This is a genomic window from Cellulosimicrobium composti, assembly GCF_010287905.1.
In the GTDB taxonomy this organism is placed as follows: Bacteria; Actinomycetota; Actinomycetes; order Actinomycetales; family Cellulomonadaceae; genus Cellulosimicrobium; species Cellulosimicrobium composti.
Window position 1 is genome coordinate 1 of record NZ_JAAFAN010000033.1, and the last position, 47,854, is coordinate 47,854.

Annotated in this window: 54 protein-coding genes; 2 read left to right on the plus strand and 52 right to left on the minus strand. The window is 71.2% G+C overall.

What is annotated here, in order from left to right; translation table 11 throughout:
• Nucleotides 1–186 precede the first annotated feature (186 nt).
• The 5 genes from rpsI to GYH36_RS10845 form a co-directional block, all read right to left on the minus strand.
• A complete protein-coding gene (rpsI, locus tag GYH36_RS10825) occupies nucleotides 187–675 on the minus strand; it encodes a 30S ribosomal protein S9 (RefSeq protein WP_162289855.1) in 489 nt (162 codons plus the stop codon).
• Between the two features lie 45 nt (nucleotides 676–720).
• Complete coding sequence (gene rplM, locus GYH36_RS10830) at nucleotides 721–1,164, minus strand: 50S ribosomal protein L13 (RefSeq protein WP_024840336.1); 444 nt, start codon at nucleotides 1,162–1,164, stop codon at nucleotides 721–723.
• Nucleotides 1,165–1,334: 170 nt separating this feature from the next.
• On the minus strand, nucleotides 1,335–2,255 hold the full coding sequence (gene trhO / locus GYH36_RS10835; RefSeq protein WP_162289856.1) for an oxygen-dependent tRNA uridine(34) hydroxylase TrhO: 921 nt from the start codon (nucleotides 2,253–2,255) through the stop codon (nucleotides 1,335–1,337).
• Nucleotides 2,256–2,275: 20 nt separating this feature from the next.
• The gene (locus GYH36_RS10840; protein ID WP_162289857.1) at nucleotides 2,276–3,955 is read right to left on the minus strand and encodes an ABC-F family ATP-binding cassette domain-containing protein; all 1,680 of its coding nucleotides are present in this window, start codon (nucleotides 3,953–3,955) and stop codon (nucleotides 2,276–2,278) included.
• A gap of 100 nt (nucleotides 3,956–4,055) precedes the next feature.
• The gene (locus GYH36_RS10845) at nucleotides 4,056–4,595 is read right to left on the minus strand and encodes a DUF937 domain-containing protein (RefSeq protein WP_162289858.1); all 540 of its coding nucleotides are present in this window, start codon (nucleotides 4,593–4,595) and stop codon (nucleotides 4,056–4,058) included.
• A 189-nt stretch (nucleotides 4,596–4,784) separates the two neighbouring features.
• On the opposite strand from GYH36_RS10845, the gene GYH36_RS10850 reads away from it, so the two are divergent.
• On the plus strand, nucleotides 4,785–5,186 hold the full coding sequence (locus GYH36_RS10850; protein WP_162289859.1) for a DUF5709 domain-containing protein: 402 nt from the start codon (nucleotides 4,785–4,787) through the stop codon (nucleotides 5,184–5,186).
• A 38-nt stretch (nucleotides 5,187–5,224) separates the two neighbouring features.
• On the opposite strand, the gene truA is transcribed toward GYH36_RS10850, so the two are convergent.
• Nucleotides 5,225–6,103 (minus strand): tRNA pseudouridine(38-40) synthase TruA, encoded by an 879-nt coding sequence (gene truA, locus GYH36_RS10855; RefSeq protein WP_162289866.1) that lies wholly within the window; start codon nucleotides 6,101–6,103, stop codon nucleotides 5,225–5,227.
• Nucleotides 6,104–6,306: 203 nt separating this feature from the next.
• On the opposite strand from truA, the gene GYH36_RS10860 reads away from it, so the two are divergent.
• The gene (locus GYH36_RS10860) at nucleotides 6,307–7,077 is read left to right on the plus strand and encodes an ROK family protein (RefSeq protein ID WP_162289860.1); all 771 of its coding nucleotides are present in this window, start codon (nucleotides 6,307–6,309) and stop codon (nucleotides 7,075–7,077) included.
• A 6-nt stretch (nucleotides 7,078–7,083) separates the two neighbouring features.
• Here the strand turns inward: GYH36_RS10860 and GYH36_RS10865 are convergent, their stop codons facing one another.
• The 46 genes from GYH36_RS10865 to GYH36_RS20330 form a co-directional block, all read right to left on the minus strand.
• Nucleotides 7,084–7,896, minus strand: coding sequence for an alpha/beta fold hydrolase (locus GYH36_RS10865; RefSeq protein ID WP_312028597.1), 813 nt, complete (start codon nucleotides 7,894–7,896; stop codon nucleotides 7,084–7,086).
• Between the two features lie 158 nt (nucleotides 7,897–8,054).
• A complete protein-coding gene (rplQ, locus tag GYH36_RS10870; RefSeq protein ID WP_162289861.1) occupies nucleotides 8,055–8,615 on the minus strand; it encodes a 50S ribosomal protein L17 in 561 nt (186 codons plus the stop codon).
• Nucleotides 8,616–8,689: 74 nt separating this feature from the next.
• Nucleotides 8,690–9,709, minus strand: a complete 1,020-nt coding sequence (locus GYH36_RS10875) for a DNA-directed RNA polymerase subunit alpha (protein ID WP_024840327.1) — start codon at nucleotides 9,707–9,709, stop codon at nucleotides 8,690–8,692.
• A 213-nt stretch (nucleotides 9,710–9,922) separates the two neighbouring features.
• A complete protein-coding gene (gene rpsK, locus GYH36_RS10880) occupies nucleotides 9,923–10,327 on the minus strand; it encodes a 30S ribosomal protein S11 (RefSeq protein WP_021479759.1) in 405 nt (134 codons plus the stop codon).
• 113 nt (nucleotides 10,328–10,440) lie between these two features.
• Nucleotides 10,441–10,815 (minus strand): 30S ribosomal protein S13, encoded by a 375-nt coding sequence (gene rpsM / locus GYH36_RS10885; RefSeq protein ID WP_021479758.1) that lies wholly within the window; start codon nucleotides 10,813–10,815, stop codon nucleotides 10,441–10,443.
• A gap of 239 nt (nucleotides 10,816–11,054) precedes the next feature.
• Nucleotides 11,055–11,168, minus strand: coding sequence for a 50S ribosomal protein L36 (gene rpmJ, locus GYH36_RS10890; RefSeq protein WP_003956441.1), 114 nt, complete (start codon nucleotides 11,166–11,168; stop codon nucleotides 11,055–11,057).
• Nucleotides 11,169–11,263: 95 nt separating this feature from the next.
• The gene (gene infA / locus GYH36_RS10895) at nucleotides 11,264–11,485 is read right to left on the minus strand and encodes a translation initiation factor IF-1 (RefSeq protein ID WP_012867920.1); all 222 of its coding nucleotides are present in this window, start codon (nucleotides 11,483–11,485) and stop codon (nucleotides 11,264–11,266) included.
• A 269-nt stretch (nucleotides 11,486–11,754) separates the two neighbouring features.
• Nucleotides 11,755–12,591: a type I methionyl aminopeptidase gene (gene map / locus GYH36_RS10900; protein ID WP_024840326.1), complete on the minus strand. Its 837-nt coding sequence runs from the start codon at nucleotides 12,589–12,591 to the stop codon at nucleotides 11,755–11,757.
• Nucleotides 12,592–12,634: 43 nt separating this feature from the next.
• On the minus strand, nucleotides 12,635–13,246 hold the full coding sequence (locus GYH36_RS10905) for an adenylate kinase (protein ID WP_263971382.1): 612 nt from the start codon (nucleotides 13,244–13,246) through the stop codon (nucleotides 12,635–12,637).
• Entirely contained in the window at nucleotides 13,243–14,541 is a 1,299-nt protein-coding gene (gene secY, locus GYH36_RS10910; protein ID WP_024840324.1) for a preprotein translocase subunit SecY, read from the minus strand. Before secY ends, GYH36_RS10905 begins: the two co-directional genes overlap by 4 nt.
• Nucleotides 14,542–14,848: 307 nt before the next feature.
• Complete coding sequence (gene rplO / locus GYH36_RS10915; RefSeq protein WP_081772291.1) at nucleotides 14,849–15,391, minus strand: 50S ribosomal protein L15; 543 nt, start codon at nucleotides 15,389–15,391, stop codon at nucleotides 14,849–14,851.
• A gap of 2 nt (nucleotides 15,392–15,393) precedes the next feature.
• Nucleotides 15,394–15,576: a 50S ribosomal protein L30 gene (gene rpmD / locus GYH36_RS10920; protein ID WP_021480439.1), complete on the minus strand. Its 183-nt coding sequence runs from the start codon at nucleotides 15,574–15,576 to the stop codon at nucleotides 15,394–15,396.
• Nucleotides 15,576–16,232: a 30S ribosomal protein S5 gene (gene rpsE, locus GYH36_RS10925; RefSeq protein WP_024840322.1), complete on the minus strand. Its 657-nt coding sequence runs from the start codon at nucleotides 16,230–16,232 to the stop codon at nucleotides 15,576–15,578. The genes rpmD and rpsE overlap by 1 nt, the downstream gene beginning before the upstream one ends.
• A 40-nt stretch (nucleotides 16,233–16,272) precedes the next feature.
• Nucleotides 16,273–16,644: a 50S ribosomal protein L18 gene (rplR, locus tag GYH36_RS10930; RefSeq protein WP_024840321.1), complete on the minus strand. Its 372-nt coding sequence runs from the start codon at nucleotides 16,642–16,644 to the stop codon at nucleotides 16,273–16,275.
• 2 nt (nucleotides 16,645–16,646) lie between these two features.
• Nucleotides 16,647–17,183: a 50S ribosomal protein L6 gene (gene rplF / locus GYH36_RS10935; protein ID WP_024840320.1), complete on the minus strand. Its 537-nt coding sequence runs from the start codon at nucleotides 17,181–17,183 to the stop codon at nucleotides 16,647–16,649.
• A 19-nt stretch (nucleotides 17,184–17,202) separates the two neighbouring features.
• Complete coding sequence (rpsH, locus tag GYH36_RS10940) at nucleotides 17,203–17,601, minus strand: 30S ribosomal protein S8 (RefSeq protein WP_024840319.1); 399 nt, start codon at nucleotides 17,599–17,601, stop codon at nucleotides 17,203–17,205.
• A gap of 82 nt (nucleotides 17,602–17,683) precedes the next feature.
• The gene (locus GYH36_RS10945; RefSeq protein ID WP_021480434.1) at nucleotides 17,684–17,869 is read right to left on the minus strand and encodes a type Z 30S ribosomal protein S14; all 186 of its coding nucleotides are present in this window, start codon (nucleotides 17,867–17,869) and stop codon (nucleotides 17,684–17,686) included.
• Between the two features lies 1 nt (nucleotide 17,870).
• Nucleotides 17,871–18,440, minus strand: a complete 570-nt coding sequence (rplE, locus tag GYH36_RS10950) for a 50S ribosomal protein L5 (RefSeq protein WP_024840318.1) — start codon at nucleotides 18,438–18,440, stop codon at nucleotides 17,871–17,873.
• Nucleotides 18,440–18,781 (minus strand): 50S ribosomal protein L24, encoded by a 342-nt coding sequence (gene rplX, locus GYH36_RS10955; protein ID WP_024840317.1) that lies wholly within the window; start codon nucleotides 18,779–18,781, stop codon nucleotides 18,440–18,442. Before rplX ends, rplE begins: the two co-directional genes overlap by 1 nt.
• Before the next feature lie 2 nt (nucleotides 18,782–18,783).
• Entirely contained in the window at nucleotides 18,784–19,152 is a 369-nt protein-coding gene (gene rplN / locus GYH36_RS10960) for a 50S ribosomal protein L14 (RefSeq protein WP_021480431.1), read from the minus strand.
• Between the two features lie 305 nt (nucleotides 19,153–19,457).
• On the minus strand, nucleotides 19,458–19,757 hold the full coding sequence (gene rpsQ / locus GYH36_RS10970) for a 30S ribosomal protein S17 (protein WP_024840316.1): 300 nt from the start codon (nucleotides 19,755–19,757) through the stop codon (nucleotides 19,458–19,460).
• 11 nt (nucleotides 19,758–19,768) lie between these two features.
• Entirely contained in the window at nucleotides 19,769–20,005 is a 237-nt protein-coding gene (rpmC, locus tag GYH36_RS10975) for a 50S ribosomal protein L29 (protein ID WP_024840315.1), read from the minus strand.
• Complete coding sequence (gene rplP / locus GYH36_RS10980) at nucleotides 20,005–20,424, minus strand: 50S ribosomal protein L16 (RefSeq protein ID WP_024840314.1); 420 nt, start codon at nucleotides 20,422–20,424, stop codon at nucleotides 20,005–20,007. Before rplP ends, rpmC begins: the two co-directional genes overlap by 1 nt.
• A 3-nt stretch (nucleotides 20,425–20,427) precedes the next feature.
• Nucleotides 20,428–21,270, minus strand: a complete 843-nt coding sequence (rpsC, locus tag GYH36_RS10985; RefSeq protein ID WP_024840313.1) for a 30S ribosomal protein S3 — start codon at nucleotides 21,268–21,270, stop codon at nucleotides 20,428–20,430.
• Nucleotides 21,270–21,641: a 50S ribosomal protein L22 gene (gene rplV / locus GYH36_RS10990; protein ID WP_021479879.1), complete on the minus strand. Its 372-nt coding sequence runs from the start codon at nucleotides 21,639–21,641 to the stop codon at nucleotides 21,270–21,272. The genes rpsC and rplV overlap by 1 nt, the downstream gene beginning before the upstream one ends.
• A 58-nt stretch (nucleotides 21,642–21,699) precedes the next feature.
• Entirely contained in the window at nucleotides 21,700–21,981 is a 282-nt protein-coding gene (gene rpsS, locus GYH36_RS10995) for a 30S ribosomal protein S19 (RefSeq protein WP_021479878.1), read from the minus strand.
• 15 nt (nucleotides 21,982–21,996) lie between these two features.
• A complete protein-coding gene (rplB, locus tag GYH36_RS11000) occupies nucleotides 21,997–22,833 on the minus strand; it encodes a 50S ribosomal protein L2 (RefSeq protein ID WP_024840312.1) in 837 nt (278 codons plus the stop codon).
• A gap of 31 nt (nucleotides 22,834–22,864) precedes the next feature.
• Nucleotides 22,865–23,155: a 50S ribosomal protein L23 gene (gene rplW, locus GYH36_RS11005; protein WP_034604100.1), complete on the minus strand. Its 291-nt coding sequence runs from the start codon at nucleotides 23,153–23,155 to the stop codon at nucleotides 22,865–22,867.
• Nucleotides 23,152–23,856 carry a 50S ribosomal protein L4 gene (rplD, locus tag GYH36_RS11010; protein WP_162289862.1) on the minus strand — a complete coding sequence of 235 codons (705 nt, stop codon included), beginning with the start codon at nucleotides 23,854–23,856 and terminating at the stop codon, nucleotides 23,152–23,154. Before rplD ends, rplW begins: the two co-directional genes overlap by 4 nt.
• A gap of 5 nt (nucleotides 23,857–23,861) precedes the next feature.
• On the minus strand, nucleotides 23,862–24,524 hold the full coding sequence (gene rplC / locus GYH36_RS11015; RefSeq protein WP_024840310.1) for a 50S ribosomal protein L3: 663 nt from the start codon (nucleotides 24,522–24,524) through the stop codon (nucleotides 23,862–23,864).
• Nucleotides 24,525–24,538: 14 nt separating this feature from the next.
• Nucleotides 24,539–24,847 (minus strand): 30S ribosomal protein S10, encoded by a 309-nt coding sequence (gene rpsJ, locus GYH36_RS11020; protein WP_012867945.1) that lies wholly within the window; start codon nucleotides 24,845–24,847, stop codon nucleotides 24,539–24,541.
• A gap of 477 nt (nucleotides 24,848–25,324) precedes the next feature.
• On the minus strand, nucleotides 25,325–26,521 hold the full coding sequence (gene tuf / locus GYH36_RS11025) for an elongation factor Tu (RefSeq protein ID WP_024840309.1): 1,197 nt from the start codon (nucleotides 26,519–26,521) through the stop codon (nucleotides 25,325–25,327).
• A 127-nt stretch (nucleotides 26,522–26,648) separates the two neighbouring features.
• On the minus strand, nucleotides 26,649–28,751 hold the full coding sequence (fusA, locus tag GYH36_RS11030; protein WP_115942067.1) for an elongation factor G: 2,103 nt from the start codon (nucleotides 28,749–28,751) through the stop codon (nucleotides 26,649–26,651).
• A gap of 117 nt (nucleotides 28,752–28,868) precedes the next feature.
• Nucleotides 28,869–29,339 carry a 30S ribosomal protein S7 gene (rpsG, locus tag GYH36_RS11035; protein ID WP_021479870.1) on the minus strand — a complete coding sequence of 157 codons (471 nt, stop codon included), beginning with the start codon at nucleotides 29,337–29,339 and terminating at the stop codon, nucleotides 28,869–28,871.
• Nucleotides 29,339–29,713: a 30S ribosomal protein S12 gene (rpsL, locus tag GYH36_RS11040; RefSeq protein WP_021479869.1), complete on the minus strand. Its 375-nt coding sequence runs from the start codon at nucleotides 29,711–29,713 to the stop codon at nucleotides 29,339–29,341. Before rpsL ends, rpsG begins: the two co-directional genes overlap by 1 nt.
• 362 nt (nucleotides 29,714–30,075) lie before the next feature.
• Nucleotides 30,076–31,143 (minus strand): hypothetical protein, encoded by a 1,068-nt coding sequence (locus GYH36_RS11045; protein ID WP_115942066.1) that lies wholly within the window; start codon nucleotides 31,141–31,143, stop codon nucleotides 30,076–30,078.
• Nucleotides 31,140–31,712, minus strand: a complete 573-nt coding sequence (locus GYH36_RS11050) for an ATP-binding cassette domain-containing protein (protein ID WP_246209347.1) — start codon at nucleotides 31,710–31,712, stop codon at nucleotides 31,140–31,142. Before GYH36_RS11050 ends, GYH36_RS11045 begins: the two co-directional genes overlap by 4 nt.
• Before the next feature lie 41 nt (nucleotides 31,713–31,753).
• A complete protein-coding gene (locus GYH36_RS11055; RefSeq protein WP_115942064.1) occupies nucleotides 31,754–32,797 on the minus strand; it encodes a peptidoglycan-binding domain-containing protein in 1,044 nt (347 codons plus the stop codon).
• A gap of 3 nt (nucleotides 32,798–32,800) precedes the next feature.
• Nucleotides 32,801–33,439 carry a hypothetical protein gene (locus tag GYH36_RS11060; RefSeq protein ID WP_151192064.1) on the minus strand — a complete coding sequence of 213 codons (639 nt, stop codon included), beginning with the start codon at nucleotides 33,437–33,439 and terminating at the stop codon, nucleotides 32,801–32,803.
• A gap of 80 nt (nucleotides 33,440–33,519) precedes the next feature.
• On the minus strand, nucleotides 33,520–33,768 hold the full coding sequence (locus tag GYH36_RS11065; RefSeq protein ID WP_246209349.1) for a lactococcin 972 family bacteriocin: 249 nt from the start codon (nucleotides 33,766–33,768) through the stop codon (nucleotides 33,520–33,522).
• Nucleotides 33,769–33,957: 189 nt separating this feature from the next.
• Complete coding sequence (locus GYH36_RS11070; RefSeq protein ID WP_115942062.1) at nucleotides 33,958–37,839, minus strand: DNA-directed RNA polymerase subunit beta'; 3,882 nt, start codon at nucleotides 37,837–37,839, stop codon at nucleotides 33,958–33,960.
• Between the two features lie 116 nt (nucleotides 37,840–37,955).
• Complete coding sequence (rpoB, locus tag GYH36_RS11075; RefSeq protein WP_024840306.1) at nucleotides 37,956–41,468, minus strand: DNA-directed RNA polymerase subunit beta; 3,513 nt, start codon at nucleotides 41,466–41,468, stop codon at nucleotides 37,956–37,958.
• A gap of 469 nt (nucleotides 41,469–41,937) precedes the next feature.
• Nucleotides 41,938–42,330, minus strand: coding sequence for a 50S ribosomal protein L7/L12 (gene rplL, locus GYH36_RS11080; RefSeq protein WP_024840305.1), 393 nt, complete (start codon nucleotides 42,328–42,330; stop codon nucleotides 41,938–41,940).
• Nucleotides 42,331–42,443: 113 nt separating this feature from the next.
• Nucleotides 42,444–42,974 (minus strand): 50S ribosomal protein L10, encoded by a 531-nt coding sequence (rplJ, locus tag GYH36_RS11085; protein WP_024840304.1) that lies wholly within the window; start codon nucleotides 42,972–42,974, stop codon nucleotides 42,444–42,446.
• A gap of 281 nt (nucleotides 42,975–43,255) precedes the next feature.
• A complete protein-coding gene (locus GYH36_RS11090) occupies nucleotides 43,256–45,829 on the minus strand; it encodes a CHAT domain-containing protein (RefSeq protein WP_162289865.1) in 2,574 nt (857 codons plus the stop codon).
• An 18-nt stretch (nucleotides 45,830–45,847) separates the two neighbouring features.
• Nucleotides 45,848–47,662: a S8/S53 family peptidase gene (locus tag GYH36_RS20330; protein WP_115942060.1), complete on the minus strand. Its 1,815-nt coding sequence runs from the start codon at nucleotides 47,660–47,662 to the stop codon at nucleotides 45,848–45,850.
• Nucleotides 47,663–47,854: the final 192 nt, after the last annotated feature.

The following is a 47,854-nucleotide window of genomic DNA, read 5'->3' on the forward strand; positions in this document are numbered from 1 at the left end:
CTCCCCGGGGTCGTCGTGGGGCATGGCCTGCCCCAGCGCGGGGGCCCCGCCCGGCCCCGCCCGCCCCCGGGCCGCCCCCGCCGCCGGCCGCCCCCCCCCCCTCCCGGGGGTGGGACACCGCGCCACACAAACGCCGGCGCCCCCGGCGGAGTTGGTCCCCCGGGGCCGACGATCGCACAGCGCGGATCAGCGCTTGGAGTACTGCGGTGCCTTGCGGGCCTTCTTGAGACCGGCCTTCTTGCGCTCGACGACGCGGGCGTCGCGAGTGAGGAAGCCGGCCTTCTTCAGCGCGGGGCGGTTGTTCTCGGCGTCGATCGCGTTGAGCGCGCGAGCGATGCCGAGGCGCAGCGCGCCGGCCTGGCCGGACGTGCCGCCGCCGCTGATGCGGGCGATGACGTCGAAGCGACCCTCGACGTCGACCAGCTTGAGCGGGGAGTTCACGAGCTGCTGGTGAACCTTGTTCGGGAAGTACTCCTCGAGCTCGCGCCCGTTGATCTTCCACTGCCCCGTCCCGGGGACGAGGCGCACGCGCGCCACGGCCTCCTTGCGGCGGCCCAGGGCCTGGCCGGGGGCGGTGATGCTCTGGCCGCGGCCCGTGGGGGCGGCGGACTCGGAGGTGTAGGTGCTGGGCGTCTCGTCGCCCAGGGTGTCGGTGTCGACGGTGGTCTCGGCCACGGGTGGTGTCCTCGCGTCTCTCTGTGCGCTACGCCTGGGCGGCGATTACTGCGCGACCTGGGTGATCTCGAACGGCTTCGGCTGCTGCGCGGCGTGCGGGTGCTCGGCACCCGCGTAGACCTTGAGCTTGCCGAACTGGGCGCGACCGAGGGTGGTCTTGGGGAGCATGCCGCGCACGGCCCGCTCCACAGCACGCTCGGGGTGCTTCTCGAGCAGGTCGCCGTAGGCGACGGCACGCAGACCACCCGGGTACCCGGAGTGGTTGTAGGCCATCTTCTGCTCGCGCTTGTTGCCGCTCAGGGCGACCTTGCCGGCGTTGATGACGATGACGAAGTCACCGCCGTCGACGTGCGGAGCGAAGGTCGGCTTGTGCTTGCCGCGCAGCAGGGTGGCCACGTGGCTGGCCAGGCGGCCCAGGACGACGTCGGTCGCGTCGATGACGTACCAGTCGCGCTGGACGTCGCCGGGCTTCGGGGTGTACGTACGCACGGTCGTAGCCTTCGTTTCTGTCTCAGGATGTCTTCTTCGACCGCTGAAGCAGGCGGCCGAGAGGGCAGGTCGTTGCGCGGCGGGCTCGTTCGGCACCCGCTCCTTGGCCGGCAGCGAGTGGGCGCGCTAGCGACACGGGTGTCGTGAGGTGAGCACAACGACTCAACAGACTACCCGCGAGGCAGGCCACCGGTCAAAGCGGCCGGGCGCTCGCGCACGCACTGCTCGCAGCGCGTCGACCGCGCGACGTGGACGCAGTCCGGGCAGTACAGCCGCAGCGTCCGACAGCTCGGGTCGGCGCAGTTCTCGTACTTCGCGGTCGCGGCGCCGCACCGGGTGCACGCGCCGAGCGGGGTCGACCCCGGGCCCAGCTCGACGTGCATGCGCTCGTCGAACACGTAGAGCGAGCCCTCCCACAGCCCCTGCGAGCCGAACACCTCGCCGTACCGCACGACGCCGCCGTCGAGCTGGTACACCTCCTCGAACCCGCGGGCGCGCAGCAGCGCGGAGAGCACCTCGCACCGCACGCCGCCCGTGCAGTACGTGACGACCGGGCGCTGCTTGAGGTCGTCGTACCGCCCCGAGTCGATCTCGGCGACGAAGTCCCGCGTCGTCGCGACGTCCGGCACCACCGCGCCCCGGAAGCGGCCGATCGCCGCCTCGAACGCGTTGCGCCCGTCGAACATCACGACGTCGTCGCCGCGCTGGTCGACGAGGTCGTGCAGCGCCTGCGGGCTCAGCCGCTCCCCGCCGCCGACCACACCGTGCTCGTCGACCGCGATCTCGTCGGGGACGCCGAACGCCACGAGCTCGGGCCGCACCTTGACGGACAGGCGCGGGAAGTCGCGACCCGTGCCGTCCGACCACTTCACGTCGACCCCCTCGAACCCCGGGTACCGCCGCGTCGTCTTCACGTACTGCTTGAGGTCCTCGACCGTCCCGCCGAGCGTCGCGTTGATGCCGTGCTCGGACACGATCACGCGGCCCGTGAGGTTCCAGCGCTCCCCCAGCGCCTGCTGCCACAGCTGGACCGCGCGCGGGTCCGGAAGGGGCGTGAAGGCGTAGAAGAGCACGATCTTGTGGACGGCCATGCCCACCAGGATAGGGACGGCTACCGCGCCCGGCGGACGCGCTCGACCTCCCACACCGGCTCGGGCGCCTCGACGACCTCGCCGTCCGCGCCGAGCACCAGGAAGCGGTCGAACCCGCGCGCGAACCACCGGTCGTGGGTGACGGCGAGCACCGTGCCCTGGAAGGCCTCGAGCCCCGCCTCGAGCGCCTCGGCCGAGTGCAGGTCGAGGTTGTCCGTCGGCTCGTCGAGGAGCAGCAGCGTCGCGCCGTCGAGCTCGAGCAGGAGGATCTGGAAGCGCGCCTGCTGCCCGCCCGAGAGCGTCTCGAAGCGCTGCTCCGCCTGCCCCACGAGCTCGTACCGGTCGAGCGCGCGGCTCGCGTCCTCGCGCCCCCTGCCCGCCCGGTGGCCCTCGCCGCGGTGGAGGATCTCCAGGAGCGTGCGCCCCCGCAGCTCGGGGTGGTCGTGGTTCTGCGCGAACCAGCCCGGGCGCACGCGCGAGCCGAGCACCGCGCGGCCCGTGTGCGCCACCGGGTCCGGCGCCGCGCCGTCGTGCACGGTGCCGGGCTCCGGGTCGCTCCCGCCCGCGGCCAGCAGGCGCAGGAAGTGCGACTTGCCCGAGCCGTTCGAGCCGAGCACCGCGACGCGCTCGCCGAAGAACACCTCGACGTCGAACGGCTTCATGAGCCCCGTGAGCTCGAGCCGCTCGCACGTCACCGCGCGCTTGGCCGTCCGCCCGCCCGTGAGCCGCACGGTCACGTTCTGGTCGCGCGCGACCACCTCGGGCCGGCCCGCCTCCTCGAACTTGCGCAGGCGCGTGCGGGCTGCCTGGTAGCGGCTCGCGAGGCCGTCGTTGAACGCGGCCTTCGTCTTGAGCGTGCGCACGAGCTCGGTGAGCTTCGCGTGCTCCTCGTCCCAGCGGCGCGCGAGCTCCGCGAGCCGGTCGCGACGGTCGGCACGCGCCTGCGCGTAGGTCGCGAAGCCGCCGCCGTGCACCCACACCGTGCCGCCGCCCGGCGTCGGCTCGAGCGTCGCGACCTGCGTCGCCGTGCGCGCGAGGAGCTCGCGGTCATGGGAGACGAACAGGACCGTCTTGGGCGACGCGACGAGGCGCTCCTCGAGCCAGCGCTTGGTCGGCACGTCGAGGTGGTTGTCCGGCTCGTCGAGCAGCAGCACCTCCTCCGGCCCGCGCAGCAGCGCGGTGAGCGCGAGGCGCTTCTGCTCGCCGCCGGACAGCGTGCGCACGTCGCGCCACTGCGCCTTCTCGAACGGGACCGACAGCACCTCGTGGGTGACCTCGTCCCACCCGGCCTCGGCGTCGTACCCGCCCACGTCGGCCCAGTCGACGAGCGCCTGCGCGTACCGCAGCTGGGCCGGCTCGTCGTCGACCGTCATGATGTCGTGCTCCGCCGCCGCGAGCTCGAGCGCGGCCTCGCGCACGGCCGTCGGGGCGAGCTCGACGAGCAGGTCGCGCACCGTGCGGTCGTCGTCGATGCGCCCGACGTCCTGCCGCATGACGCCCAGGCCGCCGCTGCGCGCGACGGTGCCGGCGTGCGGCGCGACGTCGCCCGTGACGATGCGCAGGAGCGTCGACTTGCCCACGCCGTTCGGCCCGACGAGCGCGACCCGCGCGCCGTCGGCGACGCGCAGGCTCACGCCGTCGAGCAGGGTGCGCCCGTCGGGCAGGTGATACGTGACGTCGCTGAGGTCGAGGTGTCCCACGAGGCACATGGTCCCCCGCGCGAGCCGCCCCGGTCACGCGGTTTGCGCGCACTCCCGGCCGCGCCCGCGACCGGGGCGTCCCCTGGCGCGCCGGGACGGGTCAGCGCCGGCCGCCCCCGAGGAGGCCGCCCAGGCCGCCCAGGAGGTCCCCGATGCCGCCGCCGGAACCGCCGCCGAGCAGGCCGCCGAGCACGTCGCCCAGACCACCGCCGCCCTGCGGGGCCGTGGCCGACGTCTGATCCTTGCCGCCGAGCTGCTTCGCGAGGAACGCCAGCGCGATCGGCGCGAGCGCGGGCAGGACCTTCTGCATCAGGTTCTGCCCTGCGCCCGTGGAGTCGGCGAGCTGCGCGACGACGGCCTCCTCGTTCGACCCGAAGACGTGACGCACGATCTTCTCGCCGTCCGCGGTGTCGACCGCGTCGAGGTCGACGCCGCCCTCGACGAGCGACGGGTCGTGCTGCGTGATCGCCTCGCCGAGCGACGCCGCACCGGCCGGGTCCTGCGCGTTCGCCTGCAGGCCCCCGAGCAGCGCGGGGAGCGCCGCCCCCACGGCCTGCTGCGCCGTCGCCTCGTCGACGCCGAGCCGCCCGGCGAGCTGGTCGAGCGGGATGCTGGAGATGATGTCGTCGATGCCGGCCATGGTCGTCCTCGTCGTCGGGCGCGCCCGACGTCCGGGCGCGGTCTGGAGGGTCCCGCGCGGGTGGCGGGCCCGGGCTCGTCCGACCGAACGACTGCGGCACGACCCCTCCCACGGTAGCGCTCGCGGCGCGTCCGTGCAGGTCATCCCGCACGTGCTGCGTCGGTCGGCACGAGGTGCGACCGTGGACGCATGAGCGAAGACACGACCGGCACGAGCCCGGACCCGGAGACGGGCGCCGAGGGCGACAACGACCAGCTCCAGGCGGAGGACACGCTCCTGGACCGCGGGGTGGACGACGTGCTCGACGAGGGCTACTCCCCGCCCGACCGGCCGCGCACGAACCACTTCGGCGAGACCCCGTGGGAGGAGGTGCACGGCGAGACGCTCGACCAGCGCCTCGCCGAGGAGGAGCCCGAGGAGTGGGAGCGCGAGGGCACCGAGCGCACCGACCCGAACCGGGCCGGTCGGCTCGTCGCGGACCCCGACGCGCTCGACGGGCGCCAGAACGACACGTACGCGGGCGACGAGGGCATCTCCGGGGGCGCGGCCGGGGCCGAGGAGGCCGCGGTCCACGTCGTCGAGGAGCCCTGAGCCCCTGCCGGTCCGGGCGGCCGCCGCCCGGACCGGCCTCACCCCGCGCCGGGTCCGGTCCGGTCGTCCCAGACGTCCTCCTCGTTGCGCACCGCGCGGACGCGGTCGGCCCGCGCGGCGAGCTCGGCGTCCGGCGGGTACGTGACCTCCTCGAGCACGAGCCCGTGCGCGGGCACGACGCCCGCCCCCGCGTCCCGCCTCCGGCTCGCGAGCAGGCCCGCCGGCCAGCCGACGTCGCGCCGCCCCTCCCCGACCGCGAGCGACGCGCCGACGAGCGCGCGCACCATGTTGTGGCAGAACGCGTCCGCGCGGACGTGGGCGAGGACGAGCCCCGCGTCCGGCCCGTCGACGGGCCGGGACCACGACAGGTGCTGCAGCTCGCGGATCGTCGTCGCACCGGGACGCGGCTTGCAGAACGCGGCGAAGTCCCGCACCCCGAGCAGCGGGCGCACCGCCGCGTCCATCGCCGCGACGTCGAGCGGGCGGCGCGTCCACAGCACCCACTCGCGGCGCAGCGGGTCACGCAGGGCCGGGTCGTCCGCGATGCGGTACGTGTACGCGCGGTGCAGCGCCGAGAAGCGCGCGTCGAAGCCTGCCGGGGCCGGTGCGGCGCGCCGCACGACGACGTCGCCCGGCAGCACGCCCCCCAGCCGCGCGACGAGCGCGTCCCCCGGCGCGCGGTCCGACCGCCCCGGCAGCGCCTCCCACTGCGCCCGGCCGAGGTCGACGTGCGCCACCTGGCCCCGCGCGTGCACGCCGGCGTCCGTGCGCCCGGCGACGGTGAGCCGCGGCGCGGGACCGCGCAGGAGCGTCGCGAGCCCGTCCTCGATCGCCCCCTGCACCGTCCGCAGGCCCGGCTGCCGCGCCCACCCGGCGAACGCCGTGCCCTGGTAGGCGAGGTCCAGCCGGACGCGCACGACGTCGTCGCCCTCCCCGTCCGGTCGGGTGCTCGGCCGGGCGTCCGGTCGCCCGGGCGGCGTGGGGCCGGGTGCCGCGACGTCCGGTGCGCCGGAGGGTGCGTCGGGCCGCGCTGCGTCGAGGGTCGGGGCGTCGCTCACGGGAGTTCACCGTAGTCGCCCGGTCGTGCGGTCCGCGCGCCGTCGTGCCTACGCTGCCGCCCATGACCGGCGACCAGGCAGACGTCCGCACGCTCGCCGTCGACTGCGGCGGCAGCGGGATCAAGGCGAACGTCCTCGACGCCTCGGGCACGGCGCACGCGACGGCGGTGCGCGTCCCCACGCCCTACCCGCTGCCCCCCGAGCTCCTCGTCGAGACGATCGCCGACATCGCGGCGTCGCTGCCCCCGGCGGACCGCGTCACCGTCGGCATGCCGGGCATGCTGCGGCGCGGCGTCGTCGTCCACACGCCCCATTACGTGACGCGCAGCGGCCCGCGCTCGCGCGTCGACCCCGCGCTCCTCGCGGCGTGGACGAGCTTCGACGTCCAGGCGGCCGTCTCGCGCCGGCTCGGGGTGCCCGCGCTCGTCCTCAACGACGCGGAGGTGCACGGCGCGGGGGTCGTCGCGGCGTCCGGGCTCGAGCTCGTGCTCACGCTCGGCACGGGGCTCGGCTCCGCGCTCTTCCACGGCGGGCGGCTCGCCCCGCACCTCGAGTGGTCCCACGCCCCGGTGCGCCGCGGCACCACGTACGACCAGTACGTCGGCGAACCGGAGCGGCGCCGCCTGGGCGACGGCCTGTGGTCACGGCGCGTGCTCGCCGTCGTCGAGGGCCTGCGACCCGTGTTCTGGTGGGACCGGCTCTACCTCGGGGGCGGGAACTCGCGGCGGATCACGCCGAGCGTCCTCGACCGCCTCGGTGACGACGTCGTCGTCGTGCCGAACTCCGCGGCGCTCGTCGGCGGAGCGCGCGCGTGGGACCTGCCGCCCGCGTGACCGCGCTCAACCGCGCACGGGGAGGCCCGGGCGCGCCGGAGGTGCCGTGCCGCCGTCCGGCGCGGGCGGTGCCGCCTGCGCGACCGTGCGGTGCGCGTCGAGCAGCACGCGGTTGAACGCCACCGGGGCGTCCAGGCTCACGAGGTGCCGCGCCCCCGGGACGACCACGAGCCGCACGGGAGCGCCCCCACGGCGAGCCGCCTCGGCGAAGGCGCGCTCCCCGAGACGGAAGTGGTCCCACCGGCCGTTCACGAGCCACACGGGCGTCCCCGCGGCCGCGAGGGCCACGACCGGGTCGACCGCCCCGACCTCGCGCAGGATCGCGCTCATGACGTCGAGCGCGAAGCCCCCCGCGGCGAGGTCCGCCGCGGCCTGCGGCGTCAGCGCCCGGTCGACGAGCGCCTGGTTGAGGCCTGCGCCGCCGTCGGGCAGCCGCTCGATGCCCCGGGCCAGGAGGAGCCAGCCGCCGCGCAGGAGCGTCGCGGGCGGCGTCGAGCACGCGGCCGCGACGAGCCCGACGACGCGCTCCGGGTGCCGCGCGCGCGTCTCGATCGCGACGTACCCCCCGAGCGAGAAACCGACGACGAGCGCGCGTCCGCCCACGGCGTCGACACCGTCCACGACCGCCTCGACCGCGCCGTCGAGCGTGAACGCCTCGCCGCGCCGGGCGCCGTGACCGGGCAGGTCGACGGCGAGGGCGTCGACCCCCGCGCGTCGCAGCGCGTCGAGCTGTGCCCGCCACATCGAGCGCGACGTGCGCGAGCCGTGCACCAGGACCACGGGCGGCCACCCCGGCCGCCCGTTCTCGGGAGAGGTCACGGCACGACCCTAGGACGCGCCGCTCCCCCGCGCGCGACGGCTCACCCCCCGCCGAGCATGCGGTTGCCGCCCGTCGGAGCGGCCGGACGGGCGGTATCCGCATGATCGGCGGGCTAGACCCTGCGTCACGAGCGGCGCTCGCGCGGCGAGGAGGAGGCTCAGGCCTCCTTCTTCTCCTCCGCGGCGTCCTCGACGGGCGCGTCCTGGACGTCCTCGGCGGGAGCGTCCTCGACGGCGGCGGGAGCGTCCTCGACGGGCGCGTCATCGACCGTGTCCGCCTTCGCGGCCGGCTTGTCGGCCTTCTTGCTCGCCTTCTCCGCAGCCTTCTCCGCCTCGCGGACGACGGCCTGCTTCGGGCTGACGGGCTCGGTCACGAGCTCGATGACCGCGAGGGGCGCGTTGTCGCCCTTGCGCGTGCCGACCTTCGTGATGCGCGTGTAGCCACCCTCACGCTCCGCCATCTGCGGGGCGATCTCGGTGAACAGCGTGTGCACCACGGACTTGTCGCGCACGACGCGCAGGACGCGACGACGGGCGTGCAGGTCGCCACGCTTGGCGAACGTGATGAGGCGCTCGGCGACCGGACGCAGGCGCTTCGCCTTGGTCTCGGTGGTCGTGATCCGGCCGTGCTCGAAGAGCTGGGTGGACAGGTTCGCGAGCATCAGGCGCTCGTGAGCCGGACCACTGCCGAGCCGGGGGCCCTTGGCGGGGGTAGGCATGGGATGTGCTCCTTGGGAAGTTGTCGCGCCGCAGGTGCGGACCCGGACGCGCTGAGGTGTCTAGAGCCGCAGGCTCAGTACTGCTGCTCGGTGTCCGAGAACGTCGCCTCGTCGTCGTCGCCCTCGTAGTACGCGGCGGCCGACGGGTCGAAGTCGAGCGGCGAGTCCTTGAGGGACAGGCCGAGCTCGGCGAGCTTCTCCTTCACCTCGTTGATGGACTTCGCACCGAAGTTGCGGATGTCCAGCAGGTCCGCCTCGCTGCGTGCGACGAGCTCGCCCACCTGGTGGATGCCCTCGCGCTTGAGGCAGTTGTACGAGCGGATCGTGAGGTTGAGCTCCTCGATCGGCAGCGCCAGGTCCGCGGCGAGAGCCGCGTCCGTCGGCGACGGGCCGATCTCGATGCCCTCCGCCTCGACGTTGAGCTCACGGGCCAGCCCGAAGAGCTCGACGAGCGTCTTGCCGGCCGACGCGAGCGCGTCGCGCGGCGAGATCGCCGGCTTCGTCTCGACGTCCACGACCAGCTTGTCGAAGTCCGTCCGCTGCTCGACACGCGTCGCCTCGACCTTGTAGGTCACCTTGAGGACGGGCGAGTAGATCGAGTCGACCGGGATCCGGCCGATCTCGGCGTCGAACGACTTGTTCTGCGACGCCGAGACGTACCCACGGCCGCGCTCGACGGTCAGCTCGATCTCGAGCTTGCCCTTGTCGTTGAGCGTGGCGATGTGGAGGTCGGGGTTGTGGACCTCGACACCCGCCGGCGGCACGATGTCCGCCGCGGTGACCGCACCAGCACCCTGCTTGCGCAGGTACATCACGACGGGCTCGTCGTTCTCCGAGGAGACGACGAGGTTCTTGATGTTGAGGATGATCTCGGTGACGTCCTCCTTCACACCCGGCACGGTGGTGAACTCGTGGAGCACACCGTCGATGCGGATGGAGGTGACCGCCGCGCCCGGGATGGACGACAGCAGCGTGCGACGCAGCGAGTTGCCGAGCGTGTAGCCGAAGCCCGGCTCCAGCGGCTCGATGGAGAAGCGCGAACGGTTCTCCGAGATGACCTCTTCGGTCAAGGTGGGGCGCTGTGCGATCAGCACTGGTGGTTTCCTTTCGGTGAGCGTCCGCCATATGACGCTGCACGGTTCAAGGCGAGGTGCGCGCCTGCGGCACGCGGCCCCGGTCGGGACTCTGTCCACCCGACCGGGAGGGGCGTCGGCCCCGTCAGGAGGCGGTCACCCCGTGACGGGCGCCGTCGACGGGCTCGGCCGGTTACGACCGGGCGGCCCGTCGACGGCACGCCGACGAAGGGGTCAGACGCGACGACGCTTGGGCGGGCGGCACCCGTTGTGCGCCTGCGGCGTGACGTCCTGGATCGAGCCGACCTCGAGGCCGGCCGACTGCAGCGAGCGGATCGCGGTCTCGCGACCCGAGCCCGGGCCCTTCACGAAGACGTCGACCTTCTTCATGCCGTGCTCCTGCGCCTTGCGAGCAGCGGCCTCGGCCGCGAGGCCGGCGGCGAAGGGGGTCGACTTGCGCGAGCCCTTGAAGCCGACGTCGCCGCCGGAGGCCCACGCGATCACGGCACCCGACGGGTCCGTGATCGACACGATCGTGTTGTTGAACGTGCTCTTGATGTGCGCCTGGCCGGCGGGGACGTTCTTCTTGTCCTTGCGGCGAGGCTTGCGCCCAGCGGCGGCGCGAGTCTTGGGAGGCATGTCCTTCTTCTCTCCTGGTCTGAGGTGGTCTGACCGCGGGGATCTCCGCCCGGCACGACGCGGACCGTGAGGTCCGGGTCAGCGCGCGAGCAGGGCCCGCCCTGCGGACTGGCTCAGCGGGCCTTCTTCTTGCCGGCCACGGTGCGCTTCGGTCCCTTGCGCGTACGCGCGTTGGTCTTCGTGCGCTGGCCGCGCACGGGCAGGCCGCGGCGGTGACGCAGGCCCTGGTAGGTGCCGATCTCGACCTTGCGGCGGATGTCGGCGGCCACCTCACGACGGAGGTCACCCTCGAGCTTGTAGTTGCCCTCGAGGTAGTCGCGCAGCGCGACGAGCTCGGCGTCGCCGAGGTCCTTCACGCGCGCGTCCGGGCTGATGCCGGTCGCGGCCAGCGTCTGCTGGGCGCGGGTACGGCCGACGCCGTAGATGTAGGTGAGCGCGACCTCGAGCCGCTTGTCGCGGGGGAGGTCGACGCCGATGAGACGTGCCATGTGCCTTTCGGCTCCTCGTTCTTCGTCGGAGGTCTGTCGCACCGCCCTCCCACGGGGAGCTCCGCGGGCCCCGGCCTCCGAGCCGGGGGTTCCCCTGCCTGTGGCGTTCTCCGCCCGGACTCGCGTCCGGGGTGCCGAGCAGGTTCGTGGTGGTGCGCTGGTGGCCGGCCGTCGTGGTGACGGGCGGCCCGGTGATCACGGCCCCGAAGGACCCTCACCCGTGGCGCAGGCGCGTGGGCTCAGCCCTGGCGCTGCTTGTGCCGCAGGTTGTCGCAGATCACCATGACGCGACCGTGCCGGCGGATCACCTTGCACTTGTCGCAGATCTTCTTGACGCTGGGCTTGACCTTCATCTTCGTTCCCTCAGTGGTGCCCCGCTCCGGGCGCGACCGACGTGCGGCCCCGGTGACCGGGTGGCGAGGCGGGTGAGTGGGTGGACGCGTGGCGACTACTTGTAGCGGTAGACGATCCGGCCGCGGGACAGGTCGTACGGGCTCAGCTCGACCACGACCCGGTCCTCGGGGAGGATCCGGATGTAGTGCTGGCGCATCTTGCCCGAGATGTGCGCGAGAACCTTGTGACCGTTGGCCAGCTCCACGCGGAACATCGCGTTCGGCAGGGCCTCGACCACGCTGCCCTCGATCTCGATGACACCGTCCTTCTTTGCCATGTCCTCCGCTAACTCTCGTCTGAACTGCTAGGACTCCCGCGCGCGCCCGACCCGCGGGTCGTCCGATCGTGGGAGGTGCGTGGAGCCGCGTGCGGCGGTCGGTCGCCCGGGTCCCGAGGGACGGGGGCCGGTCGAACGACGTGCACGGACTACACCCGACGGACCATCCTACGGCATCGGGCAAGGGACGCGAAACCTCAGGGCTCGGCAGGCGGGGTGCGACGCGTCACTCCCCCGGGCCGGGACGCCGAGGCCGGCGCCCGCTCGCGTCAGGACGAGAGGGCCGCGACCCGGACGCCGCGCTCGGCGAGCTCCGCCGCGCCGCCGTCCGCGGCGGTCAGCACCCAGATGCCGTCCTCGAGGATCGCGACGCTGTGCTCCCAGTGCGCGGCGCGCGCGCCGTCGTCCGTCACGACCGTCCAGTCGTCCTCGCACACCTCGGTGAACCGGTCCCCCAGCGTCACCATCGGCTCGATCGCGAGGCACATGCCCGGCTTCAGCCGCGGGCCCTTCTCGCGCGTGCGGTAGTTGGGGACGTCCGGCGGCTGGTGCATCGCGGACCCGATCCCGTGGCCCACGTAGTCCTCGACGATCCCGTACGTCACGCCGTCGGACTCGCCCGACGCACGGACGGACTCCTCGATCGCGATCCCGACCTCGCACAGGCGCTCGCTCGTCGCGAGCGCGGCGATGCCCGCCCACATCGCGCGGCGCGTGGCCTCGACGAGGGCCTCGTCGCGCGGGTCGCCGTCGCCGAGCACGAACGACACGGCGGAGTCCCCGTGCCAGCCGTCGACGATCGCGCCGCAGTCCACGGAGACGACGTCGCCCGGGCGCAGCTCGCGGGGGCCCGGGATGCCGTGCACGACCTCGTCGTTCACGGACACGCACAGCGACGCCGGGTAGCCCTCGTAACCGAGGAACGAGGGCGTCGCCCCTGCGTCAGCGATGACCGCCGCGGCCAGCGCGTCCAGGTCGGCCGTCGTCATGCCCGGCCGCACCGCGTCCCGGACGGTCTCGAGCGCGCGCGCGACGACGAGGCCGGCGCTGCGCATCGACCGGACCTGGTCGTGCGTCTTGTACTCGATGCGCTCGCGACCGAACATCGTGCTGCTCCCCGGAGGACCGTGCGGGACGACCGTCGCCGGCTCAGCCGACGAGCGCGGTCAGCGCCGAGACGATGCGCCCGGTGACCTCGTCGATGTCGCCGATGCCGTCGACGCGGACCAGCAGCCCGCGCTCGTCGTAGGCGGACGTGAGCGGCGCCGTCTGCTCGGCGTAGATGTCGAGACGGCGCGCGATCGCCTCCTCGGTGTCGTCCTCGCGGCCCTCGATCTCGGCACGCTTCGCGAGACGCGCGAGGAGCTCGTCACGGTCCGCGGTGAGCTCGACGACGCCGTCCAGCGCGACGCCGAGGTCGGCGAGGATCGCGTCGAGCTCGACGACCTGGGCCGCGTTGCGCGGGTAGCCGTCGAGGATGAACCCCTGCGCGGCGTCGTCCTGCGCGAGGCGGTCGCGCACCATCGCGTTGGTCACCGAGTCCGGGACGAGCTCGCCCTTCGCGGTGTACTCCTGCGCGAGCCGACCGAGCTCCGTGCCGCCCTTGATGTTCGCCCGGAAGATGTCGCCGGTCGAGATCGCGGGGATGGACAGCTGCTCGGCGAGCCGGGCGGCCTGCGTGCCCTTGCCCGCGCCCTGCGGGCCCATGATGACGAGACGGGCGGGGCGCGACGCGGACTGGCCGTCGGTGGCGTTGCTCAACGGAGGAACCCTTCGTAGTGGCGCTGCTGCAGCTGGGAGTTGATCTGCTTGACCGTCTCCAGGCCGACGCCGACGACGATGATGATCGAGGAGCCACCGAACGGGATGTTGGTGCTCACGCCGAGCCCGATGAGGACCAGCGTCGGCAGCAGTGCGACGAGCGCGAGGTAGATGGAGCCCGCGGACGTGATGCGGGTGATGACGTAGTCGAGGTACTCGGCCGTGGGGCGACCGGCGCGGATGCCCGGGATGAACCCGCCGTACTTCTTCATGTTGTCCGCGACCTCGTCCGGGTTGAACGTGATCGACGTGTAGAAGAAGCAGAAGAACAGGATCATCAGCACGTAGAGCACGATGTGCAGCGGCGCTGCCGGGTCGGCGAGGTTGGTGCTGATCCAGATGACCCAGTCGGCGCTCTGGTCGCCGAACTGCGCGATGAGGCCCGGGACCGCGAGCAGCGAGGCCGCGAAGATCACCGGGATGACGCCGGCCATGTTGATCTTGATCGGGATGTACGTGCTCGAGCCGCCGTACATGCGGCGCCCCACCATGCGCTTGGCGTACTGGACCGGCACGCGGCGCTGCGACTGCTCCACGAACACGACCAGGCCGATGACGACCACGATGACCGCGATCATGATGATGAAGTTCGTCGCGCCGTTCGCGCCACCGGCGATCGACCACAGGGCGGTCGGGAAGCTCGCGGCGATCGACGTGAAGATGAGCAGCGACATGCCGTTGCCGACGCCGCGCTCCGTGATGAGCTCGCCGAGCCACATGATGAGGCCCGTGCCCGCGGTCATGGTGATGACCATGAGCGCCATCGTCAGGAAGCTGCCGTCGGGGATGACGTCGACCGAGCAGCCCTGGAAGAGCAGGCCGTTGCGCGCCGTCGTGATGACGGTCGTCGACTGGAGGATGGCGAGCGCGATCGTCAGGTAGCGCGTGTACTGCGTCAGCTTCGCCTGGCCCGACTGGCCCTCCTTGTGGAGCGCCTCGAAGCGAGGGATCACGACGCGCAGCAGCTGGACGATGATGCTCGCGGTGATGTACGGCATGATGCCGAGCGCGAAGATCGACAGCTGGAGCAGTGCCCCGCCGCTGAACAGGTTGACGAGGCCGAGCAGGTCGTTGCCGTCGGCGGTCTCCGCGATGCACTGCTGCACGTTGGGGTAGTCCACGCCCGGCGTGGGGATGAACGACCCCACCCGGAAGATCGCCATGATCGCGATCGTGAACAGCAGCTTGCGCCGCAGGTCGGGCGTCCGGAAAGCCCGGGCGAATGCGCTGAGCACCTATCCTCCTGGCCCGCCGAGGCGGGATGTCGTGTCGCCGGGAGGCCCGGCGAGGTGTGACGCACGGCACGGGCGCCAAGAGGCACCCTAGCCGTAGCGTCGCGTCGAACGGCAAGTCGGTCCCGACGACCGGACGGACCGACCGTGGACCTGGAGTGACGGCGGTCACCCCGCAGGGCGGAGAGACAACCGTCGGAGAGTCTAACCGTGGTGCGCTGCCGGACGGACCACGGGTCGTGCGGGCGGACGTCCGCAGACGCGGACAGGGCCGACGGCGCGTGCGCGCCACCGGCCCTGTCCGGAGCTGTCAGTCCTCGGAGACCGAGCCGCCGGCCGCGAGGATCTTCTCGCGCGCCGAGCCCGAGAGGGCGTCGACCGCGACCTCGAGCTTGACGGTGATCTCGCCCGTGCCGAGCACCTTGACGAGCTGGCCCTTGCGGACCGCGCCCTTCGCGACGAGGTCCTCGACGGTGACCTGGCCACCCTCGGGGTACAGCGCCGCGAGCTTGTCCAGGTTCACGACCTGGTACTCGGTGCGGAACGGGTTCTTGAACCCGCGCAGCTTCGGGAGGCGCATGTGCAGAGGCATCTGCCCGCCCTCGAAACGCTCGGGGACCTGGTAACGAGCCTTCGTACCCTTGGTACCGCGGCCCGCCGTCTTACCCTTCGACGCCTCACCACGACCCACGCGGGTCTTGGCCTTCTTGGCGCCGGGAGCCGGACGCAGGTGGTGGACCTTGAGCGTGCCGCCGGCACCCTCGGTCTGCGCGGTCTCCGCCTTCGCGGGGGCCTTCGCAGCGGCCTTCTTCTTCGGAGCCTCAGCGGTCTCCTTGGTGGCCTTCTCAGCCATGGTCACTCGACCTCCTCAACGGTGACGAGGTGCGCCACCGTCGCGACCATGCCGCGGATCTCCGGGCGGTCCTCCTTCACGGCGGTGTCGCCGATCCGCTTGAGGCCCAGAGTGCGCAGCGTGTCGCGCTGGTTCTGCTTGCCGCCGATGGCGGACTTCGTCTGGGTCACCTTGAGCCTGGCCATCAGGCGTTCACCCCCGCAGCACGGGCACGCAGGAGCGCGGCCGGGGCCACGTCCTCGAGCGGGAGACCACGGCGCGCGGCGACAGCCTCAGGCTGCTCCAGGTTGCGCAGGGCCTCGACGGTCGCGTGCACGATGTTGATCGCGTTGGACGAACCGAGCGACTTGCTCAGCACGTCGTGGATGCCCGCGCACTCCAGCACGGCGCGCACCGGACCACCGGCGATCACACCGGTACCGGGAGCGGCCGGACGGAGGAACACGACGCCGGCGGCGGCCTCACCCTGGATGGGGTGCGGGATGGTGCCCTGGATGCGCGGGACCTTGAAGAAGTTCTTCTTGGCCTCCTCGACACCCTTGGCGATCGCCGCGGGCACCTCCTTCGCCTTGCCGTAGCCGACGCCGACGGTGCCGTCGCCGTCGCCCACCACGACGAGCGCGGTGAAGCTGAAGCGGCGGCCGCCCTTGACGACCTTGGCGACGCGGTTGATGGTGACGACGCGCTCGACGAAGGCGTTCTTCTCGGCTGCGTCGCCACGGCGACCGTCGCGACGGTCACCGCGACGGTCGTCGCGGCGCCCCCCGCGCGCGTTCTGGTCGCTCGACTCGTTGGCGGCACCCGTGGGGGCGCCGGTGTTGCTGCGCTGCCCTGCAGCCATCAGAGAATCCTTTGCTTCCGTGTGGGGATGGTCGTCGTCGTCACAGGGACAGACCGCCCTCGCGGGCGCCGTCGGCGACCGCAGCGACCCGACCGTGGTACTTGTTGCCGCCACGGTCGAACACGACCGCGTCGACGCCCTTGGCCTTCGCACGCTCGGCGACGAGCTCGCCGACCTTGCGGGCCTTGGCGCTCTTGTCGCCGTCGAGCGCACGCAGGTCCGCCTCGAGCGACGAGGCCGACGCGAGTGTCTGGCCGATCGTGTCGTCCACGACCTGGGCCGTGATGTGACGCGAGGAGCGCGTCACCACGAGGCGCGGACGAGCGGCGGTCCCCTTGATCTTCTTGCGCAGGCGCAGGTGGCGGCGCTGACGCGCGACGGCCTTGCCCTTGCCGAGAACCTTCAGAGCCATCGTTACTTACCAGCCTTTCCGACCTTGCGGCGGACGACCTCGCCGGCGTAACGCACACCCTTGCCCTTGTACGGCTCGGGCTTGCGGATCTTGCGGATGTTCGCTGCGACCTCGCCGACCTGCTGCTTGTCGATGCCGGAGACCGAGAACTTCGTCGGGCTCTCGACCGCGAACGTGATGCCCGCGGGCGGCGTCACGACGACCGGGTGGCTGAAGCCGAGGGCGAACTCGAGGTCCGAGCCCTTGGCGGTCACGCGGTAACCGGTGCCGACGATCTCGAGCTTCTTCTCGTAGCCCTGCGTCACGCCCTGGACGATGTTCGCCAGCAGGGTGCGCGTGAGGCCGTGCAGCGCGCGGGACTCGCGCTCGTCGTTCGGGCGCGTCACCACGAGGGTGCCGTCCTCCTGAGCGACCTGGATGGGGGCGGGCACGTGGTGCTCGAGCGAGCCCTTGGGGCCCTTCACGGTCACGAGCGCACCGCTGATGGTGACGTCCACTCCGGCGGGCACCGGAACGGGGATCTTGCCGATTCGAGACATGGCGTATCTCCTTTCCGGATTACCAGACGTAGGCGAGGACTTCGCCGCCCACGCCCTTCGTGGCGGCCTGCTTGTCGGTGAGCAGACCGGAGGACGTGGACAGGATCGCCACGCCCAGGCCGCCGAGAACCTTCGGCAGCTCGGTGGACTTGACGTACTTGCGCAGGCCGGGCTTCGACACGCGGCGCACGCCGGAGAGGCTGCGCTCGCGGTTCGGGCCGAACTTCAGCTGGATGGTGAGGTTCTTGCCCACCTTCGCGTCCTCGACGCTCCAGCCGGAGATGTAGCCCTCGGCCTGGAGGATCTCGGCAATGTGCGACTTCAGCTTCGAGTACGGCATGGTCACCGTCTCGTGGTAAGCCGAGTTCGCGTTCCGCAGACGCGTGAGCATGTCTGCGATCGGGTCGGTCATCGTCATCGGGCTCTAGCCCTTCCTCGACGTGGTATCCGGGCGGAGGCGCGTCGTGCGACGCGCTCCGCCAGGACCTACGACGTAGTTGTTACCAGCTGCTCTTGGTGACGCCCGGGAGCTCACCACGGTGGGCCATCTCGCGCACGCAGATGCGGCACAGGCCGAACTTGCGGTACACCGAGTGCGGCCGACCGCACTTCTGGCACCGGGTGTAGGCGCGGACCGCGAACTTCGGCTTGGCGGCCGCCTTGTTGATCAGGGCCTTCTTCGCCATGTCAGTTCTCCTTGAAGGGGAAGCCGAGACGGCGCAGCAGGGAGCGGCCCTCGTCATCGGTCGTCGCCGTGGTCACGATCGTGATGTCCATACCGCGGACACGGTCGATCTTGTCCTGGTCGATCTCGTGGAACATCGACTGCTCCGTGAGGCCGAACGTGTAGTTGCCGTGCCCGTCGAACTGCTTGGGCGACAGGCCGCGGAAGTCGCGGATGCGCGGCAGGGCGATCGACAGCAGGCGGTCCAGGAACTCCCACATGCGGTCGCCGCGCAGCGTGACGTGCGCGCCGATCGGCATGCCCTCGCGCAGCTTGAACTGCGCGATGGACTTGCGGGCCTTGGTCACCTGCGGCTTCTGGCCGGTGATCGCGGACAGGTCGCGGATGGCGCCCTCGATGAGCTTCGAGTCCTTCGCGGCGTCACCGACACCCATGTTCACGACGATCTTCGTGACGCGGGCGACCTGGTTGACGTTGTCGTGCCCGAACTCCTCGCGCAGACCGGCGACGATCTCGTCGCGGTAGCGCTGCTTCAGGCGGGGCACCTCAGGGGCAACGATCTCGGTGCTCATCAGATGTCCTTCCCGGAGCGCTTGGCGACGCGCACGCGAACGGTGCGCTTGCGGCCGTCACGCTCGACCTCTTCGGTGCGGTACCCGACGCGGGTGCCCTTCTTGGTCTCCGGGTCGACGACCATCACGTTGCTGATGTGGATCGGGGCCTCGACGGTCTCGATCCCACCGGTCCGCGAGCCGCGCTGCGACTGGCCGACCTTGGTGTGCTTGGTGACGCGCTGGACGCCCTCGACGATGACGCGGTCACGGTCGGTGAGCACCTCGAGGACGCGGCCCTGCTTGCCCTTGTCCTTGCCGGCGATGACGACGACGAGGTCGCCCTTCTTGATCTTGGCCATGGTCAGAGCACCTCCGGAGCCAGCGAGATGATCTTCATGAACCGCTTGTCGCGCAGCTCGCGCCCGACCGGGCCGAAGATGCGCGTACCGCGCGGCTCGCCGTCGTTCTTGAGGATGACGGCGGCGTTCTCGTCGAACTTGATGTAGGAACCGTCCGGACGACGGCGCTCCTTGGCGGTGCGGACGACGACGGCCTTGACCACGTCACCCTTCTTCACGTTGCCGCCCGGGATCGCGTCCTTGACGGTTGCGACGATGACGTCGCCGATTCCGGCGTAGCGACGGCCCGAGCCACCGAGAACACGGATGCAGAGGATCTCCTTGGCACCCGTGTTGTCGGCGACACGAAGTCGCGACTCCTGCTGGATCATGTAATGAACTCCTGTCGTCGAGCCGGTTCTCGCGGGACGCGAGCCTTGCCGAACGGATAGCTGTCAGTGCCGGGTCCCTCGCGGGTGAACCGGCCAGGACCGGGCGGCGGTCCCGCCCGACCTGTCCTCACTGGTTGCCGCACCGCGGTGCGGCACGAGAGCGGTGGGGGGGGGGGGGGGGGGGGGGGCCCCCCGCCCCCGGGGGGGGGGGGGGGGGGGGGGGGGGGCCCCCCCGCCCCCCCGGGGGGGGGGGCGGGGGGGGGGGGGCGGGGGGGCCCCCCCCCCCCCCCCCCACGACCGGTGGATCACTTGGCCTTCTCGAGGATCTCCACCAGGCGCCACCGCTTGGTCGCGGACAGCGGGCGGGTCTCCATGATGAGCACGAGGTCGCCCACGCCGGCAGAGTTCTGCTCGTCGTGCGCCTTGACCTTGCTCGTGCGGCGGATGACCTTGCCGTAGAGCGGGTGCTTGACCCGGTCCTCGACCTCGACCACCACGGTCTTGTCCATCTTGTCGCTCACGACGTAGCCGCGGCGCGTCTTGCGGTACGCGCGCTGCTCGGTCGCCTCGGCGACCTCGGGCGCGTTCGTTGCGTTCTCGCTCATTCCAGCCTCACTCACTCGGCGCTCGGCGCGGTACGGATGCCGAGCTCGCGCTCACGCAGGATCGTGTAGATCCGCGCGATGTCGCGGCGGACGGCCTTGAGGCGCCCGTGGCTCTCCAGCTGGCCGGTGGCCGACTGGAAACGGAGGTTGAAGAGCTCCTCCTTGGCCTTCTTGAGCTCGGCGACGAGCGACTCGTCGTCCTTGGCGTCGAGGTCGACGGGGGCGAGCCCCTTCGTTCCGATTGCCATCAGTTGCCACCACCCTCGCGCACCACGAAACGGCACTTCATCGGGAGCTTGTGGATCGCGCGACGCATGGCCTCGCGCGCCAGGGGCTCCGGGACACCAGCCAGCTCGAAGACGATGCGGCCGGGCTTGACATTGGCGACCCACCACTCGGGCGAGCCCTTACCGGAACCCATGCGGGTCTCGGCGGGCTTCTTGGTCAGCGGGCGGTCCGGGTAGATGTTGATCCAGACCTTTCCGCCACGCTTGATGTGACGGGTCATCGCGATACGAGCAGCCTCGATCTGGCGGTTCGTCACGTACGCCGGCTCGAGAGCCTGGATGCCGTACTCGCCGAACGCGATCTGCGTGCCACCCTTCGCCGCGCCGGAGCGCGACGGGTGGTGCTGCTTGCGGTGCTTGAGCCTGCGCGGGATCAGCATGACTCAGGCCTCCGTTCCGGTCTCAGGGGCCTTCGCCTCCGCGGCGGGAGCAGCCTGCTCGGGCGCCGCCGGCGACTCGGACGCGGGGGTCCGCTCGGCCGAACGCTCGGGACGACGGCCACCGCGACGGTCGCCGCCACGCTCACCGCGCGGGCCGCCACGGCCCTGGCGCGGAGCGGCCGTGGCCTGCTGCGCGGCGAACTCCTTCTCGGTGACGTCGCCCTTGTAGATCCACACCTTCACGCCGATGCGGCCGAAGGTCGTGCGGGCCTCGAAGAAGCCGTAGTCGATGTACGCGCGCAGCGTGTGCAGCGGCACACGACCCTCGCGGTAGAACTCCGACCGGCTCATCTCCGCGCCGCCGAGGCGGCCGGAGACCTGCACGCGGATGCCCTTGGCACCGGCGCGCTGCGCGGACTGGATGCCCTTGCGCATGGCGCGACGGAACGAGACGCGGCTCGCGAGCTGCTCGGCGATGCCCTGCGCGACGAGCTGCGCGTCCGTCTCGGCGTTCTTCACCTCGAGGATGTTGAGCTGCACCTGCTTGCCCGTGAGCTTCTCGAGCTCGCCGCGGATGCGGTCGGCCTCGGCGCCACGGCGGCCGATGACGATGCCCGGACGCGCCGTGTGGATGTCCACGCGGACGCGGTCGCGGGTGCGCTCGATCTCGACCTTGGAGATGCCCGCGCGCTCGAGACCGGTGCTCATGAGCTTGCGGATCTGGACGTCCTCACGGACGTAGTCGCGGTACCGCTGGCCGGGCTTGGTGCTGTCGGCGAACCAGCGCGACCGGTGGTCGGTGGTGATGCCGAGGCGGTACCCGTGCGGGTGAACCTTCTGTCCCACTATCGGGCACTTCCCTTCGTGTTCTCACGCGGAGCGACGACCACGGTGATGTGGCTGGTGCGCTTGAGGATGCGGTTCGCACGGCCCTGGGCGCGCGGGCGGAAACGCTTGAGGGTCGGACCCTCGTCGACGAACGCCTCACGCACGACGAGCTCCTGCTCCTCGAACGCCTCGCTCGCGCGGTCTGCCTTCACCCGGGCGTTGGCGATGGCGCTCTCCACGACCTTGCGGACGGGCTCGCTCGCCGCCTGCGGTGCGAACTTCAGCACCGCGACGGCCTCGGAGGCCTGCTTGCCACGGATGAGGTCCACGACGCGCCGGGCCTTCTGGGGCGTGACACGGACGAACCGCGCCTGCGCCTTGGCTTCCATTGCTGTCCTGCCTTCTTGTCTCTTGACCGTCCAGGTCGTCACCAGACTGACCCGGGGGTCAGCGGCGACGACCCTTCTTGTCGTCCTTCACGTGGCCGCGGAAGGTCCGCGTGGGAGCGAACTCGCCGAGCTTGTGGCCGACCATCGACTCGGTGACGAACACCGGCGTGTGCTTGCGACCGTCGTGCACGGCGAACGTGTGACCGAGGAAGTCGGGCGTGATGACCGACCGACGGGACCAGGTCTTGATGACGTTCTTGGTCCCCTTCTCGTTCTGAGCGTCCACCTTCTTCTGCAGGTGGTCGTCGACGAAGGGGCCCTTCTTCAGGCTACGAGGCATGTCTCCAGGCTCCTATCAGCGCTTCTTGCCGGTACGGCGACGACGCACGATCAGCTTGTCGCTCGGCTTGTTCGGACGGCGGGTACGACCCTCCGGCTGGCCCCAGGGGCTCACCGGGTGGCGACCACCGGAGGTCTTGCCCTCACCACCACCGTGCGGGTGGTCGATCGGGTTCATGGCGACACCGCGGACGGTCGGGCGCTTGCCCTTCCAGCGCATGCGGCCGGCCTTGCCCCAGTTGATGTTCGACTGCTCGGCGTTGCCGACCTCGCCGACCGTGGCGCGGCAGCGCAGGTCGACGTTGCGGATCTCGCCGGAGGGCATGCGCAGCTGCGCGTACGGGCCGTCCTTGGCGACGAGCTGCACCGACGCACCGGCCGAGCGGGCGATCTTCGCGCCGCCACCGGGCTTGAGCTCGATGGCGTGGATGACCGTACCGGTCGGGATGTTGCGCAGCGGCAGGTTGTTGCCGGGCTTGATGTCCGCGCCCGCACCGTTCTCGACGACGTCGCCCTGCTTGAGCTTCGCCGGCGCGACGATGTAGCGCTTCTCGCCGTCCGCGTAGTGCAGGAGCGCGATGCGCGCCGTGCGGTTCGGGTCGTACTCGATGTGCGCGACCTTGGCGGGCACGCCGTCCTTGTCGTGGCGACGGAAGTCGATCACGCGGTACGCACGCTTGTGGCCACCACCCTTGTGACGGGTGGTGATCCGGCCGGAGCTGTTGCGGCCGCCGCTCTTGGAGAGCGGGCGGACCAGAGACTTCTCCGGCTGCGAGCGCGTGATCTCGGCGAAGTCGGCGACGCTCGAGCCGCGGCGGCCGGGCGTCGTCGGCTTGTACTTACGGATTCCCATGGGGATCTGTCCTCAATCTGCTCTCGTCGGCTCAGCCGAAGATGTCGATCGTGCCCTCGCGGAGGGTGACGATCGCACGCTTGGTGTCCTTGCGCTTGCCCAGGCCGAAACGCGTGCGACGCGTCTTGCCCTTGCGGTTGATCGTGTTCACCGAGGCGACCTTGACCGAGAAGATCTGCTCGACGGCGATCTTGATCTCGGTCTTGTTGGCCTGCGGGTCGACGACGAACGTGTACTTGCCCTCGTCGAGCAGGCCGTAGCTCTTCTCGGAGACGACCGGCGCGAGGATCACGTCACGGGGGTCCTTGGTCACGGTGGTCACTTCGAGGCCTCCTCGGCAGCAGTCTCGTCCGCCTCGGTCGAGGTGGCGACGGCCTTCGCGGAGCGACCCGTGGCCGGGCCCGCCAGGAACGCGTCGAGCGCGCCCTGCGTGAAGACGACGTCGTCGGAGACGAGCACGTCGTAGGTGTTGAGCTGGTCGGCCACCAGGAGGTGGACCTGCTCGACGTTCCGCAGCGACTTGATCGTCAGCTCGTCACCACGCTCGGTGACGACGAGGACGTGCTTGCGCTCGGAGAGCTTGGCGAGCGTCGCAAGGGCGGTCTTGGTCGACGGCAGGCCGTCGACGCCGAAGCCGGTCACGACGTGGACGCGGCCGTTGCGGGCGCGGTCCGAGAGGGCACCGCGGAGCGCGGCGGCCTTCATCTTCTTGGGCGTCCGCTGGTCGTACGAGCGCGGCGTCGGGCCGTGGACGGTGCCACCGCCGGCGAACTGCGGCGCACGGGTCGAACCCTGGCGGGCGCGGCCGGTGCCCTTCTGCTTGTACGGCTTGCGACCACCACCGCGGACCTCGCCGCGGGTCTTGGTGTCGTGGGTGCCCTGGCGCGCGGCAGCACGCTGGGCGACGACGACCTGGTGGATCAGCGGGACGTTGAGCTCGACGTCGAACACCTCGGCGGGGAGCTCGGCGGTGCCGGCCTTCTTGCCCTTGGGGTCCAGCACGTCAACGGTCAGAGCGGTCATGGTGCTCACGCTCCCTTCGCGGCGCTGCGCACGAGGACGACGCCGCCCTTGGGGCCGGGAACCGCGCCCTTGACGAGCAGCAGACCCTTCTCGGCGTCGACCGCGTGGACGGTCAGGTTCTGGGTGGTCTGGCGGGCGTTGCCCATGCGACCGGCCATGCGCAGGCCCTTGAACACGCGCGACGGGGTCGAGGCCCCACCGATCGAGCCCGGCTTGCGGTGGTTGCGGTGCGCACCATGCGAGGCGCCGACGCCGGAGAAGCCGTGACGCTTCATGACACCGGCGGTGCCCTTGCCCTTGGTCGTGCCCACGACGTCGACCACGGCGCCGGCCTCGAAGGCCTCCGCGGTGATCTCCTGGCCGAGCGCGTACTCGGCGGCGTCGGAGGTGCGGACCTCGGCGACGTGGCGGCGCGGCGTGACGCCGGCCTTCTCGAAGTGGCCCTTCAGCGGCTTGGTGACCTTGCGCGGGTCGATCTGGCCGTAGGCGAGCTGCACTGCCGCGTACCCGTCGGCGTCCGCCGTGCGCACCTGCGTCACGACGTTCGTGCCGACGGCGACGACCGTCACGGGCACGAGGCGACCGGCCTCGTCCCAGAGCTGCGTCATCCCGAGCTTCGTGCCGAGCACCGCGGTGACCGGACGCGCGTTCTGCTGGGGGGTAGTCATGATGTCCTCCAGCCTCAGAGCTTGATCTCGATGTTCACGTCGGCAGGCAGGTCGAGACGCATGAGCGAGTCGACGGCCTTCGGCGTGGGATCGATGATGTCGATCAGCCGCTTGTGCGTGCGCATCTCGAAGTGCTCGCGGCTGTCCTTGTACTTGTGAGGCGACCGGATGACGCAGAAGACGTTCTTCTCCGTCGGCAGCGGCACCGGACCCACGACCGTTGCACCAGCGCGCGTCACCGTGTCGACGATCTTGCGCGCCGAGCTGTCGATGACCTCGTGGTCGTAGGACTTGAGCCGGATGCGGATCTTCTGTCCCGCCATGGCGTCGTCTGACTCTCTCTCTCGAACCGCTAGCTGTCCGACCCCCGCGCTCGGGCGTGTCGCGTAGTCGCGACGCACCTGGGCGCACACGCCGTGAGGCGCAGGGCCGTTGGATATGTGATCCTCCGCCCGCCCCGTGCTGACGCACGGGCCGGCGACCGGACCACAACGTTTGTGCGAGCCTGTCGGAACTGTGTGTTCCGCGGGGTACTCGATCCATGACGACAGAGAGCTCAACCCGCAGACCCGGGAGCGGATCCCGGGGTCCTGGTCCTCGCGGAGGAGGACCGGTTCAACACACTGTTCGACACGTGAAAGAGCGCACCCGTAACAGGCAACCTGAACAGTCTGCCACACGAACCCCGCCCCGTCCAAGTCGAGACCGGGACGGGCGGCTGTGACGGTGACCGCAGGCCGAAGGCCCGGCCCCGCGGACGGGACCGGGCCTTCGACGAGTGCTGCGAGAGCAGCGTCAGATCACTTGAGGATCTTGGTGACGCGGCCCGAGCCCACGGTGCGGCCACCCTCACGGATGGCGAAGCCGAGGCCCTCCTCCATGGCGATCGGCTGGATGAGCTCGACCGTCATCTCGGTGTTGTCGCCGGGCATGACCATCTCGGTGCCCTCGGGCAGCGTGATGACGCCGGTGACGTCCGTCGTGCGGAAGTAGAACTGCGGACGGTAGTTCGAGTAGAACGGGTTGTGACGGCCGCCCTCGTCCTTGCCCAGGATGTAGACCTGCGCCTCGAACTGCGTGTGCGGGGTGATCGAACCCGGCTTCACGACGACCTGGCCGCGCTCGACGTCCTCACGCTTGATGCCGCGCAGGAGCAGACCGGTGTTGTCGCCGGCCTGAGCCTGGTCCATCTGCTTGTGGAACGTCTCGATGCCCGTGACCGTGGTCTTCTGGGGCGCGCGGATGCCGACGATCTCGACGTCCGAGTTGAGGTCGAGCGTGCCACGCTCCACCTTGCCGGTGACGACGGTGCCACGACCGGTGATCGTGAAGACGTCCTCGACAGGCATGAGGAACGGCTTGTCCAGCTCGCGGACGGGCTCCGGGACGTTCTCGTCCACGGCCTCCATGAGCTCGATGATCTTCGCGGTCCACTCGGGGTCGCCCTCGAGCGCCTTGAGACCCGACACGCGCACGACCGGCGCGTTGTCGCCGTCGAACTCCTGCGAGGAGAGGAGCTCGCGCACCTCCATCTCGACGAGCTCGAGGATCTCCTCGTCGTCGACCATGTCGGACTTGTTCAGCGCGACGAGCAGGTACGGCACGCCGACCTGACGGGCGAGCAGGACGTGCTCGCGCGTCTGGGCCATCGGACCGTCGGTCGCGGCGACCACCAGGATCGCGCCGTCCATCTGGGCGGCACCGGTGATCATGTTCTTGATGTAGTCGGCGTGACCCGGGGCGTCGACGTGCGCGTAGTGGCGCTTCGGCGTCTCGTACTCGATGTGCGCGATGTTGATCGTGATACCGCGCTGCTTCTCCTCGGGAGCCGCGTCGATCTCGTCGAAGTTGCGCTGGACGTTCGCCGGCAGGTCCGGGTACGTGTCCGCGAGCGTCTTCGAGATCGCCGCCGTCAGCGTCGTCTTACCGTGGTCGACGTGACCGATGGTGCCGATGTTGACGTGCGGCTTGGTCCGCTCGAACTTGGCCTTAGCCACTGGGGTCCTCCTGGGACTTGGGTAGATGTGCCGAACGTTGCGAATGTCGACCGAGAGATCCTACATCCGCGGGGCGTTGCGGTTTCCTACAGGTTGATGGTTGTGCGGGTCTTCGACCTGTGGGGACTCACTCGCCCCGGGTCTTCTTGATGATCTCTTCGGCAACGTTCCGAGGAACCTCGGCGTAGCTGTCGAACTGCATCGAGTACACGGCGCGACCCTGGGTCTTGGACCGGAGGTCACCGATGTACCCGAACATCTCTGACAACGGTACGTGGGCCCGGACGACCTTCACACCCGTCGCGTCCTCCATGGACTGGATCATTCCACGACGTGAGTTCAGGTCACCGATGACGTCGCCCATGTACTCCTCGGGCGTACGCACCTCGACCGCCATCACCGGCTCCAGCAGAACCGGGTCCGCCCGCTTGACGCCCTCCTTGAGGACCATCGAGCCGGCGATCTTGAACGCCATCTCCGAGGAGTCGACCTCGTGGTAGGCGCCGTCGAGCAGGGTCGCCTTGACCCCGACCAGCGGGAAGCCGGCGAGCACGCCGAGCTCCATCGCGGACTGGATACCGGCGTCGACGCTGGGGATGTACTCGCGCGGGATGCGACCACCGGTCACGGCGTTGTCGAACTCGTAGAGCTCGCCCTCGGCCGTGTCGAGCGGCTCGAAGGTCACCTGGACCTTCGCGAACTGCCCGGAGCCACCGGTCTGCTTCTTGTGCGTGTACTCGATCTTCTCGGCCTTGCGGCGGATCGTCTCGCGGTACGCGACCTGCGGCTTGCCGACGTTCGCCTCGACCTTGAACTCGCGACGCATGCGGTCGACGAGGATGTCGAGGTGGAGCTCGCCCATGCCGCCGATGACGGTCTGGCCGGTCTCCTCGTCCAGCTTGACGCGGAAGGTCGGGTCCTCCTCGGCGAGCTTCTGGATCGCCGTCGAGAGCTTCTCCTGGTCGGCCTTCGTCTTCGGCTCGATCGCCACGTCGATGACGGGCTCCGGGAAGGTCATCGACTCGAGGATCACCGGCGCGTCGATCGCGGTCAGGGTGTCACCCGTGGTGACGTCCTTGAGCCCGATGAACGCGTAGATGTGACCGGCCGACGCCTCCTGGACCGGGTTCTCCTTGTTGGAGTGCATCTGGAAGAGCTTCCCGATGCGCTCCTTCTTGCCCTTGGTCGAGTTGAGCACCTGGGCGCCCTGCTCGACACGGCCGGAGTACACGCGGACGTAGGTGAGCTTGCCGAAGAACGGGTGTGCGGCGACCTTGAAGGCGAGCGCGGAGAACGGCTCGGTGGCGTCGGGGTGACGCTCGACCGTCTTCTCCTCGTCCTTCGGGTCGTGGCCCTCGATGGCCGGCACGTCGAGCGGCGACGGCAGGTAGTCGATGACCGCGTCGAGCATGGGCTGGACGCCCTTGTTCTTGAACGCGGAGCCGCACAGCACGGGGAACGCCTCGCCCGCGATGACGAGCTTGCGGATCCCGGACTTGATCTCCGCGACCGTGAGCTCCTCGCCGCCGAGGTACTTCTCGAGCAGCTCCTCGTCAGCCTCCGCGACGGCCTCGATGAGCTCGTTGCGGTACTGCTCGGCCTTCTCGACGAGGTCGGCCGGGATCTCCTCGGTGTCGTACGCCTCGCCGAGCTTGGTCTCGCCGTGCCACACCAGAGCCTTCTGCTCGATGAGGTCGACGACGCCGATGAAGTCGTTCTCGGCACCGATCGGCAGCTGGATCACCAGCGGCTTCGCCTTGAGGCGGTTGATGATGGTGTCGACGGTGAAGTAGAAGTCCGCGCCGAGCTTGTCCATCTTGTTGACGAAGCAGATGCGCGGGACGTTGTACTTGTCCGCCTGGCGCCACACCGTCTCCGACTGCGGCTCCACGCCCTCCTTGCCGTCGAAGACGGCGACGGCGCCGTCGAGCACGCGCAGGGAGCGCTCGACCTCGACCGTGAAGTCGACGTGGCCGGGCGTGTCGATGATGTTGATCTGGTTGTTCTTCCAGTAGCAGGTCGTCGCGGCCGACGTGATCGTGATGCCGCGCTCCTGCTCCTGCTCCATCCAGTCCATCGTCGACGCGCCGTCGTGCGTCTCACCGATCTTGTAGTTCACACCCGTGTAGAACAGGATGCGCTCGGTGGTCGTGGTCTTCCCGGCATCGATGTGGGCCATGATGCCGATGTTGCGGACCTTGTTCAGGTCGGTCAGCACGTCAAGTGCCACGGTCTGTTTCCCTCGCTAGGTGGGTTGAGTCGGGGGCGCTGCTCGGACCGGGGTGGCCGGCCGGAGACCCGCCGACGGCCCCGGGGACCAGGAGGTCCCCGAGGCCGGTCGGGCGGACTACCAGCGGTAGTGGGCGAAGGCCTTGTTGGACTCCGCCATCTTGTGCATGTCCTCGCGACGCTTCACCGCGGCACCGAGGCCGTTGCTGGCGTCGAGGATCTCGTTCATGAGGCGCTCGGTCATCGTCTTCTCGCGACGGGCGCGCGAGTAGTCCGTGAGCCAGCGCAGCGCGAGGGTCGTGGCACGTGCGGGACGCACCTCGACGGGGACCTGGTAGGTCGCACCGCCGACGCGGCGCGAGCGGACCTCGAGCGCGGGGCGCACGTTCTCGAGCGCGCGCTTGAGGACGACGACCGGGTCGCCGTCGGTCTTCGCACGGACGCCCTCGAGGGCGCCGTAGACGATCGACTCGGCGGTGGACTTCTTGCCGTCGAGCAGCACCTTGTTGATGAGCTGCGTGACGACGGGCGACCCGTAGACGGGGTCGACGATGAGCGGCCGCTTCGGGGCCGGGCCCTTGCGAGGCATCAGCTCTTCTCCTTCTTGGCGCCGTAGCGGCTGCGGGCCTGCTTGCGGTTCTTCACGCCCTGCGTGTCGAGCGCGCCGCGCACGATCTTGTAGCGCACACCCGGGAGGTCCTTCACACGACCGCCGCGCACGAGCACGATGGAGTGCTCCTGGAGGTTGTGGCCGACGCCGGGGATGTAGGCCGTGACCTCGACCTGGGAGGAGAGCTTCACGCGAGCGACCTTGCGCAGCGCGGAGTTCGGCTTCTTCGGGGTGGTGGTGTACACGCGCGTGCACACACCGCGCCGCTGCGGGGAGCCCTTGAGGGCGGGAGTCTTGGACTTCCCCACCTTCGAGGTCCGCCCCTTGCGGACGAGCTGCTGGATCGTAGGCACTACGTCTCCGTGTCTTCTCGAGCTACCGGGGCTATCCCCGATGGTGGTCGTGCTGGCTGCTGGAGCCGATCGCACGAGGCACCCGCAGCGCGAGACACGCTGCAGCAGCCACCTACCACCGGCTCGATGGTCCGTCGCCCGGCCGCGGGCGCGAGGCGCCGTCTGGACCGGGATCCGGAATGCCCGGGCACTCACATCGGCCCGTCCGGAGACCGCCACGCGGAGGTGGGAGCGATCACTCGCTGACACCGCCCCGCCAGGGACATCACGGAGGGCCCGACGGCGCGGGCACGGTTCACCAGGCTACCACAGCGGGCAGGCAGACGCGCGGTCGGCGATCAGGACGCGACGAGCCGCGCGTCTCACCGGTCCTTGGCGTAGAGGAAGAGATGACGCTCGCGGGTCAGCGCCAGCCCGAACATGGTACCGAGCAGGGCGCCGAGCCCCGCCGGGATCGCGACGCGCGCGCCGAGGACGGCAGCGAGGAGAAGGTCGCCCCGAGCTCCGAGCACGAGCATCGACGTCGCCATGCACACCGCGAGGGGTGGTACGACCCAGGCCGTCGCCTCGAGGAGCGACATCGACCACAGGTCGGCCGCCCGCACCCTGTCGTGCAGGGCCGCCGCGAGCTCGACCCGACGGGCGCGGACCGCGACGATCCCGAGCAGGAGCGCGAAGACCCCGGCGACGACGCCGCCGAACCGTGTGATCCGGTCCGCGAACCGGGCGTGCCCGTCGAACGCGGCGCCGAGCGAGGCGTTGAGCTGGCCGACGACCGGGTCGTCCGTGCTCTCGTCGGCCGGCGGCAACAACGTCGTGAACAGGAGCGTCCGGAGTCGCTCGTCCTGCGGCCAGGCCTCCACCCAGCACTCGTCGAACACGGCCCGGTCTCCGCCGGGGAGCAACGCCAGGTACCCGAGCCCCGACCGTCGGCCGTCCACCGGATAGGGAAAGGTACCCGCCACCCGGGTCGGACCGTCCGTCGTCTCCAGCACATCTGCCCGGACCCTCCCCAGGGTGCGGGCTGCGTCTTCCGACAGCACCACCCCGCCTCCCCGGTCGACGTCGGCGTGGACCACGGAGAGAAAACCGTCCGTCGCGTACCCCGCCGGGAGCGGAGCCCCGGGGAGGCTCGACGCCGTCACCTTCTCCTGCGGGAGCGCCAGGGCCCCTGCTGCTCGTACGCCGGAGATCTGCCCGAGCGCCTCGCAGCGCGCGCCGTCGACCCGCCCGCTCGCGACGATCGTCATCGTAGACCCTCCTGCCTCCCGGAAGGCCGTCGCTGCGTTCTCGATGCTGCGGACGGCGAGGAGGTCGGCGCCGAGCAGCACCAGGCAGACCGCCCCGAGCACCGACGTGAGCAGCACGCTCCGGGTGGTCCCGGTGAGGACGTTGCGCCCGACCTCGCGCAGGATCGACCGGAGCCTCACGTCGTGGCTCCGTCCCGGGCCTCGAACCTCGCGAGGTCGACGTGGTCGGTGCACGCGTCGCGGGTGTGCTCGTCGTGCGTGGCGACGACCACGATCGTCGCGTCGGTCGCCAGCCGTGCGATCGCGTCGTTGACACGCCGCGCCGTCGGGAGGTCGAGCTGCGCGGTCGGCTCGTCGACGAGGAGCAACCCCGGCCGGCCGGCGATGGCGCGCGCGAGCATCAACCGCTGCGCCTCGCCGCCGGACAGCCGCCGGAACTCCTGGGCCGCGACGGACGACAGCGCGAACCGTTCCAGGATCTCGGTCGCCTCGCGCTCGGCGGTGCGTGGGCCGAGCCCCGTGGCCAGAAGGGGGAGCGTGACATGGTCGAGGGCCGTCCGACGCGGGGTGCCGTGCGGGTTCTGGAAGACCCAGCCGACGTGGCCGATCCCCGCACGACGGATCGAACCCTCCGTCGGTTCGGACCATCCGGCGAGCAGGCTCAGGAGCGTGCTCTTCCCCGACCCGGAGGGACCGGTCAGCGCGTAGACGCGCCCGGGCTCGAGGCGAGCGTCCAGGTGCCGGAACAACCACGGGCGGCCAGGGAACCGATGACCCAGATCGTCCGTCTCTAGATGCACGGCGTGCCCGGTGCGGGGTCCGTGTCGACGGTCGCGAGGGGCTCCGGCCCGTCGACGACGACGAACGACTGGCCCAGCTGTGACCCGACGATGCCGACCGCGCGCACCACGCCGTCGGACAGGACGCAGCCACGACCATCCGCTGCGCCGAACAGCGCGGACGGCGGGACGACCGACACCGCCTGCGGCGCGGCGAGCACGAGCTGGGCGGTCGGCGCACCGGCGCGGCCGGCGTCGCCGTCGGTGCTGGTCGGCTGGAGCGACGGCAGCGGGCTGAGCTGCACGAGTGCCGCCGGGTCGGAGACCGCGAGTGCTGCGTCGACGGGGACGCTCGTCCCGTCGACGACCAGGACGCGGTCGCCAGGAACCAGCCCCTCGGGTGGCTCGGCGACGGTGACGCTCTCGAGCGCACCCGGGACCGAGGCCACCGGATCCCCCGCCGCAACCGTGCTCCCGACCGTCGCCAGGCACTCGTTGACCGACGTCGACGGCGCGGGGAGCCACACGATGCGGTCGATCGTCACGCGATCGAGAGCACCGGGCTTCTCGCCCGCCTGCTCGTAGAGGTCGCGCAACGCCCGGAGCGCGGCCCTCCGCAAGGGCCCCTCCGTATCGACCTCGTAACCGAGGCGCGCCAGCTCCGTCTGGAGTGCGGTGACGTCCTCCCCCTCGTCCCCGAGGGACAGGTCGCGCCACAACGGCACCGATGTCGCCAGGCCGACGAGCGGGACGCCGTCCACCGTCAGCACGGAGCTCCCCGACTCCATCGGCACACCGGCCTTGCAGCGGGACGTCGTGACCCTGCCGGTGGCTGGCACCGTGAGAGCGAGGTCGTCGCCGCGCGACAGCCTCAGCTCGACCGGTCGTGGGTCGTCGAACTCCGCCTCTCCCACGGGAAAGGCCAGCGAGCGCTCAGGGGTGGCGAGCGACGACGGCGTCACCGGTCTCATGTACACGACGGTTCCGACCACGCCGAGCGCGGCGCACAGACAGGCGCCCACGGCGGTGAGGCCGATCTTGGTCCACGAGGCCATCGGCTACTGCTGCTGTTCCAGGATCCCCAGCGGGTCCGCGGAGCACGACCGCAGCGCCTCCTGGAGATCAGTGGGAAGGGTGTCGAACTCGACGAACCTGCCCTCGTTGTCCAGGGAGTAGTCCTCGGCGCCATAGTCGGCAGGTACCACGCCTGCCTCGACCAGGCACTCGGCCCCGATCGTCGCCCAGTCGCGGTTCTCGGGATTGGTCCGCATGATGTCGTGAAGGAAACCGACTGCGTCCTCGCCGCTGGTTGCCGAGCACTCGTCGATCAGAGCGTCGGTTTCCTCCGGGTTCGGGGCGGACGACGTCGTAAAGCCTCCGTCGGCGTTGTACCCCTTGAACGCGATGCCCTTCCCGGCGAGGCATGTCGTGAAGAGCTCGACCATCTCCGCGTGCTCGGCATCGGTGATCACGGAGTCCGCGAGGACTCCACGAGCGAAGTCCGATGCGGTGTCCCGGTATGCCTGCTCGAACTCAGCAGCGAACGGACCCGTGAACTCGGGCACGGCACTGTCCGAGGGTCCGGTGGGAGAGGGCGCTGCTGCCATGTCATCCTCGGCGGCCCCGCAGGCCCCGAGGAAGCTCATCATGACCAGCGACGCCGTCACCACGACGGCTCGACCTGCGTACCTGTGCATGCACCCTCCAAGAAGCCGAACGTCAGGACTCTGCACCCGCTGCTGCGAGCGGCTGACGTAGCCGCCCGCAGCCACGGGACCTACGCGAGCGCGTAGTTGCAGGAGTTGCCCCCGCCCGGGTTCGGATAGGTGTTGGCGTAGGACCACACGCCCTTGGCCTTCCACGCGCTCCGCACGGTCTCGTACGGCGTCGACACGCTCGACCGGTGAGTCTTGCTGGCGTGGTAGTAGTTCGACTCCAGGATCATCGTCGTGTACTGCCAGTACCACTTGCCGCCGTCTCGGTATTCCAGCCCGGCAGCCGCCGGACCAGCGGTGCCGAGTCCCATACCCACGGCCAGAGCGACGCTGCACGCCGCCGTGACGAACTTCCGCATGGCTGTCCCCCATCAGTCATGCACCACCCCCTGTGATGACGCGGAGCCCAGGATAGCCGCGCACCGTACCCCGCCCTGATGAGTTCACATTCTGGACAAGCCGGTCGCCACCCGCGGCACAAGCACGCGGGGCGTGATCTCTCAGCGGTAGTCGCCGAAGTCCAGGTCCTCGAGCGGGATCGCCTCGCCGGAGCCCATGCCGAGCGCCGGGAAGTCGATCTCGTCGTAGCCGAAGCTCGGGTAGAGCTCCGTCTTGGCCTGCTCGGTCGGCTCGACCTGGACCTTGGTGTACCGGGGAAGACCGGTACCGGCCGGGATGAGCTTACCGATGATGACGTTCTCCTTGAGGCCGAGGAGCGGGTCGCGACGACCGCTCATCGACGCCTCGGTGAGCACGCGCGTCGTCTCCTGGAAGGAGGCGGCCGACAGCCACGAGTCCGTCGCGAGCGACGCCTTCGTGATGCCCATCAGCTCGGGACGGCCGGAGGCCGGCTGGCCACCCTCCGCCACCGCACGACGGTTCGCGTCCTCGAAGCGGCCGCGCTCGGCGAGCTCGCCCGGCAGGAGGTGCGAGTCGCCCGAGTCGAGCACGGTCACGCGGCGCAGCATCTGGCGCACGATGACCTCGATGTGCTTGTCGTGGATGTCCACGCCCTGCGAGCGGTAGACCTCCTGGACCTCGTCCACCAGGTGCTTCTGCGTGGCGCGCGGGCCGAGGATGCGCAGGACCTTCTTCGGGTCCACCGCACCCTGGACGAGCTGCGTGCCGACCGTGACGTGGTCGCCGTCCTGCACGAGCAGGCGGGCGCGCTTGGTCACGGGGTACGCGATCTCCTCCGAGCCGTCGTCCGGCGTGAGGACCAGACGGCGCGAGCGCTCGGTGTCGTCGATCGTGATGCGGCCGGAGAACTCCGCGATGGGCGCCTCACCCTTGGGGGTGCGGGCCTCGAAGAGCTCCGTGACACGCGGCAGACCCTGCGTGATGTCGTCCGCGGAGGCCACACCACCGGTGTGGAAGGTACGCATCGTCAGCTGCGTGCCCGGCTCGCCGATCGACTGGGCGGCGATGATGCCGACCGCCTCGCCGATGTCGACGAGCTTGCCCGTCGCGAGCGAGCGCCCGTAGCACTTGGCGCACGTGCCGACGCGCGACTCGCACGTGAGGACCGAGCGCACCTTGGCCTCGCGCACGCCCGCGGCCACCGCGGCGTCGATGAGGACGTCGCCCGCGTCGTCGCCCGCCTTGCCCACGACGTTGCCGTCGGGGTCGACCAGGTCGGCCGCGAGGGTGCGCGAGTAGACGCTCGTCTCCACCTTCGGGTGGCGCACGAGGATGCCCGCGAGCTCCTCCGCGATCGGCAGGGTCAGGCCGCGCTCGGTGCCGCAGTCCTCCTCGCGGACGATGACGTCCTGCGACACGTCCACGAGACGACGCGTGAGGTAGCCCGAGTCGGCGGTCCGCAGAGCGGTGTCCGCCAGACCCTTGCGGGCGCCGTGCGTCGCGATGAAGTACTCGAGGACGGACAGGCCCTCGCGGTAGTTGGACTTGATCGGGCGCGGGATGATCTCGCCCTTCGGGTTCGCCACGAGACCGCGCATACCCGCGATCTGACGGACCTGCATCCAGTTACCACGGGCACCCGAGCCGACCATCCGGTACACGGTGTTGCGGTCGTTCGCCTCGAGGTTCTCGCGCATGACCGACGCGACCTTGTCCGTCGCCTGGGTCCAGATCTCGATGAGCTCCTGACGGCGCTCGTCGTCCGTGATCAGACCGCGGTCGTACTGCTGCTGGACCTTGAGCGCGCGCTCCTCGTGCTGCTCGAGGATCTCGGCCTTCGCCACCGGGGTGGCCACGTCGGAGATCGCGATCGTGACGCCCGAGCGGGTCGCCCAGCGGAAGCCGGCGGCCTTCAGCGCGTCGAGCGACGCCGCGACCTCGACCTTCGGGTAGCGCTCCGCGAGCTCGTTGACGATCGCCGAGAGGCGCTTCTTGTCGACCACCGAGTTCACGTACGGGTAGTCGACGGGCAGCGTCTCGTTGAACAGCGCGCGACCGAGCGTGGTCTCGAAGAGGATCGGCTGACCCTCCTCCCAGCCCTCGGGAGCCTCGAAGCCGGAGACCGGCGGGACGAGGTCCGTCGTGCGGATCTTGACCTTGGCGTTGAGGTCCAGGGTGCCCTGGTCGAACGCCATGATCGCCTCGGCGACCGACGCGAACGCACGGCCCTCGCCCTCGGCGCCCTCGCGGTCGCTCGTCAGGTGGTACAGGCCGATGATCATGTCCTGCGAGGGCATGGTCACCGGACGACCGTCCGACGGCTTGAGGATGTTGTTGCTCGAGAGCATGAGGATGCGGGCCTCGGCCTGCGCCTCGGCGCTCAGGGGCAGGTGGACGGCCATCTGGTCGCCGTCGAAGTCCGCGTTGAACGCGGCGCACACGAGCGGGTGCAGGTGGATCGCCTTGCCCTCGACGAGCTGCGGCTCGAACGCCTGGATGCCCAGGCGGTGCAGCGTCGGCGCACGGTTGAGCAGCACGGGGTGCTCGGTGATGACCTCCTCGAGCACGTCCCACACGACCGGGCGGGCACGCTCGACCATGCGCTTGGCGCTCTTGATGTTCTGCGCGTGGTTGAGGTCCACGAGGCGCTTCATGACGAACGGCTTGAACAGCTCGAGCGCCATCTGCTTCGGCAGGCCGCACTGGTGCAGCTTGAGCTGCGGGCCGACGACGATGACCGAACGGCCCGAGTAGTCGACGCGCTTGCCGAGCAGGTTCTGGCGGAAACGACCCTGCTTGCCCTTGAGCATGTCCGAGATGGACTTCAGCGGGCGGTTGCCCGGGCCCGTCACCGGGCGGCCACGGCGGCCGTTGTCGAACAGCGAGTCCACGGCCTCCTGGAGCATCCGCTTCTCGTTGTTGACGATGATCTCCGGGGCGCCCAGGTCGAGGAGACGCTTGAGGCGGTTGTTCCGGTTGATCACGCGGCGGTACAGGTCGTTGAGGTCGCTCGTCGCGAAGCGGCCACCGTCGAGCTGCACCATCGGGCGCAGGTCCGGCGGGATGACCGGGACGGCGTCGAGCACCATGCCCGTGGGCGAGTTGGTCGTCGTGAGGAACGCGTTGACGACCTTGAGGCGCTTGAGGGCACGCGTCTTGCGCTGGCCCTTGCCCGTGCGGATGGTCTCGCGCAGGGCCTCGGCCTCGGCCTCCAGGTCGAAGTCCTGGAGTCGCTTCTGGATCGCCGCCGCGCCCATCGAGCCCTCGAAGTACGTGCCGTAGCGGTCCTGGAGGGCGCGGTAGAGCATCTCGTCGCCCTCGAGGTCGGCGACCTTGAGGTTCTTGAACCGGTCCCAGACCTGCTCGAGACGGTCGAGCTGGGCGTCCGCGCGCTTGCGGATCTGCGCCATCTCGCGCTCGGCCGAGTCGCGGACCTTGCGGCGCGCGTCGGCCTTGGCACCCTCGGCCTCGAGCTCGGCCAGGTCGGCCTCGAGCTTCTGGGCGCGGGCGTTGATGTCGTTGTCGCGGGCGTCCGCGATCTCCTTCTTCTCCAGGTCGATCTCGTTCTGGAGGTTGGGGAGGTCCTCCTGGCGACCCTCCTCGTCGACCGAGGTGATCATGTACGCCGCGAAGTAGATGACCTTCTCCAGGTCCTTCGGGGCGAGGTCCAGCAGGTAGCCGAGGCGCGAGGGCACGCCCTTGAAGAACCAGATGTGCGTGACCGGCGCGGCGAGCTCGATGTGGCCCATGCGCTCACGGCGCACCTTCGAGCGCGTCACCTCGACGCCGCAGCGCTCGCAGATGATGCCCTTGAAGCGCACGCGCTTGTACTTGCCGCAGTAGCACTCCCAGTCCCGGGTGGGGCCGAAGATCTTCTCGCAGAAGAGGCCGTCCTTCTCGGGCTTGAGGGTGCGGTAGTTGATGGTCTCGGGCTTCTTCACCTCACCGTGCGACCACGCACGGATGTCGTCGGCCGTGGCCAGGCCGATACGCAGCTCGTCGAAGACGTTGACGTCGAGCAAGTTGTCCTACTTCCTTCGCCTGCCGGGACCGGCCGTGGCCGGACCCGACGCCAAAAAGACGGTTGGTGTGGGGGTCGTCGGCGGGAGCGGGGTGACCCGCTCCCGCCTGCCCGAGATCAGATCTCGTCGACGCTGGACGCCGCGTTGGGGCGGCGCGACAGGTCGATGCCGAGCTCTTCGGCTGCGCGGTACACGTCGTCGTCCGACTCCCGCATCTCGATGGACACGCCGTCGCTCGAGAGCACCTCGACGTTCAGGCACAGCGACTGCATCTCCTTGAGGAGAACCTTGAAGGACTCCGGGATGCCCGAGTCCGGGATGTTCTCGCCCTTGACGATCGCCTCGTACACCTTCACGCGGCCGGGCACGTCGTCCGACTTGATCGTGAGGAGCTCCTGCAGCGTGTAGGCCGCGCCGTACGCCTCGAGGGCCCACACCTCCATCTCGCCGAAGCGCTGACCGCCGAACTGCGCCTTACCACCGAGCGGCTGCTGGGTGATCATCGAGTACGGGCCGGTCGAGCGCGCGTGGATCTTGTCGTCGACCAGGTGGTGGAGCTTGAGGATGTACATGTAGCCCACGGACACCGGCTCCGGGAACGGCTCGCCGGAGCGGCCGTCGAACAGGCGCGCCTTGCCGTCGGCGCCGACCATGCGGTCGCCGTCGCGGTTCGGGATCGTCGTCGAGAGCAGGCCCTGGAGCGCGTCCTCGTGGACGCCGTCGAACACCGGGGTGGCGACGGGGCGGCCCGGCTCGGACGTCGCCGCGATCTCCGGGACGTTCTCCTTCCAGGAGAGGTCCTTGCCCTCGGCGAGCGAGATGTCCCAGCCCTGCTTCGCGACCCACCCGAGGTGCGTCTCGAGGACCTGGCCCACGTTCATGCGGCCGGGCACGCCCAGCGGGTTGAGGACGACGTCGACCGGCGTCCCGTCGGGGAGGAACGGCATGTCCTCGACCGGCAGGATCTTCGAGATGACGCCCTTGTTGCCGTGACGGCCGGCGAGCTTGTCGCCGTCCGTGATCTTGCGGCGCTGCGCGATGTAGACGCGCACGAGCTGGTTCACGCCCGCGGGCAGCTCGTCGCCGTCCTCGCGGTTGAACTCGCGCACGCCGATGACCGTGCCGGACTCGCCGTGCGGCACCTTGAGCGAGGTGTCGCGCACCTCGCGCGCCTTCTCGCCGAAGATCGCGCGGAGCAGGCGCTCCTCCGGGGTCAGCTCGGTCTCACCCTTCGGGGTGACCTTGCCGACCAGGACGTCGCCCGCGCCGACCTCGGCACCGATGCGGATGATGCCGCGCTCGTCGAGGTCCGCGAGGACGTCCTCGGAGACGTTCGGGATGTCCCGCGTGATCTCCTCCGGGCCGAGCTTGGTGTCGCGCGCGTCGACCTCGTGCTCCTCGATGTGGATCGAGGAGAGCACGTCGTCCTGCACGAGACGCTGGCTGAGGATGATCGCGTCCTCGTAGTTGTGGCCCTCCCACGACATGAACGCCACGAGGAGGTTGCGGCCGAGCGCGAGCTCGCCCTCGTCGGTCGCCGGGCCGTCCGCGAGGACGGAGCCGGGCTCGACGCGCTGGCCCTCGTCGACGAGCACGCGCTGGTTGTAGCTCGTGCCCTGGTTCGAGCGGCGGAACTTCGCGATGCGGTAGCTGCCAGTCGTGCCGTCGTCGTTCGCGACGAGCACGAGGTCGGCCGAGACCTCGGTGACCACACCGGGCTTCGACGCGACGACGACGTCGCCCGCGTCGACCGCCGCGCGCCACTCCATGCCGGTCCCGACGAGCGGGGCCTCGGAGCGGACCAGCGGCACGGCCTGGCGCTGCATGTTCGCACCCATGAGGGCGCGGTTGGCGTCGTCGTGCTCGAGGAACGGGATGAGCGCGGTCGCGACCGACACCATCTGGCGCGGGGACACGTCCATGTAGTCGACCTGCTCGCCCGGCACGTCGGACGTCTCGCCGCCCTTGGTGCGCACGAGGACGCGCGGCTCGGAGAACCGGCCGTCCGCGGTCAGCGGCGTGTTCGCCTGCGCGATGATGTAGCGGTCCTCGTCGTCGGCCGTGAGGTAGACGACCTCGTCGGTCACCTTGCCCGCCTCGACCTTGCGGTACGGCGTCTCGATGAACCCGAACGGGTTGATCCGCCCGTAGGACGCGAGCGAGCCGATGAGGCCGATGTTCGGGCCCTCGGGGGTCTCGATCGGGCACATGCGGCCGTAGTGCGACGGGTGGACGTCACGGACCTCCATGCCGGCGCGGTCGCGCGACAGACCACCCGGGCCGAGGGCCGAGAGGCGACGCTTGTGCGTCAGGCCCGCGAGCGGGTTGTTCTGGTCCATGAACTGCGAGAGCTGCGACGTGCCGAAGAACTCGCGGATGGACGCCACGACCGGGCGGATGTTGATGAGCGTCTGCGGCGTGATCGCCTCGACGTCCTGCGTCGTCATGCGCTCGCGCACGACGCGCTCCATCCGGGACAGGCCCGTGCGGACCTGGTTCTGGATGAGCTCGCCGACGGCGCGGATGCGGCGGTTGCCGAAGTGGTCGATGTCGTCCGTCTCGACGCGGACGTCGACGGCCTCGCCGTTGCGCGTGCCCGGGATGGACGCGTGGTCGGCGTGCAGGGCCGCGAGGTACTTGATCGTCGCGACGACGTCCGAGACCGACAGCGTCGAGTCCGTGAGCGGCGCGTCGATGCCGAGCTTCTTGTTCGCCTTGTAGCGGCCGACCTTCGCGAGGTCGTAGCGCTTGGGGTTGAAGTAGAAGTTCTCGAGCAGCGCGCGGCCGGCCTCGACGGTCGGCGGCTCGCCCGGGCGGATCTTGCGGTACAGGTCGACGAGCGCCTCGTCCTGCGTGTGGACGTGGTCCTTCTCGAGCGTGTCGAGCACCGACGGGAAGTCCGCGAACTCCTCGCGGATCTCCGACTCGGACAGGCCGAGCGCCTTGAGCAGCACGGTGACCGACTGCTTGCGCTTGCGGTCGACGCGCACGCCGACGGCGTCGCGCTTGTCGATCTCGAACTCGAGCCAGGCGCCGCGCGACGGGATGATCTTCGCGGAGAAGATGTCCTTGTCGCTCGTCTTGTCCGCCGCGCGCTCGAAGTAGACGCCCGGCGAGCGGACGAGCTGCGAGACGACGACGCGCTCGGTGCCGTTGATGATGAACGTGCCGCGCTCGGTCATGAGCGGGAAGTCGCCCATGAAGACCGTCTGGCTCTTGATCTCACCGGTGTTGTAGTTGACGAACTCCGCGGTGACGAAGAGCGGCGCGGCGTACGTGAAGTCCTTCTCCTTGCACTCGTCGGCCGTGTACTTCGGCGGCTCGAACCGGTGGTTGGAGAACGACAGGGACATCGAGGACCCGAAGTCCTCGATCGGGGAGATCTCCTCGAAGATCTCCTCAAGGCCCGACGTCGAGGGCACGTCCTGGCGGCCGGCCTCGGCCGCGGCGGCGACGCGCGCCTGCCACGCCTCGTTGCCGAGCAGCCAGTCGAAGCTCTCGGTCTGGAGGCCCAGCAGGTCGGGGACCTCGAGGGGCTCGAAGATCTTGGCGAAGGAGAGGCGACGCGACGCGGTGCGGTTCGCGATGGCGTCGGCGGACGGAGCAGAAGGGGTGCGCGAGGCAGCCAAGAGGGGTCCTTCCCTGCAGATCGAAAGAACGCTGCACCGCCGGGCTGGACACGATCACCGCCGCCACGACACCTCGCGGACGCGCACGTACGTCGACGAGGTGGTCGGGGGTATATGAGATCGGGGGCACAGGACAGCGCAAAGCGTGAGCATACCCCAGACACGCATCACGACACAACCCCGGGGGCGCGCCACCCCACCCGGCCCGGGGCCGGGACGGCCCTGCCGGTACTTCCGCGGGCCTCGTCGCCCGCCTGCGGCCCGACGACGGGCCGCGAACCTGCTGGCGTCGACCTCGCTGTCCTGCGTCGTCGACCCGCACATGGTGGCACACTCGTGGCCGTTCCGTGAAGCCGGTGCGACGACGCGCGCGCCGCGCGACCTCCGCAGGCACGACGAGGCCCGCACCCCGGGCGGGGTGCGGGCCTCGTGCGGCGTGCTGGCCGGTCCGCTCAGGACCGGCGGGCGATCACTTGAGGGTGACCGTGGCGCCGGCGCCCTCGAGGGCAGCCTTGGCCTTCTCGGCCGTCTCCTTGTTCGCGCCCTCCAGGACCGGCTTCGGGGCACCGTCCACGAGGTCCTTCGCCTCCTTCAGGCCGAGGGACGTGAGCGCGCGCACCTCCTTGATGACCTGGATCTTCTTGTCGCCGGCGGCCTCGAGGATGACGTCGAACTCGTCCTTCTCCTCCTCGGCCGGGGCGTCACCACCGGCGCCACCCGCGGGGGCGGCGACCGCGACGGCGGCGGGGGCGGCGGCGGTGACCTCGAAGGTCTCCTCGAAGGCCTTCACGAACTCGTTGAGCTCGATGAGGGTGAGGCCCTTGAACTGCTCGATGAGCTCGTCGGTGCTGAGCTTCGCCATGATGGCGTTCCTTTCGGTCGGTGCTCGGCAGCGGCCCGGTGCGGGCCTGCCAGAAGCGGGGTGTGTGCTTGCGCTGCGTGGATCGCGCTCCCGGGGCGAGCCCCGGGACCGGATCAGGCGGCAGCGCCCTCCGATTCCTGCTTCTGACGCAGGGCATCGATGACGCGGGCGGCCTGGGCGGTGTTCGCGGTGAAGACGTAGGCAGCCTGGAAGAGCTTGGCCTTCATCGCGCCGGCCGCCTTGGCCAGCAGGACCTCGCGGGACTCGAGGTCCGCGAGCTTCGTGACCTCCGCGGCGGTCAGGGGGCGCCCGTCGAGGACACCGCCCTTGATGACCAGCGCGGGGTTCGCCTTGGCAAAGTCACGCAGACCCTTGGCTGCCTCGACCGGGTCCCCGGTGACGAAGGCGATGGCCGAAGGGCCCTGCAGGTCGGCGTCGAGTCCCTCGACACCGGCCTCCTTGGCCGCGATGGCGGTCAGCGTGTTCTTCACCACGGCGTAGGTTGCGTTGCCGCTGAGCGACCGACGCAGCTGCTTGAGCTGCGCGACGGTGAGCCCGCGGTACTCGGTCAGCACGGCAGCGTTCGAGTCGCGGAACTTCTCCGAGATCTCGGCGACTGCGGCTGCCTTGTCCGGCCTCGCCATGGCAATCCTTCCGGTGGTGGTACCACCGGCGTCCGTCCCGGAACGAGAAAGAGCCCCGCGCAGGCGCGGGGCTCGCGGTCGCACGCGCGGCGGGGCCGGGCGGACGTCGTCGATTCGCTACCTGCGCTGGCCTCCACCTCGGGGTGGGACTTCGGTCCGTCACGTCCTGCAGACGGAGTCTGCGGGCAGCGTCGGACGACCGGCGGTCTTGGGTACACGCCCATCGTACGGGACGACGGCGCGTGCTCCAAACCGCGGCCGCCCTGCACCTGCACCCGGGCTCAGAGCACCAACGGGCCGAAGCACACGAGGGGGACCGGCTCCGGCTCGTCGGCGATCGCGCGGGCGAGCGCCGTGCCGGGCATCGCCCCGTCGCGCAGCTCGGCGTGGAGCGCGGGCATCACGCGCGCGGCCACGTCGTCGCGCAGCGGCGCGACGCTCGCGACGACCGCGCGCGCGCCGAGGCGCAGCAGGACGCTCGTCAGCCCCAGCGACTCGCCGCCGATCCGGGGCGTCGAGAGCCCGACCTCGCACGCCGAGAGCACGACGACGACGCCGCGCAGGTCGGTCCCGTCCAGCTCGTGGGCGAAGAGCGGGCCGTCCGCGAGCCGCAGCGAGGAGAACAGCGGGTTGTCGGTCTCGTGCGTCCCGTGGGCCGCGAGGTGCACGACCCCGGCCGTGCCCAGGCCGTCGAGCACCGCGGCGCACGTCGCGTCCTCACCCGTCAGCGCGTCGGAGCCGTCCCACACGGACGCGACGAGCTTCGCCTCCGCGCTCGAGAACCGCAGGCCCGGTCCCGCGACGACGAGCGCGTCGTCCGCGCGCCGCCCGGACTCCCCCACGCGCAGGTCCACCCACGAGTTGGCCCACGTCCGTCGGCCGCGGCGCGACGGCAGCGACGCCCACGGGACCGCGAGCAGGAGGTCGCGCGCCGCGACGTGGAGGTCCCCGTCCGCCTCGAGCGGGGCGACGAGCACGTCGTCGAGCGCGGCCAGCGTGCGCCCGATCGACGCGACGGCGGCCTCGCGCATGGGCACGGGGATGAGGACGTTGGACAGCACCGCGAAGTCGGCCCGCGCCCGGCGCACCTGCTCGGCCACCGCGGCCTGCGGCGCGAGGCGCACCAGGCGCGAGCCGGTCGCGCTGACGCGCACGGCGAGCACGTCGTCGCCGTCGAGGACGAGGTCGGCCACGACGGCGTCGGACGCGCGGGCCTCGAGCGCGGCGCGCAGCCGCCGCTCGGTCGCCGCGACGGGGGTCTCCGCCCCGCCCCCGAGCCGCCAGGCCCGTCGCCGCGCGTCCTCCTGGAGCCGGCGGGCTGCGCGCTGGTGCTCCTGGCGGCGCGCGAGCGACGACGCGTCCGACGTCGCGCCGAGCGCGCGCGCCGCCTCGACCTCGCGGCGGGCCGAGAGGAGGAGGTCGGCGAGGACCGGGTCCGCCGGCGGACGCACGCGGCCCGACCCGGCGAAGGCCGCACGGCCCCGCTCGACCGCGTCGAAGACCGCACCCGGCCGGCGCGTGCGCAGGGCGGCTTCGACGTCGACGTTCCCGAGCCGGACCCCGTGCACCGCCGACGCCGTCACGGCGTCCACCGAGCCCAGGCGGGCCCGGTGCTCGGCGAGCGTCGCCTGGCCCCGCCGCACCGCGCGCACGCCCCCGCGGCGGTCGCCCGCGGCGAACGCGAGCTGGGCCACGACGGCCGTGTGCTGGAGGCGGACCGGCAGCGGCGCGCGGTCGAGGCGCGCGGGCACGGCGCGCAGCACCTCGCGCGCGGCCGGGAGGTCGCCCGCGGTGAGGAGCCACTCGGCGGCGAGCAGCCGGGCGGGGATCGCGACGCCCAGCCCGGCGACGCTCCCGAGCTCCGCGCCCGAGCGCGCCACGTCCAGCGCCCAGCCCGCGTGCCGCCGCCCGACCGCGGGGGTGACCGAGTCCGCGCGGTCCTCGCTGAGCGCGGCCTGCAGCTCCGCGACCCGGGCGCGCAGCATCCACGGGGTGTTGCCGAGGCGCTCGAAGCGACGCGACGCCGACCGGGCGAGCCGCCGCGCGTCGGCGTAGCGGCGCAGGCCGACGACGACGCGGGACCGCACGAGCTCGACCTCCGCGAGGTCGCGCACCATCCGGTGGTGCGCGAGGTGCTCGCGCGCCTCCCGCAGCGCGTCGTCGGCCTCGGTGAGCAGCCCCGCGTCGAGGAGCACCTGGGCGCGGTCGATGAGCCCGACGGCGGCGTGCCGGTCCGGCGCCTGCGCGGCGGCCTCGTCCATCGCGGCGAGCGCGGTGGGCAGGTCGCCGCGCAGGTACTCGACGTAGCCCAGGTTGTGCCGCGCCTTGGAGACGAGCAGGACGTCGCCCGCCGCCTCGGCCTTCTCGACCGCCTCGGAGAGGTCGACGCGCGCGCGCTCGACGTCGCCGAGCTCGAGCAGCAGGGAGCCCCGGTTGAGCAGCACGATCGCGACGTCCGGTCCCCCGACGCGGCGCGCGTGCGCGAGCGCGAGGGAGAACCGCTCGTCGGCGGTCCGGGGGTCGCCGCGCCGCCAGCTGAGGAACCCCTCCTGACCCTCGACGAGCAGGGCGAGCCGGGCCCGCTCCTCGGCACCCGCCGCGCCGTCCGCGATCAGCCGTCGGGCCTCGTCGAGGCGGGCGAGCGCCGTCGGCAGGTCGCCGTCGAGCTCGAAGCCGCACGCGGCCGCCCCGACATGGCAGCGCACGAGGAGGTAGCGGCGCTCGTCGTCGTCCGGGACCTCCCCGAGCCGGCGGAGCGCACGCTCGTAGTGGCGCACCGCGTCGACGTACCGGCCACGCTGCGACGCCCCCTGCGCACGCGCGACGAGCTCCGCCGCCCCGGGCCGCCCCGTCATCCGTCTCCTGCCACCCTGCTACGGCACGGTGGGTTCCAGGCCCGTCGCCCGCGTGATCGCACCCCACAGCCACTCGCACCGTCGCGGCGTGCCTGCGCCGGGCTCCACCGCACCGTCGCTCCTCGTGGGGTCCTGCCCAGCATCCGCCAACAGTAGCGCGGCGATCTCCCCGCCGAGCACGGGCGCGGCGAACGACGTGCCGCTCCACGTGGCGAACCCACCCTGGAACCCCTCGGGGTCGATCGTGGCGCGGCGGCCGTTCGACCACAGCTCCTTGACGCTCCGCGACGGCGCGACGGCGCCGTCGATCGTGCGCGGCGCCGTGGAGACCACCGCCGCCCCCGGGCGCACGCACGTGATCCAGGGCCCGTCGTTGCTGAAGAGCGAGGTCGTGTCGTCCGGGTTCTGCGCGCCGACCGCGAGGATCGGCGGCTTGGCGAGCGGCACGTCCGCGGGGTCGATCGCCGTCGCGCGGTTGTCGTGACGACGTACGCGCGGGGCGAAGCCGGCGGGGAACATCGGGCGGGTCTGGCCGTCGTTGCCCGACGAGACGACGACCACGACGCCGTACCGGCGCAGCGCGTCGAGGACGGCGCCGAGCGGGGCGTCGAAGTCCGAGTCGCCCGGGCGCTCGTGGTAGTAGCCGAACGAGAGCACGAGCACGTCGACGGGCGCGTAGCCCTCCCGGCCCACGAGGCCGAGGACGTGCCACAGGAGGAGCCGGCGCAGCGACCGCAGCATGTCGCGCTCCGGGATGACCCCCGACCCCCCGTAGAGGCGCGGGGCGAGGATCACCGCGTCCGGGCACTTCTGGTGCACGAGGCCGGCGATGAACGTGCCGTGGCCGGCGACCGGGTCCAGCGGGCCGGTGAGCGGCGAGACCGAGACGCCGCCGATCTCCGGGTCCTCGTACGCGTACTCCGGCTCCGGGAGGACCGAGAGCGGCTCCCCGAGCAGGTCCGGGTCGCGCACGACGACGACGCCGCGCCCCGGGACGTCGTCGAACCACTCGTGCTCCCCGACCCCCGAGTCGAGCACGGCGACGACGGGGCGGCGGACGCCGTCCTGCGACGTCCAGGGGTCCTCGCCGGGCACGAGGTCGCGCCGCGGCGCGCCGCCGATCCAGTTCACGGGCGTGCGCCCGCCGCTGCCCGCCGCCGCGTACTCCGCCATCCCGCCGTACGGGTGCGGCTGGCCGTAGGGGTGCGGCTGGCCGTAGGGGTGCGGCTGACCGTACGGGTGCGGCTGGCCGTAGGGGTGCGGCTGGCCGTAGGGGTGCGGCTGGCCGTACGGCTGCGCGTGCGTGAACGCCGCCGGCTGCGCGTACGGCGCACCGCCGATGAACGTCGACGGCACGACGATGTGGTCGAGGCCGATGCGCAGGGCGGCGTCGGCGTCGTCGACCTGGACGCGGCCCCCGATGGCCTCGACGACGGCCCACGCGTCGGGCAGCGCGCGCGGCGTGCCCTCGCGCGGCGTGAGGCGCAGGGAGACGCCGAACACCCGGAGCAGGTCGCGCGTGGTCGCCTCGTCGAGCCCGGCCTCGCGCACGAGCGCCGCGTCGTGCTCGCTCTCCGGCTCGATCTCGACGTCGAGGTCGAGCCGGGCCGCGGCCTCGCGGATCCTCGCGAGCCGACGGTCGCCGCAGTGCGAGTCCGGGATGAGCAGCCGGTCGCCGACGTACCAGGTCGGGTGCGGCGACTGCTGCCCCGACCGCCGGGGCGCGGTGACGGGGTCGATGGTCCGCGTGCGCCACTGCAGGCGGCTCGGACGGTCGCCGTAGTAGCGGCCGCTGCGCAGGTTCGGGGCGGGCGTTCCGGGGGTCTCGCTCACGTGCTTCTCCTCAGGGGTCGACGCGCGGGCGGCCGCGGGCGCGTCGACGACGACGGCGGGCGGACCGCGGCTGCGCGCGGAACAAAGGGGGGCTCGGCGTGGGGGGGGGGGGGGGGGGGGGGGGGGCCGCGGCCGCGCCGCGCGCCGCGCCCCCACCGGCGCCCGCGCCCCCCCCGCCCCCCCCGCGCCCGG

Excerpts from the sequence above, each read along its gene's own strand:
- trhO (WP_162289856.1), bottom strand. The coding sequence starts at position 2,255 with ATGGCCGTCCACAAGATCGTGCTCTTCTACGCCTTCACGCCCCTTCCG.
- GYH36_RS10845 (WP_162289858.1), bottom strand. The coding sequence starts at position 4,595 with ATGGCCGGCATCGACGACATCATCTCCAGCATCCCGCTCGACCAGCTC.
- GYH36_RS10850 (WP_162289859.1), top strand. The coding sequence starts at position 4,785 with ATGAGCGAAGACACGACCGGCACGAGCCCGGACCCGGAGACGGGCGCC.
- GYH36_RS10860 (WP_162289860.1), top strand. The coding sequence starts at position 6,307 with ATGACCGGCGACCAGGCAGACGTCCGCACGCTCGCCGTCGACTGCGGC.
- rplQ (WP_162289861.1), bottom strand. The coding sequence starts at position 8,615 with ATGCCTACCCCCGCCAAGGGCCCCCGGCTCGGCAGTGGTCCGGCTCAC.
- rpsK (WP_021479759.1), bottom strand. The coding sequence starts at position 10,327 with ATGCCTCCCAAGACTCGCGCCGCCGCTGGGCGCAAGCCTCGCCGCAAG.
- rpsM (WP_021479758.1), bottom strand. The coding sequence starts at position 10,815 with ATGGCACGTCTCATCGGCGTCGACCTCCCCCGCGACAAGCGGCTCGAG.
- rpmJ (WP_003956441.1), bottom strand. The coding sequence starts at position 11,168 with ATGAAGGTCAAGCCCAGCGTCAAGAAGATCTGCGACAAGTGCAAGGTG.
- infA (WP_012867920.1), bottom strand. The coding sequence starts at position 11,485 with ATGGCAAAGAAGGACGGTGTCATCGAGATCGAGGGCAGCGTGGTCGAG.
- map (WP_024840326.1), bottom strand. The coding sequence starts at position 12,591 with ATGTTCGGTCGCGAGCGCATCGAGTACAAGACGCACGACCAGGTCCGG.
- rplO (WP_081772291.1), bottom strand. The coding sequence starts at position 15,391 with ATGGCTGAGAAGGCCACCAAGGAGACCGCTGAGGCTCCGAAGAAGAAG.
- rpmD (WP_021480439.1), bottom strand. The coding sequence starts at position 15,576 with ATGGCCAGGCTCAAGGTGACCCAGACGAAGTCCGCCATCGGCGGCAAG.
- rpsE (WP_024840322.1), bottom strand. The coding sequence starts at position 16,232 with ATGGCTGCAGGGCAGCGCAGCAACACCGGCGCCCCCACGGGTGCCGCC.
- rplR (WP_024840321.1), bottom strand. The coding sequence starts at position 16,644 with ATGGCTCTGAAGGTTCTCGGCAAGGGCAAGGCCGTCGCGCGTCAGCGC.
- rplF (WP_024840320.1), bottom strand. The coding sequence starts at position 17,183 with ATGTCTCGAATCGGCAAGATCCCCGTTCCGGTGCCCGCCGGAGTGGAC.
- rpsH (WP_024840319.1), bottom strand. The coding sequence starts at position 17,601 with ATGACGATGACCGACCCGATCGCAGACATGCTCACGCGTCTGCGGAAC.
- GYH36_RS10945 (WP_021480434.1), bottom strand. The coding sequence starts at position 17,869 with ATGGCGAAGAAGGCCCTGATCAACAAGGCGGCCGCCAAGCCGAAGTTC.
- rplE (WP_024840318.1), bottom strand. The coding sequence starts at position 18,440 with ATGAGCACCGAGATCGTTGCCCCTGAGGTGCCCCGCCTGAAGCAGCGC.
- rplX (WP_024840317.1), bottom strand. The coding sequence starts at position 18,781 with ATGGCCAAGATCAAGAAGGGCGACCTCGTCGTCGTCATCGCCGGCAAG.
- rplN (WP_021480431.1), bottom strand. The coding sequence starts at position 19,152 with ATGATCCAGCAGGAGTCGCGACTTCGTGTCGCCGACAACACGGGTGCC.
- rpsQ (WP_024840316.1), bottom strand. The coding sequence starts at position 19,757 with ATGAGCGAGAACGCAACGAACGCGCCCGAGGTCGCCGAGGCGACCGAG.
- rpmC (WP_024840315.1), bottom strand. The coding sequence starts at position 20,005 with ATGGCAATCGGAACGAAGGGGCTCGCCCCCGTCGACCTCGACGCCAAG.
- rplP (WP_024840314.1), bottom strand. The coding sequence starts at position 20,424 with ATGCTGATCCCGCGCAGGCTCAAGCACCGCAAGCAGCACCACCCGTCG.
- rplV (WP_021479879.1), bottom strand. The coding sequence starts at position 21,641 with ATGGAAGCCAAGGCGCAGGCGCGGTTCGTCCGTGTCACGCCCCAGAAG.
- rpsS (WP_021479878.1), bottom strand. The coding sequence starts at position 21,981 with ATGCCTCGTAGCCTGAAGAAGGGCCCCTTCGTCGACGACCACCTGCAG.
- rplB (WP_024840312.1), bottom strand. The coding sequence starts at position 22,833 with ATGGGAATCCGTAAGTACAAGCCGACGACGCCCGGCCGCCGCGGCTCG.
- rplD (WP_162289862.1), bottom strand. The coding sequence starts at position 23,856 with ATGACCGCTCTGACCGTTGACGTGCTGGACCCCAAGGGCAAGAAGGCC.
- rplC (WP_024840310.1), bottom strand. The coding sequence starts at position 24,524 with ATGACTACCCCCCAGCAGAACGCGCGTCCGGTCACCGCGGTGCTCGGC.
- rpsJ (WP_012867945.1), bottom strand. The coding sequence starts at position 24,847 with ATGGCGGGACAGAAGATCCGCATCCGGCTCAAGTCCTACGACCACGAG.
- rpsG (WP_021479870.1), bottom strand. The coding sequence starts at position 29,339 with ATGCCTCGCAAGGGCCCGGCCCCGAAGCGGCCGCTCATCGTCGACCCC.
- GYH36_RS11055 (WP_115942064.1), bottom strand. The coding sequence starts at position 32,797 with ATGGCCTCGTGGACCAAGATCGGCCTCACCGCCGTGGGCGCCTGTCTG.
- GYH36_RS11060 (WP_151192064.1), bottom strand. The coding sequence starts at position 33,439 with ATGCACAGGTACGCAGGTCGAGCCGTCGTGGTGACGGCGTCGCTGGTC.
- GYH36_RS11065 (WP_246209349.1), bottom strand. The coding sequence starts at position 33,768 with ATGGGACTCGGCACCGCTGGTCCGGCGGCTGCCGGGCTGGAATACCGA.
- rplL (WP_024840305.1), bottom strand. The coding sequence starts at position 42,330 with ATGGCGAAGCTCAGCACCGACGAGCTCATCGAGCAGTTCAAGGGCCTC.
- rplJ (WP_024840304.1), bottom strand. The coding sequence starts at position 42,974 with ATGGCGAGGCCGGACAAGGCAGCCGCAGTCGCCGAGATCTCGGAGAAG.
- GYH36_RS11090 (WP_162289865.1), bottom strand. The coding sequence starts at position 45,829 with ATGACGGGGCGGCCCGGGGCGGCGGAGCTCGTCGCGCGTGCGCAGGGG.